The 57,671-nt window shown below is 72.1% G+C and carries 41 protein-coding genes, 2 tRNA genes and 1 pseudogene (2 of these 44 running past the window's edge); 25 read left to right on the top strand and 19 right to left on the bottom strand.

The genetic code is table 11. The features are described from left to right. Nucleotides 1–240: the 3' end of a hypothetical protein gene (locus KLI87_RS36200; RefSeq protein WP_214620635.1), read on the top strand. The gene continues 987 nt to the left of window position 1, outside the view; 240 of the gene's 1,227 nt are visible here — the last part of the coding sequence; the start codon falls outside the window, past its left edge; the stop codon is at nucleotides 238–240. Here the strand turns inward: KLI87_RS36200 and KLI87_RS36195 are convergent. Both KLI87_RS36195 and KLI87_RS36190 read right to left on the bottom strand, forming a co-directional pair. Then, the gene (locus KLI87_RS36195) at nucleotides 197–1,210 is read right to left on the bottom strand and encodes a hypothetical protein (RefSeq protein ID WP_214620634.1); all 1,014 of its coding nucleotides are present in this window, start codon (nucleotides 1,208–1,210) and stop codon (nucleotides 197–199) included. The genes KLI87_RS36200 and KLI87_RS36195 overlap by 44 nt on opposite strands. A gap of 75 nt (nucleotides 1,211–1,285) precedes the next feature. Continuing rightward, nucleotides 1,286–3,952 carry a valine--tRNA ligase gene (locus tag KLI87_RS36190; RefSeq protein ID WP_214620633.1) on the bottom strand — a complete coding sequence of 889 codons (2,667 nt, stop codon included), beginning with the start codon at nucleotides 3,950–3,952 and terminating at the stop codon, nucleotides 1,286–1,288. 191 nt (nucleotides 3,953–4,143) lie between these two features. Between KLI87_RS36190 and KLI87_RS36185 the strand changes: the two genes are divergently transcribed. After that, complete coding sequence (locus KLI87_RS36185; protein WP_156218028.1) at nucleotides 4,144–4,986, top strand: sensor histidine kinase; 843 nt, start codon at nucleotides 4,144–4,146, stop codon at nucleotides 4,984–4,986. Then, nucleotides 4,976–5,635, top strand: coding sequence for a response regulator transcription factor (locus tag KLI87_RS36180; RefSeq protein ID WP_214620632.1), 660 nt, complete (start codon nucleotides 4,976–4,978; stop codon nucleotides 5,633–5,635). The genes KLI87_RS36185 and KLI87_RS36180 overlap by 11 nt, the downstream gene beginning before the upstream one ends. A 590-nt stretch (nucleotides 5,636–6,225) precedes the next feature. On the opposite strand, the gene clpX is transcribed toward KLI87_RS36180, so the two are convergent. From clpX to KLI87_RS36155, 5 genes are all read right to left on the bottom strand, one after another. Next, nucleotides 6,226–7,500 carry an ATP-dependent Clp protease ATP-binding subunit ClpX gene (gene clpX, locus KLI87_RS36175; RefSeq protein WP_214620631.1) on the bottom strand — a complete coding sequence of 425 codons (1,275 nt, stop codon included), beginning with the start codon at nucleotides 7,498–7,500 and terminating at the stop codon, nucleotides 6,226–6,228. A 173-nt stretch (nucleotides 7,501–7,673) separates the two neighbouring features. Further along, nucleotides 7,674–8,279 carry an ATP-dependent Clp protease proteolytic subunit gene (locus KLI87_RS36170; protein ID WP_214620667.1) on the bottom strand — a complete coding sequence of 202 codons (606 nt, stop codon included), beginning with the start codon at nucleotides 8,277–8,279 and terminating at the stop codon, nucleotides 7,674–7,676. Between the two features lie 119 nt (nucleotides 8,280–8,398). Continuing rightward, a complete protein-coding gene (locus tag KLI87_RS36165) occupies nucleotides 8,399–9,031 on the bottom strand; it encodes a ClpP family protease (protein WP_067461358.1) in 633 nt (210 codons plus the stop codon). 302 nt (nucleotides 9,032–9,333) lie between these two features. Next, a complete protein-coding gene (tig, locus tag KLI87_RS36160) occupies nucleotides 9,334–10,839 on the bottom strand; it encodes a trigger factor (protein ID WP_214620630.1) in 1,506 nt (501 codons plus the stop codon). Nucleotides 10,840–11,105: 266 nt separating this feature from the next. Next, entirely contained in the window at nucleotides 11,106–13,622 is a 2,517-nt protein-coding gene (locus KLI87_RS36155; protein WP_308166468.1) for a Tex family protein, read from the bottom strand. A gap of 303 nt (nucleotides 13,623–13,925) precedes the next feature. Here KLI87_RS36155 and KLI87_RS36150 point away from each other — a divergent pair, with 303 nt between their 5' ends. Beyond that, nucleotides 13,926–15,227 (top strand): sensor domain-containing protein, encoded by a 1,302-nt coding sequence (locus KLI87_RS36150; RefSeq protein WP_308166464.1) that lies wholly within the window; start codon nucleotides 13,926–13,928, stop codon nucleotides 15,225–15,227. Continuing rightward, nucleotides 15,179–15,823, top strand: a complete 645-nt coding sequence (locus tag KLI87_RS36145) for a response regulator transcription factor (RefSeq protein WP_214620627.1) — start codon at nucleotides 15,179–15,181, stop codon at nucleotides 15,821–15,823. Before KLI87_RS36150 ends, KLI87_RS36145 begins: the two co-directional genes overlap by 49 nt. Nucleotides 15,824–15,826: 3 nt before the next feature. On the opposite strand, the gene KLI87_RS36140 is transcribed toward KLI87_RS36145, so the two are convergent. Further along, entirely contained in the window at nucleotides 15,827–16,246 is a 420-nt protein-coding gene (locus KLI87_RS36140; protein ID WP_214620626.1) for a cupin domain-containing protein, read from the bottom strand. A gap of 61 nt (nucleotides 16,247–16,307) precedes the next feature. On the opposite strand from KLI87_RS36140, the gene KLI87_RS36135 reads away from it, so the two are divergent. Together KLI87_RS36135 and KLI87_RS36130 are read left to right on the top strand one after the other, a co-directional pair. Further along, a complete protein-coding gene (locus tag KLI87_RS36135; RefSeq protein WP_214620625.1) occupies nucleotides 16,308–16,799 on the top strand; it encodes a MarR family winged helix-turn-helix transcriptional regulator in 492 nt (163 codons plus the stop codon). Between the two features lie 254 nt (nucleotides 16,800–17,053). Further along, nucleotides 17,054–18,829, top strand: coding sequence for a glycosyl hydrolase family 18 protein (locus KLI87_RS36130; RefSeq protein ID WP_308166463.1), 1,776 nt, complete (start codon nucleotides 17,054–17,056; stop codon nucleotides 18,827–18,829). Nucleotides 18,830–18,933: 104 nt separating this feature from the next. On the opposite strand, the gene KLI87_RS36125 is transcribed toward KLI87_RS36130, so the two are convergent. Together KLI87_RS36125 and KLI87_RS36120 are read right to left on the bottom strand one after the other, a co-directional pair. Continuing rightward, nucleotides 18,934–21,492, bottom strand: a complete 2,559-nt coding sequence (locus tag KLI87_RS36125) for a tetratricopeptide repeat protein (protein ID WP_214620624.1) — start codon at nucleotides 21,490–21,492, stop codon at nucleotides 18,934–18,936. A 188-nt stretch (nucleotides 21,493–21,680) separates the two neighbouring features. Continuing rightward, nucleotides 21,681–22,256, bottom strand: coding sequence for a YceI family protein (locus tag KLI87_RS36120; protein WP_214620623.1), 576 nt, complete (start codon nucleotides 22,254–22,256; stop codon nucleotides 21,681–21,683). Between the two features lie 122 nt (nucleotides 22,257–22,378). Between KLI87_RS36120 and KLI87_RS36115 the strand changes: the two genes are divergently transcribed. Continuing rightward, the gene (locus tag KLI87_RS36115; RefSeq protein WP_214620622.1) at nucleotides 22,379–22,774 is read left to right on the top strand and encodes a helix-turn-helix domain-containing protein; all 396 of its coding nucleotides are present in this window, start codon (nucleotides 22,379–22,381) and stop codon (nucleotides 22,772–22,774) included. A 218-nt stretch (nucleotides 22,775–22,992) separates the two neighbouring features. Beyond that, nucleotides 22,993–25,581 (top strand): alanine--tRNA ligase, encoded by a 2,589-nt coding sequence (gene alaS, locus KLI87_RS36110; RefSeq protein ID WP_214620621.1) that lies wholly within the window; start codon nucleotides 22,993–22,995, stop codon nucleotides 25,579–25,581. A 41-nt stretch (nucleotides 25,582–25,622) separates the two neighbouring features. Here alaS and KLI87_RS36105 read toward each other — a convergent pair. After that, nucleotides 25,623–25,696, bottom strand: a tRNA-Pro gene (locus KLI87_RS36105). Nucleotides 25,697–25,821: 125 nt separating this feature from the next. Here KLI87_RS36105 and KLI87_RS36100 point away from each other — a divergent pair. Then, a tRNA-Gly gene (locus KLI87_RS36100) sits at nucleotides 25,822–25,892 on the top strand. 1,031 nt (nucleotides 25,893–26,923) lie between these two features. On the opposite strand, the gene KLI87_RS41325 is transcribed toward KLI87_RS36100, so the two are convergent. Next, complete coding sequence (locus tag KLI87_RS41325; RefSeq protein ID WP_214620620.1) at nucleotides 26,924–27,451, bottom strand: hypothetical protein; 528 nt, start codon at nucleotides 27,449–27,451, stop codon at nucleotides 26,924–26,926. Nucleotides 27,452–27,479: 28 nt separating this feature from the next. Here KLI87_RS41325 and KLI87_RS36090 point away from each other — a divergent pair, with 28 nt between their 5' ends. The 5 genes and pseudogenes from KLI87_RS36090 to KLI87_RS36070 form a co-directional block, all read left to right on the top strand. Then, nucleotides 27,480–28,793 carry a glycosyltransferase gene (locus KLI87_RS36090; RefSeq protein WP_250904600.1) on the top strand — a complete coding sequence of 438 codons (1,314 nt, stop codon included), beginning with the start codon at nucleotides 27,480–27,482 and terminating at the stop codon, nucleotides 28,791–28,793. Beyond that, nucleotides 28,790–30,997 (top strand): glycosyltransferase family 39 protein, encoded by a 2,208-nt coding sequence (locus KLI87_RS36085; RefSeq protein ID WP_214620619.1) that lies wholly within the window; start codon nucleotides 28,790–28,792, stop codon nucleotides 30,995–30,997. Before KLI87_RS36090 ends, KLI87_RS36085 begins: the two co-directional genes overlap by 4 nt. A 23-nt stretch (nucleotides 30,998–31,020) precedes the next feature. Then, nucleotides 31,021–31,764 carry a response regulator transcription factor gene (locus tag KLI87_RS36080; RefSeq protein WP_156218015.1) on the top strand — a complete coding sequence of 248 codons (744 nt, stop codon included), beginning with the start codon at nucleotides 31,021–31,023 and terminating at the stop codon, nucleotides 31,762–31,764. Next, nucleotides 31,761–33,266: a cell wall metabolism sensor histidine kinase WalK gene (locus tag KLI87_RS40705; protein WP_214620618.1), complete on the top strand. Its 1,506-nt coding sequence runs from the start codon at nucleotides 31,761–31,763 to the stop codon at nucleotides 33,264–33,266. Before KLI87_RS36080 ends, KLI87_RS40705 begins: the two co-directional genes overlap by 4 nt. Nucleotides 33,267–34,067: 801 nt before the next feature. Further along, nucleotides 34,068–34,214, top strand: a pseudogene (locus KLI87_RS36070) (IS5/IS1182 family transposase); the annotation flags it as partial. A 105-nt stretch (nucleotides 34,215–34,319) separates the two neighbouring features. On the opposite strand, the gene KLI87_RS36065 reads toward KLI87_RS36070, so the two are convergent. Next, nucleotides 34,320–34,703 (bottom strand): hypothetical protein, encoded by a 384-nt coding sequence (locus KLI87_RS36065; RefSeq protein WP_214620669.1) that lies wholly within the window; start codon nucleotides 34,701–34,703, stop codon nucleotides 34,320–34,322. Nucleotides 34,704–34,955: 252 nt separating this feature from the next. Between KLI87_RS36065 and KLI87_RS36060 the strand changes: the two genes are divergently transcribed. After that, entirely contained in the window at nucleotides 34,956–35,126 is a 171-nt protein-coding gene (locus tag KLI87_RS36060; RefSeq protein WP_156218012.1) for a hydrophobic protein, read from the top strand. A 288-nt stretch (nucleotides 35,127–35,414) separates the two neighbouring features. After that, nucleotides 35,415–35,549 carry a hypothetical protein gene (locus KLI87_RS41320; protein WP_284734282.1) on the top strand — a complete coding sequence of 45 codons (135 nt, stop codon included), beginning with the start codon at nucleotides 35,415–35,417 and terminating at the stop codon, nucleotides 35,547–35,549. 562 nt (nucleotides 35,550–36,111) lie between these two features. Here the strand turns inward: KLI87_RS41320 and KLI87_RS36055 are convergent. The 3 genes from KLI87_RS36055 to KLI87_RS36045 form a co-directional block, all read right to left on the bottom strand. Next, nucleotides 36,112–36,471 carry a GntR family transcriptional regulator gene (locus KLI87_RS36055; RefSeq protein ID WP_214620617.1) on the bottom strand — a complete coding sequence of 120 codons (360 nt, stop codon included), beginning with the start codon at nucleotides 36,469–36,471 and terminating at the stop codon, nucleotides 36,112–36,114. Then, the gene (locus KLI87_RS36050) at nucleotides 36,465–37,469 is read right to left on the bottom strand and encodes a hypothetical protein (RefSeq protein WP_214620616.1); all 1,005 of its coding nucleotides are present in this window, start codon (nucleotides 37,467–37,469) and stop codon (nucleotides 36,465–36,467) included. The genes KLI87_RS36055 and KLI87_RS36050 overlap by 7 nt, the downstream gene beginning before the upstream one ends. A gap of 1,652 nt (nucleotides 37,470–39,121) precedes the next feature. Beyond that, on the bottom strand, nucleotides 39,122–39,505 hold the full coding sequence (locus KLI87_RS36045; protein WP_156218009.1) for a DUF5997 family protein: 384 nt from the start codon (nucleotides 39,503–39,505) through the stop codon (nucleotides 39,122–39,124). Between the two features lie 55 nt (nucleotides 39,506–39,560). Between KLI87_RS36045 and KLI87_RS36040 the strand changes: the two genes are divergently transcribed. Then, nucleotides 39,561–40,244 (top strand): LysR family substrate-binding domain-containing protein, encoded by a 684-nt coding sequence (locus KLI87_RS36040; RefSeq protein ID WP_308166462.1) that lies wholly within the window; start codon nucleotides 39,561–39,563, stop codon nucleotides 40,242–40,244. A 481-nt stretch (nucleotides 40,245–40,725) separates the two neighbouring features. After that, on the top strand, nucleotides 40,726–41,586 hold the full coding sequence (locus KLI87_RS36035; protein ID WP_214620662.1) for a phosphotransferase family protein: 861 nt from the start codon (nucleotides 40,726–40,728) through the stop codon (nucleotides 41,584–41,586). A gap of 9 nt (nucleotides 41,587–41,595) precedes the next feature. Here the strand turns inward: KLI87_RS36035 and KLI87_RS36030 are convergent, their stop codons facing one another. After that, nucleotides 41,596–43,071 carry a glycosyltransferase family 39 protein gene (locus tag KLI87_RS36030; protein WP_214620615.1) on the bottom strand — a complete coding sequence of 492 codons (1,476 nt, stop codon included), beginning with the start codon at nucleotides 43,069–43,071 and terminating at the stop codon, nucleotides 41,596–41,598. A gap of 1,028 nt (nucleotides 43,072–44,099) precedes the next feature. On the opposite strand from KLI87_RS36030, the gene KLI87_RS36025 reads away from it, so the two are divergent. The 6 genes from KLI87_RS36025 (at nucleotide 44,100) to KLI87_RS36000 (ending at nucleotide 49,636) form a co-directional block, all read left to right on the top strand. Continuing rightward, complete coding sequence (locus KLI87_RS36025) at nucleotides 44,100–44,978, top strand: NBR1-Ig-like domain-containing protein (RefSeq protein WP_214620614.1); 879 nt, start codon at nucleotides 44,100–44,102, stop codon at nucleotides 44,976–44,978. Nucleotides 44,979–45,097: 119 nt separating this feature from the next. Further along, nucleotides 45,098–45,511, top strand: a complete 414-nt coding sequence (locus tag KLI87_RS36020) for a hypothetical protein (RefSeq protein WP_214620613.1) — start codon at nucleotides 45,098–45,100, stop codon at nucleotides 45,509–45,511. 173 nt (nucleotides 45,512–45,684) lie between these two features. Beyond that, nucleotides 45,685–46,851 (top strand): peptidoglycan DD-metalloendopeptidase family protein, encoded by a 1,167-nt coding sequence (locus tag KLI87_RS36015; RefSeq protein ID WP_214620612.1) that lies wholly within the window; start codon nucleotides 45,685–45,687, stop codon nucleotides 46,849–46,851. 33 nt (nucleotides 46,852–46,884) lie between these two features. Next, on the top strand, nucleotides 46,885–47,820 hold the full coding sequence (locus KLI87_RS36010) for a peptidase inhibitor family I36 protein (protein WP_214620611.1): 936 nt from the start codon (nucleotides 46,885–46,887) through the stop codon (nucleotides 47,818–47,820). A 205-nt stretch (nucleotides 47,821–48,025) separates the two neighbouring features. Continuing rightward, nucleotides 48,026–48,505, top strand: a complete 480-nt coding sequence (locus KLI87_RS36005; RefSeq protein WP_156218004.1) for a peptidoglycan-binding protein — start codon at nucleotides 48,026–48,028, stop codon at nucleotides 48,503–48,505. A gap of 18 nt (nucleotides 48,506–48,523) precedes the next feature. Beyond that, entirely contained in the window at nucleotides 48,524–49,636 is a 1,113-nt protein-coding gene (locus KLI87_RS36000) for a hypothetical protein (protein WP_214620610.1), read from the top strand. Nucleotides 49,637–49,652: 16 nt separating this feature from the next. Here the strand turns inward: KLI87_RS36000 and KLI87_RS35995 are convergent, their stop codons facing one another. Then, nucleotides 49,653–55,583, bottom strand: a complete 5,931-nt coding sequence (locus tag KLI87_RS35995; protein ID WP_214620609.1) for a hypothetical protein — start codon at nucleotides 55,581–55,583, stop codon at nucleotides 49,653–49,655. Next, nucleotides 55,576–57,671, bottom strand: the 3' portion of a protein-coding gene (locus tag KLI87_RS35990; RefSeq protein ID WP_214620608.1) for a hypothetical protein. Its footprint extends 802 nt past the window's final position; the window shows 2,096 of its 2,898 coding nt (coding positions 803–2,898); its start codon lies off the right edge, out of view; it ends in the stop codon at nucleotides 55,576–55,578. Before KLI87_RS35990 ends, KLI87_RS35995 begins: the two co-directional genes overlap by 8 nt.

Genomic DNA, 57,671 nt, shown 5'->3' with positions numbered 1-57,671 from the left:
CCCGTGACGTTCGTCCGGCTCCCGGCGGCGCACCTGCGCTTCACCCGCGCGCTCCCGCCGTCCTGGGACGTCGTCGAGGCGGCCGCCATCACGCCCGCCTCGCTCGCCACCCTCGGGCACCGCGTCCTCGCCGTCGGGACCGTCTACTTCACCGGCCTCGTCCTCGACGCGGTGGACGCCGGGACGCGGCGGCTGTTCAACGCCGGGGCTTCTCCACGTCCTGGCGGATCCGGCGCATGAGGTCGGCCACCACCGGGATCTCCTGGTTCGCCGCCGCCGTCACGTCGAGGGCGGTGCCCGGGGAGCCCGCGGCGTCCACGGTGTTCGTCGTGTTCGTCGTGTTCGTCGCGTTCGCGGCGGCGCGCACGGCGATGTTGGACGCGACGACGCCGTAGGAGTCCTTCGTCGCCCACGCGCAGTAGACGTGCACCTCGGCCAGCACGGCGAACGACCCGCACAGCGCCCGCCCGCCCTCCTTGCCCGGGCCGGTGCTCTGCGCGGCGATGAACGTCGGCGGGCGGATCGTCCGCAGGAAGGCGACCGGGTCGCCGACCGCGCCCGTCCCGCCCATGAACAGCACGTTCAGCGGCCCGCCCGGCGCGTCGGCGTAGACGGCCGCGCCGTCCTTGCTCACCGGGACGCCGCCCGCCCTGACCGCCGCCGCGACGAACGGGTAGGCCGCGCTCGTCACCGGCTGCGCGGTGCCGTCCCGGCGCAGCCCGCCCGCGACCGCGACCGCCGTGATCCGCCGCTTGGACGCGGTGATCTCCGAGCCGGTCTTCTTCCCGCCGTTCGAGCGGAACGCCAGCACGCCCGCCAGGAGCACCACGACGAGGAGCGCGCCGACGCCCGCGCCGAGCAGCAGCCTCGGGACCGGCTTGCGCTCACCGGGCCCGGCCCCCGGAAGCGGAGGCTGGGGCGCCACCGGAAGCGGCCCGGTGCCGTTCGGCGGAGGGGGGACCGCGTGCGGGCCCGTGCCGTCCTGGACGTTCTGCGGGCCGGTGCCGCCGCCCTGGTCCACCGACCACCACGGAAGCGACGCGCCCCACGGCGCCGCCTCCAACCCCGGCTCCAACCCCGGCTCCGGCCCCGGTTCGGGCACGGGTCCGGGCGGCGGTTGCGGGTCGGCGTCGTCGGCGGCCCGCGCCACGGCCACGTCGTCACCGGACGGGACGTCCGGCGCGTCGGACGGAGAAGGTGAACCGGCCATTGCACTCCCGAAGATTCCCTTGCCCGCGCGGGGGCGCCGCCCACGGCCCGCGGACGAGACGGATCGTAGCCTGGATCAGCCCGCCGGAAGCGCCGCGAGCTGTGCCTGGAGCCGCTCGATGTCGGCCTCGGCCTGGCCCAGCCGCTCCCGGTTCTTCGCCACGACCGCCTCGGGCGCCTTGGCCATGAACGCCTCGTTGCCGAGCTTGCCGCGCGCCTGCCCCGCCTCCTTGCGGGCGGCGGCGAGGTCCTTCTCCAGCCGCTTGCGCTCGGCGGCGACGTCGATGGCGCCCGCCGTGTCGAGCCGGACCGTCACGCCCTCGACCGGCAGCGCCGCGGTCGCCGTGAACGCCTCGCCGGGCGGCGTCAGCCGCAGCAGCGCGCGGACGCCCTCCTCGTGCGCGGCCAGCGGCGAGTCCCCCCACGCGAGCTCGGCGGCGACGCGCTGGCCCGGCTTGAGGCCCTGGTCGGCGCGGAACCGGCGGACCTCGGTGACCAGGCGCTGCAGCGACTCGACCGTCGCCTCGGCGGCGCGGTCGGCGCGCCCGGCGTCCGCCGCTGGCCAGGGCGCGGTGACCACCGTGGCCTCGCGGGTCTCTTGCGGGGGGGCGACCCCCCGCTCCCCCCGGAACGGCCCCGTCAGCGACCCCCACAGCTCCTCGGTGACGAACGGGATCACGGGGTGGAGCAGCCGCAGCAGGTTGTCGAGCACCTCGCCGAGGACGCGGCGCGTCGCCTCCGCCCGCTCGTCCGCGAGCTGGACCTTCGCCAGCTCCACGTACCAGTCGCAGACCTCGTCCCACGCGAAGTGGTAGAGCGTCTCGCACGCCTTGGCGAAGTCGTAGGAGTCCAGGTGGGCGTCCACCTCGGCGATGACGGCGTGCAGGCGCGAGAGCACCCACGCGTCCACGGTCGACACCTCGGCGGGCATCGCGCCGCGCACGTGCGCGCCGTTGATCAGCGCGAACCGCGTCGCGTTCCACAGCTTGTTGCAGAAGTTGCGCGACCCCTGCGCCCAGTCCTCGGCGACCGGGACGTCGCCGCCCGGGTTCGCGCCGCGCAGCAGCGTGAAGCGGGTCGCGTCGGCGCCGTACCGGTCGATCCAGTCGAGCGGGTCGACGACGTTGCCGAACGACTTCGACATCTTCTTGCCGTGCTGGTCGCGGACCATCCCGTGCAGCGCGATCTCCTTGAACGGCACGACGCCGTCCATCGCGTACAGGCCGAACATCATCATCCGCGCGACCCAGAAGAACAGGATGTCGTAGCCGGTGACCAGCACCGACGTCGGGTAGAAGCGCTCCAGCTCGGGCGTCTTGGCCGGCCAGCCGAGCGTCGAGAACGGCCACAGCGCCGAGGAGAACCAGGTGTCGAGGACGTCGGTGTCCTGCGTCCAGCCCTCGGGCGCCGCCTCGTCGGGCCCCGGGCAGACGACCTCGCCGCCGGGCCCGTACCAGACGGGGATCCGGTGCCCCCACCAGAGCTGGCGGCTGATGCACCAGTCGTGCATGTTGTCGACCCACTCGAAGTAGCGGGCCGCCATCTCCGGCGGGTGGACCGCGACCCGCCCGTCCCGGACGGCGTCGCCCGCCGCCCGCGCCAGCGGCTCGACCTTCACGAACCACTGGAGCGACACGCGCGGCTCGACGACCGTCGCGCAGCGCTGGCAGTGCCCCACCGAGTGCTCGTACGGGCGGACCTCCTTGGTGATCCGCCCCTGCTCGCGCAGCGCCGCGACCACGGCGGGCCGCGCCTCGAAGCGGTCCAGGCCCTCGAACGGGCCGTGCGCGGTGACGACGCCCCGCTCGTCCAGGACGGTCAGCGACGGCAGGCCGTGGCGGCGGCCGATCTCGAAGTCGTTCGGGTCGTGCGCCGGGGTGACCTTCACCGCGCCGGTGCCGAACGCGGGGTCGACGTGCTCGTCGGCGACGACCGGGATGCGGCGGCCGGTCAGCGGCAGCTCGATCTCGCGGCCCACCAGGTGCCGGTAGCGCTCGTCGTCCGGGTGGACGGCGACGGCGGTGTCGCCGAGCATCGTCTCCGCCCGGGTCGTCGCGACGACGATCGCGTCCTCGCCCGACCCGTACCGGATCGACACCAGCTCGCCCTCGCGGTCGGCGTGCTCGACCTCGATGTCCGACAGCGCGGTCAGGCAGCGCGGGCACCAGTTGATGATGCGCTCGGCGCGGTAGATGAGCCCGTCGTCGAACAGCCGCTTGAAGATCGTCCGGACCGCGCGGGCGCGGTCCTCGTCCATCGTGAACGCCTCGCGCGTCCAGTCGACGCTGTCGCCGAGCCGGCGCATCTGGCCGAGGATGCGGCCGCCGAACTCGCCCTTCCACTTCCAGACCCGCTCCACGAACGCCTCGCGGCCGAGGTCGTGCCGGGACAGGCCCTCCTTGGCCAGCTCGCGCTCCACCACGTTCTGCGTGGCGATGCCCGCGTGGTCCATGCCGGGCACCCACACCACCTCCCGGCCCCGCATCCGGTTGCGCCGGACGAGCGTGTCCTGGATGGAGTGGTCGAGCGCGTGCCCCATGTGCAGCGAACCGGTGACGTTCGGCGGCGGGATCACGATCGAGAAGGCGGGGCGGGAGGGGTCGCGTTCCGGGTCGGCGGTGAACAGCCCCGCCGATACCCAGCGCTCGTACAACCGGCCCTCGACATCGGCCGGTCGGTACTGGGTGGGCAGGTCGACGTCCGCGCCGGCCTCCTGGCCGCGCTCAGTGCTGGGCTGTGTCACGACCGACGATTCTACGGGCCCACCGGGGGTGGAACGCCGGGCGGCGCCGGCGGGGCGTCCCGGCGTTTCCCGTCGCGGTCGGGACACAGGTCACCTGACACCGGGTCGTCCCGCCCGCAAGGCTTGACGGCGAACGCCCGCGTGCGCGGGGCGGGAGTCCACGGCCGCGGAGCGAGAGGGGTTGGGACGGGATGCGAGCGGTACTGGCACGCGCCGCCGTGCTGGCCGGCGCGTTCGCCGCGGGGGCCGCGGCGGCACATGCCGCGGGCATCCCCCACCTCCTCCGTCTCACCTCAGAACTGCAACGTTCCAGGGAACGGATCCTCGCCAGCCGCGAGGAGGAGCGCCGCAGGCTCCGCCACGACCTGCACGACGGGCTCGGCCCGACGCTGGCGAGCCTCGCGATGTCGCTGGACGCGGCGCGCATCACGCTCGCCTGCGAGCCCGAGCGGATGGAACCGCTGCTGTCGGACGTCCGGGACCGGCTCGCGATCGCCGTCGGGGAGATCCGCGACATGGCGCACGGGCTGCGGCCCCCCGCCCTGGACGACCTCGGCCTCGTCGCCGCCATCCAGTCCTTCGCCGAGGGCTGCTGCGACCGGGTCGTCGTCCGCTTCGACGGCGACCCCGCCGGGCTGCCCGCCGCCGTGGAGGTCGCCGCGTACCGGATCGCGCAGGAGGCGCTGACCAACGTCCGCCTGCACGCCCCCGGCAGCACCGTGCTGGTCCTGCTGACCCGCGACACCGAACTCCACCTGCTGGTCGCCGACACCGGTCCGGGCCTGCACGAGACGTCCCGGGGCGGCCGGCCGAAGTCGCGCCGCGGCCTCGCCGCGATGAAGGAGTGGGCGGCCGAACTCGGCGGCGGCTGCTCGGTCGCGTCCCGGACGGGCGGCGGCACCGTCGTCACCGCGCATCTTCCGCTCGCTGTGGCCGGGACGACCTCCGGGTACCATCGCCCTGCGACGCGACCACGGAACCCGGCGCCGGAGGGCGCCCGAACCGCCGAGCGGAGGCGAGGCAGTGGGCACTGAGTCCATCCGCGTGCTCATCACCGACGACCATCCGGTGTTCCGGCAGGGCCTCAAGGGGCTCCTCCAGGCGCTCGGCGTGGACGTCGTGGGCGAGGCCGAGTGCGGCCCCGACGCCGTCCGGATGGCCGCCGAACTGCAACCCGACGTCGTCGTGATGGACCTGCACATGCCCGGCGGCAACGGCATCGAGGCCACCCGCACGATCACCCGCACCAGCCCGCGCATCGGCGTCCTCGTCCTCACGATGTTCCGCGACGACGACTCGGTCTTCGCCGCGATGCGCGCCGGCGCCCGCGGCTACCTGCTGAAGGAGTCGGGGGCCGAGGAGATCGCGCGCGCCGTCAAGGCCGTCGCGGCGGGCGAGGCCATCTACGGCCCGGAGATCGCGCGCCGCGTCCTCACCTACTTCACCGACATGCCCGACCCGCGCCAGGCCGCCTTCCCCGAGCTCACCGAGCGCGAGCGGGAGGTCCTGGAACTGATCGCGCAGGGCCGCAGCAACGCCGAGATCGCCGGGACGCTCTTCCTCAGCCAGAAGACCGTCCGCAACCACGTCTCGAACATCTTCATGAAGCTGCACGTCGCCGACCGCGCCCAGGCCATCGTGCTGGCCCGCGAGGCGGGCCTGGGCGAATCCACCCCCCGCTGACCCCGCCTAGCCGTACCTGACCGGCCTCACCGGCCCGTCCCCAGGCCACCCGCACCACGCCGAACGCCCTCGCGGACTCCGCCGCACCACCCGCGCCCGGCTCGGCCGCCCCTGACCGGTCTCGGCCGACACATCTCGGCCGCACCGCCTGCGCGACTCGCCCCAGCCGCCTCCCCCTGATGGGCTCTGGCCCCCGGGCCCCACGCGGCCCCACGTCCGGCAGGGCTTCCTCGCGGACTCTGATGCACCACCCGGGCCAACCCGCGCCGGGCAGTGCGTCCTCGCGGACCCTGAGACGTCGTCCGGGCCATCCGCGCCCGGTAGAGCGGCCCCCGCAAGGTCTGACGCGCCATCCGGGCCGCTGGCGCGCAGCAGGGCATCCCTCGCGGGCTCTGATGCGCCGTCCGCGGCGGCTGGCGCCTCGCGGGTCGCTTCCTGCGGGATCGGGGCGGGCGGCGGGCGGCCCGAGGGAGGCCGTTGCGGCTCGTCGGGGTTTTGTCGTGAAATGCGGCAGCGCGCCCGTGGGGACCACGGGCGCGCTGCTCTCCAGACCTTAGGGGCCGGGGCCCCGGCGGGGCTCCGGCCGCCGGTCAGGCGGACTTCTCGCGGGGTTCGCGCTTGGGCCGGTCGCGCGGGACCAGGGTGGGGTTGACGTGCTCCAGGACGGCCTCGCGCGTGATCACGACGCGCGCCACGTCGTGGCGGCTCGGGACCTCGTACATCACCGACAGGAGCACCTCCTCCATGATCGCGCGGAGGCCGCGGGCGCCGGTGCCGCGCAGGATGGCCTGGTCGGCGATGGCCTCCAGCGCGTCGTCGGTGAACTCCAGGTCGACACCGTCCAGCTCGAACAGGCGGTGGTACTGGCGCACCAGCGCGTTCTTCGGCTCGGTGAGGATGTTGATCAGGGCCTCGCGGTCCAGGTTGTGGACGGAGGTGATCGACGGCAGCCGGCCGATGAACTCGGGGATCATCCCGAACTTCAGCAGGTCCTCGGGCATCACGTCGCCCAGGACGGCCGAGGCGTCCTCGAAGTCGGACTTGGAGCGGATCTGGGCGCCGAAGCCCATCCCCTGCTTGCCGACCCGCGACTCGACGATCTTCTCCAGGCCCGCGAACGCGCCGCCGCAGATGAACAGCACGTTCGTGGTGTCGATCTGGATGAACTCCTGGTGCGGATGCTTGCGGCCGCCCTGCGGCGGAACGCTGGCGGTGGTGCCCTCCAGGATCTTCAGCAGCGCCTGCTGGACGCCCTCCCCCGAGACGTCCCTGGTGATCGACGGGTTCTCGCTCTTGCGGGCGATCTTGTCGACCTCGTCGATGTAGATGATCCCGGTCTCGGCCTTCTTGACGTCGTAGTCGGCCGCCTGGATCAGTTTGAGCAGGATGTTCTCGACATCCTCGCCCACGTATCCGGCCTCCGTCAGCGCCGTGGCGTCCGCGATGGCGAACGGGACGTTGAGGAGTTTGGCGAGCGTCTGCGCGAGCAGCGTCTTGCCCGATCCGGTGGGGCCCAGCAGCAGGATGTTGGACTTGCCCAGCTCGACCGGGTCGTCCCTGCCGGTGTCACCCGACTGGATCCGCTTGTAGTGGTTGTAGACGGCGACGGAGAGTGCCTTCTTCGCCGTCTCCTGGCCGATGACGTAGGAATCCAGGAACTCGTAGATCTCCCGCGGCTTCGGCAGGTTGTCCCACTTGAGGTCGGAGGTCTCGGAGAGCTCCTCCTCGATGATCTCGTTGCAGAGATCGATGCACTCGTCGCAGATGTACACGCCCGGACCCGCGATGAGCTTTTTGACCTGCTTCTGGCTCTTGCCGCAGAACGAGCACTTGAGCAGGTCACCACCGTCGCCGATGCGTGCCACCCAACTGTCTCCTTTTCGTGGGGCCGCGCGCCTGAGAGGATGCGGCGCAGCTCGGTTGCGTCCCGAAGGCTCTCGACGTTGGACTCGACGTTACCGCCTCCAACGGACTAGGTGAGCCCCTCGCCCGGAAGTATGACGACCGGGCTGGGGGACTCCCTCGTCCTCGTGTCGTCTCAGGACGACACTACCTCGGCCTTGCGCTTCCTGCTGACGAAGACGTCGTCGATGAGACCGTACTCCTTCGCCTCGTCCGCCGTCAGAATCTTGTCGCGCTCGATATCGCGGCGGACCTCTTCGATGCCCCGGCCGCTGTGCTCGGCGAGGATGCTCTCCAGCAGTTCGCGGATCCGCATGATCTCGCGGGCCTGGATCTCGATGTCGCTGGACTGCCCGTAGGTGCCCTCGGTGGCGGGCTGGTGGATCAGGATCCGCGAGTTCGGCAGCGCCGCCCGCTTGCCCTTCGTGCCGGCGGCCAGCAGCACCGCGGCGGCGGAGGCGGCCTGGCCGATGCAGACCGTCTGGACGTCGGGCTTGACGAACTGCATCGTGTCGTAGATCGCCGTCATCGCGGTGAACGAGCCGCCGGGCGAGTTGATGTAGATGCTGATGTCGCGGTCGGGGTCGATCGACTCCAGCGTGATCAGCTGGGCCATCACGTCGTTGGCGGACGCGTCGTCGATCTGCACGCCGAGGAAGATGATCCGCTCCTCGAAGAGCTTGTTGTACGGGTTCATCTCCTTGACCCCGTACGTGGTGCGCTCGACGAAGGACGGGATGATGTAGCGGTTGTCGACCGGCGTCGCGGACCCGCCCGCCTGGACGCCGGGACGGGTGAGATCGGTGAAGCCGGGTCGGATGAGGTCGCTCACTGTGTGCCTCCGATTAATGGTTCAGGTCGTCAGGAGACGGTGCCCTCGGAGGGCACCTGGGTGGCACTGAGCACCACGTGGTCAACGAACCCGTAGTCCTTGGCCTCGTCGGCGGTGAACCAGCGGTCCCGGTCGGAGTCGCGCTCGATCTGGTCGAGCGGCTGGCCGGTGTGTTCGGCGATCTTCTCGGCGAGCGTCTTCTTGACGTACAGCATCTGCTCGGCCTGGATCTTGATGTCGGAGGCCGTGCCGCCGATGCCGCCGGACGGCTGGTGCATCATGATGCGCGCGTGCGGCAGCGCGTAGCGCTTGCCGGTGGTCCCCGCGCAGAGCAGGAACTGGCCCATCGACGCGGCCAGCCCCATCCCGACCGTGACGATGTCGTTCGGGACGTACTGCATGATGTCGTAGATCGCCATGCCGGCCGTGACCGAGCCGCCGGGCGAGTTGATGTAGATCGTGATGTCGCGCCGGCCGTCCTCGGCCGACAGCAGCAGAAGCTCGGCGCAGATGCGGTTGGCGATGTCGTCGTCGACCTGCTGGCCGAGGAAGACGATGCGCTCGCGCAGCAGCCGCTGGAACAGCTGGTCGCCCAGAGGCAACAGGGGCGCCTCGGCGACCCGCGCCTGGATCCGCGACGACTCGTCGAAAGTCGGAGGCATGCTCACCGGGTGTTCCTCCGGTCCTTTTAATCGGTTCGGATGATTGGACATTAACGCGCTCAGGGGCCTGGCCAAGCCCGTGGGGCCGCCTTTTCGCCAGGGGCGTATCCGGTCGGCGCCCGCCCCGTCACGATCTCCCCGGACGCGGGCGCGGCACACCCGCGACACGCGCTCGTTCGCCTCGGGACGAATACCCGACCGACGCGCGACAGGAGCGGGACAGCAGCGGGACATGGAAACGCCCCGCATCCGGTGGTCGGATGCGGGGCGTGCCCGATGCCCTGGATTGGGCGGAGAAGGCGTTAGGCGTCCTTCTTCTCCTCATCGTCCGTCTTGTCGGCCAGGGCCTCCTCAGCGGCGGCCTCAGCCGCGGCGGGGGCCTCCTGCGCGGAGGTCTCCTCCGCCGCCGGAGCCTCGGCGGTCTCGGCGGCATCGCCGGTCTCGGCGGCGTCCTCCTCGACGGCGACGGTCTCGCCCGTCTCGCCGTTCAGCTCCCGCTGGACGGCGTCGACGTCGATCTCGTTGCCGGACTCGTCCTTCACCGTGACGTGCTCGACCACGAGGTTCAGCGCCTTGCTGCGCAGCACCTCCGAGACGATCGCGGGGAGCTGGTTGTTCTGGGTGAGGTACTCGGCGAGCTGCTGCGGCTGCACGCCCATCTGCATGGCCTGCGAGACGACGTACTCGCTGAGCTCCTCGTTCTCGACGCCCAGCTCCTCCTGGACGGCGAGCTGGTCCAGCACGAACCCGCCCTTGACCGCCAGCCGCGCGGCGTCGGCGACCTCGGCCTCGAACTCCTCCTCGGTCTTCTCCTCGTCCTTGAGGTAGTCGGCCCGGGTGAGGCCCGCCATCTGGAGCTGCTGGTCGAGCTGCTGGTTGCGGCGGCCGACCTCCTCCTCCACGACCTTGTCGGGAAGCGGGATGTCGACCTTCTCCAGCAGGGCCTCCAGCGCCTTGTCGCGGGCGTCGGAGAGCTGCTGGAGCCGGACCTGGCGGCCGAGCCGGGTGCGGACGTCGCCGCGCAGCTCATCGAGCGTGTCGAACTCGCTGGCGAGCTGGGCGAACTCGTCGTCGAGGTCGGGGAGGTTCTTGACCTTGACGCTCTGCACGGTGACCGTGATCTCGGCCTCCTCGCCGGCGTGCTCGCCGCCGGCCAGGGTGCTGGTGAAGGTCTTCTCCTCGCCGGCGGACAGGCCGGTGAGCGCCTCGTCCAGGCCCTCGATGGTGGAGCCGCTGCCGACCTCGTAGGAGTAGCCGGAGGTGGAGGCGTCCTCCACCTCCTCGCCGTCGATCCTGGCGACGAGGTCGACGGTCGCGAAGTCGCCCTCCTCGACGGGCCGCTCGGCGGTCGTCAGCGAGGCGAACCGCTCGCGCAGGTTGCCGACGGTCTCCTCGACCTGCTCGTCGGTGACCTCGGCGTCGTCGACGACGACCTCCAGGCCGTCGTAGTCGGGCACCTCGAACTTGGGCCGGATGTCCACCTCGGCGGTGAAGGCGAACTGGTTGCCGTCGTCGAGCTCGGTGACCTCGACGTCCGGCTGGCCGAGCACGAAGATCTCGGTCTCCTCGACGGCGCGTCCGTACAGCTCGGGAAGCGCGTCGTTGACGGCCTCCTGCAGCACCGCACCCCGGCCGACGTACTTGTCGATCAGCGGGGCGGGGACCTTGCCGGGCCGGAAGCCCTTGATCCGCACCTGCTGCGAGATCTCCTTGTACGCCTTGTCGAGGTTCGGCTTGAGCTCGTCGAACGGAACCTCGACGGTGAGCTTGACCCGCGTGGGGGTCAGCTCCTCGACATCGGTCTTCACTGGGGTAGGTCTCCTTGATCGGGCGCTGTCTCGGCCGCGGCGTTCGACGCGTGCTCAGCCAGTCAGTCTCTCAGGTGGCGCGGGCATGCCGAAACGGGGCTCCGCGCCTTCGCGCGGCCAAGTCTATGGGGTACCGGCAACGTCTGCGGACATCGGTGTGCCACAACCACCGAGAAACACGCCTCGCGGCCGCGTGATCGCGCCACGAGACGGCCGGCAGAGGACAGAGCGGTCGATTTCATGTCGACAATGCGGTAGAGGCGGGGTCATCGCTTCTTGGGCGGAAGGCCCTTGTCGAGCCCGGCGCGGCGGAGCGCGTCGGCCATCGCGCCGCCTCCGCCACCTCCCCCACCCCCGCCTTGGCCGCGCTGGCCTCCGCCTTGCCCGCCTCGGCCGCCGCGTCCGCCCTGACCTCCCTGACCTCCCTGACCTCCCTGACCTCCCTGACCGCCCTGGCCTCCCTGACCGCCGCGTCCGCCCTTGCCGCGCTGGCCGCCGTTCCGGTTCCCCCTGCCGCTCTGGTTCCCGCGGCCGTTCTGGCCGCCCCGGCCGCCGCCCCGGTTGGGCGCCTGGTCGCGCTCGCCGCCCTGTCTCCGGTCCTCGTCCAGGCGGAGGGTCAGGGAGATGCGCTTGCGCTGGAGGTCGACGTCCAGGACCTTGACGCGGACGATGTCGCCCGGCTTGACGACCTCGCGCGGGTCGGACACGAACTTGCTGGACATCGCGGAGATGTGCACGAGCCCGTCCTGGTGGACGCCGACGTCCACGAAGGCGCCGAACGCGGCGACGTTGGTGACGACGCCCTCCAGGACCATGCCGGGTTCGAGGTCGGAGAGCTTGTCGACGCCCTCCTTGAACGTCGCCGTCCGGAACGCCGGACGCGGGTCGCGGCCGGGCTTCTCCAGTTCGGCGAGGATGTCGGTGACGGTCGGCAGCCCGAAGGTGTCGTCGACGAACTCCGCGGGCCTGAGCCCCCGCAGCACGGCGGTGTTGCCGATCAGGCCCCGGATGTCGTTGCCCGCCGCGTCCAGGATCCGGCGGACGACCGGGTAGGACTCGGGGTGCACGCTGGAGGCGTCCAGCGGGTCGTCGCCGCCGGGGATGCGCAGGAAGCCCGCGCACTGCTCGAACGCCTTCGGGCCGAGCCGCGGCACGTCCTTGAGGCCGCCCCGGCTGCGGAACGGGCCGTTGGCGTCGCGGTGCGCGACGATGTTCTCGGCGAGCCCCTCGCCGATGCCCGACACGCGGGTGAGCAGCGGCGCGGACGCGGTGTTGACGTCCACGCCGACCGCGTTCACGCAGTCCTCCACGACGGCGTCGAGGGAGCGCGACAGCTTCACCTCGGAGATGTCGTGCTGGTACTGGCCGACGCCGATCGACTTGGGGTCGATCTTGACCAGCTCGGCGAGCGGGTCCTGGAGGCGGCGGGCGATGGAGACGGCGCCGCGCAGCGAGACGTCCATGCCGGGCAGTTCCCGTCCCGCGTACTCGGAGGCGGAGTACACCGACGCGCCCGCCTCCGACACCATGATCTTGGTGAGCCCGAGGTCGGGGTGGCGGGCCATGAGGTCGGCGGCGAGCTTGTCGGTCTCGCGGGACGCGGTGCCGTTGCCGATCGAGACGAGGTCGACCCTGTGCTCGCGGGCGAGCCGGGCGAGGGTCTCGATCGACTCGTCCCACTTGCGGCGCGGCTCGTGCGGGTAGACCGTGTCGGTCGCGACGACCTTGCCGGTGGCGTCCACGACGGCGACCTTCACGCCGGTGCGCAGGCCGGGGTCGAGGCCCATCGTGGCGCGGGTCCCGGCGGGCGCGGCGAGCAGCAGGTCGCGCAGGTTCGCGGCGAACACGCGGACCGCCTCGTCCTCGGCCTCCTGCCGCAGCCGGGTGCGCATGTCGATGCCGAGGTGGACGAGGATCCGCGTGCGCCAGGCCCAGCGCACGGCGTCCCGCAGCCACCTGTCGGCCGGACGCCCCTGGTCGACGACGTCGAAGCGGCGCGCGATCTCCACCTCGTAGGAGCTGCGCGCGGAGGGGTCGGTGTCGTCCTGGGCCTCCTCGGGCTCCAGGTCCAGGTCGAGCACCTCCTCTTTCTCGCCGCGGAACAGCGCGAGGACGCGGTGCGAGGGCAGCTTCGCGAACGGCTCGGCGAAGGCGAAGTAGTCGGCGAACTTGGCGCCGGTCTCCTCCTTGCCCTCGCGGACGCGCGACACCACGCGCCCCCGCGTCCACATGCGCTCGCGGAGCGCGCCGATGAGGTCGGCGTCCTCGGCGAAGCGCTCGACGAGGATGGCGCGGGCGCCCTCCAGCGCGGCGGCCGCGTCGGCGACGCCCTTCTCGGCGTCCACGTACGGGGCGGCGGCCTCGTGCGGGTCGTGGGACGGGTCGCCCAGCAGCAGGTCGGCGAGCGGTTCGAGACCGGCCTCGCGGGCGATCTGCGCCTTGGTGCGCCGCTTGGGCTTGTAGGGGAGGTAGATGTCCTCCAGCCGGGCCTTGGCGTCGGCGGCCATGATCTGGGCGCGCAGCTCGTCGGTCAGCTTGCCCTGGGACTCGATCGACTCCAGGATCGCGGCGCGCCGCTCGTCCAGCTCGCGCAGGTAGCGCAGCCGCTCCTCCAGCGCGCGGAGCTGCGCGTCGTCGAGGGCGCCGGTCGCCTCCTTGCGGTAGCGGGCGATGAACGGGACGGTCGACCCGCCGTCGAGCAGGTCGACCGCGACCCGCACCTGTCCCTCGCGGACGCCGAGCTCCCCGGCGATCCGGTGGGTGATCGGCGGCGGTGCCTCGATCTCCTTGCCCCCCGTGGTCGGGCCGCTCGCGGCGGTCTGGTCGGTCGAGGTCTGGCTGGTGCTGGCTGTCACGACGTGGATTCGCTTTCTCCCCTGGATATCGCTGAGCATTGTCCAGGGAACGGGGCCGCTTGTCTTGTCACTCCCGGACGTCGGCCGTCCTCGGGGGTGGGGTTAACTCCCCCATGTTCCCTGCGAAGACGGGGTCTAGCCCCACCGTCCGGCCTCCCGGGACGGCCCACAATGGTGGGCAAGGGCACACTGGGACGGGGTGGTCCTCGGCCGGCCGGAGGAGGAGCACAGGTGAGCGAGGGTTTCGTCGACCGCTTCGCGGAGGGCGCGCGGACGGCGCTCGTCAACTTCGTGCGCAGCGTGATCCAGATCGTCGTGGCGTACGCGGCGAACCTGCCGCTGTTCATCCTGACCGTGCTGTCGATCGCGTTCATCCCGCTGGGGTTCGGGGTGGTGATGGCGCCGGTCGCGATCCAGGCGATCCGCGGCGTGGCGAACCAGCAGCGCGCGTGGGCGGCGGAGTGGTCGGGCGTGGAGATCCCGGTCCCCTACCGCGCGGAGCCGCCCGGGGGGCTCGGCCCGTTCGCCCGGCTGCGGTGGCTGCTCACCGACCCGGCGACCTGGCGCGACCTGCTCTGGGTGATCCTCAACGTCCCGCTCGGGCTGGTCGCGGGCGTGCTCGCGGGCGGCATGACCCTGTACGGGCTGGAGGGCGTGTTCGTGGCGCCGTGGCTGACGCTGGTCACCGAGTACGGCTGGGGCCCGTTCTGGATGGTGAACGACTACGGCGTGCTCGGGATCGCCGGCGCGGTCGTGCTGGGCGCCGCGCTCACGGTGGTGTCGGTCCCGCTGGGCGGGGTCGTCCTGAAGGCGCACGCGCTGTTCACGCAGTCGCTGCTGGCGCCGACGAAGGGCGCGCTGACCGAGCGGGTGCGCCGCCTCTCGGAGTCCCGGTCGGAGACCGTGGACGCCTCGGCCGCCGAGCTGCGCCGCATCGAGCGCGACCTGCACGACGGCGCGCAGGCGCGGCTGGTGGCGCTGAGCATGAACATCGGCCTCGCCGAGGAGATGATGAAGCACGACCCCGAGGCCGCGCAGCGGTTGCTGGCCGAGGCGCGCGCGTCCAGCGGCACGGCGCTGACCGAGCTGCGCGACCTGGTGCGGGGCATCCATCCGCCGGTGCTGGCCGAGCGGGGCCTGGACGGCGCCGTCCGCGCGCTGGCGCTGACGCTGCCGCTGCCGGTCGACGTGCGGATCGACCTGCCGGGACGGGCGGACGCCCCGGTCGAGTCGGCGGCCTACTTCGCGGTCGCGGAGATCCTCGCGAACGTCGTCAAGCACTCGGGCGCGGCCCGCGCGTGGGTCCAGATCGAGCACGCGTCGGGCCGGCTGCTGATGATCGTCGGGGACGACGGGACCGGCGGCGCCGACCCCGGCGGGGGCAGCGGCATGCGCGGTATCGAGCGCAGGCTGGGGGCGTTCGATGGGACGATGGCGGTGACGAGTCCGCTGGGCGGACCGACCGTCGTGACCATGGAGCTGCCGTGCGCGTTGTCATCGCCGAAGACCTTGCCCTCCTCCGGGACGGGCTGATCCGCCTGCTGGGCGCGTTCGGGTTCGAGGTCGTCGAGGCCGTGGACAACGGGCCGTCGCTCCTGCGCGCGCTCACCACCCACCGTCCGGACGTCGCGGTCGTGGACGTGCGGCTCCCGCCGACCTTCACCGACGAGGGCCTGCGCGCCGCGCTGGAGGCCCGCAAGCAGGTGCCGGGCCTGCCGGTGCTGGTGCTGTCGCAGCACGTCGAGCAGCTCTACGCGCGCGAGCTGCTGTCCGACAGCTCGGGCGGCATCGGCTACCTGCTGAAGGACCGCGTGTCCGACGTCGCGCAGTTCGTCGAGGCGGTGCGCCGGGTCGCGGGCGGCGGGACGGCCCTCGACCCCGACGTGGTGTCCCAGCTGCTCACCCGGCACGCCCGCGAGGAGCCGCTGCAGGCGCTGACCCCCCGCGAGCGCGAGGTGCTCGGGCTGATGGCCGAGGGCCGCTCGAACGCCGCGATCGCCGGGCAGCTGTTCGTCACCGAGAAGGCGATCAGCAAGCACACCAACAGCATCTTCGGCAAGCTCGGGCTGCCGCCGTCCGAGGACGACAACCGCAGGGTGCTGGCCGTCCTCGCCTACCTCGGCACCTGACCCCTAGCGCGCCCAGAGTGGAACGATCCGCTCCTCGCCCTGCGGCGCGAGGTCGCACTTGCCCGGGTCGACCAGGGCGTCGGGGTCGTAGGCGAGGCATCCGGCGGGCGCGGCGACGACGGCGGTGAACCCGGCGTCCGGCGCGGCGGTCATCTGGCGCGGCGCGCCGGCGGGCAGGACGAGGGTGTCGCCCGGCCCGGCCTCCAGCGTGCGGCCGTCCAGGTCGATGGTCGCGGTGCCCTCCAGGAACGTCCACACCTGCTCGGTGTCGAAGGCGTGCCGGGGCCCCGTCCTGCCCGCGTGCATGTCGACCCGCCAGACGGCGAGGCCGGACGTGCCGCCCTGGGTCGGCGAGGCGAAGGTGGTCATGGTCCCGTTCGGCGTGTCGGTGCGGCGGCTCTCGGCGTCGCGGACGAGCGTCATGGCTCTCGATCCCCTAAGTTAGACAATGTGGTTGTCCATATAGTCAATGAGGTTGTCTTTTATGTCAAGCGCACCCGCCGGCCCGAGCGGTGACCCGCCCGGCTTCGAGCTGCCGCTCCGCCTGTTCCTCGCGTTCCGCACGATCATCGACGAGGCCCACGAGGAGCTGGCGAGGCAGGGCCATCCCGACATGCGCCCCATGCACGGCTTCGTCTTCCAGGCGATCGGCCCGCACGGCACCACGGCGGTCGAACTCGGCCGCCGGCTCGGCGTGTCCAAGCAGGCCGCGGGCAAGATGGTCGAGTCGCTGGAGCGCCTGGGATACGTGGAGCGCGCGGCCGACCCCGCCGACGCGCGGCGCAAGATCGTCCGGCTGACGGCGCACGGGGTGGACTCGCTCGTGCGGTCGGCGGAGATCTTCGAGCGCATCCGGGACGCGTGGACGGAGCGGCTCGGAGCGGACCGCGTGCGGGCCCTGGAGGCCGATCTGAAGGAGATCGCGCCCACCGGCCTGTGGCGCCTGGACGCCCCCGGATGGTTCGGTACGGCCTGATTTTTTCGGTCCGCCGAGACGACCGTATGTCCCCAGGCAGTCACGCAGACCACCCGGCACACCCCGGTTCGCGGGCGGCGCGGGCCCCTTGAACGCCCCTGCGCGCCCGGTTACCATCAGCGCAATTTCTTAGGAAAGTTTCCTAAGAGAAGGCCGAGATTTCCTGTTGGTTCGGGGGACGGACTGAACGGAGACTCATGTCCAGACCGGGCGGCCGGCGAGCGACAGCGCTCGTCGGCGTAGCGACCCTAGCGGTGGCCTCGACCCTGCTCTCGGCGCCACCCGCGTCGTCGGCGGAGGCCGTGACCGCGTCGTGTACCAAGACCTCCGACTGGGGCTCCGGCTTCCAGGGCAACTGCACGATCACGAACGGGACGGGCGCCGGGATCAGCTCCTGGAAGATCGAGGGCGACCTTCCCTCCGGCACGTCCATCGGATCGGTGTGGGACGCGAACAAGGCGGTCTCCGGCGACCACTACACGTTCACGAACGTGGGATGGAACGGCAGCCTCGCCGCCGGCAAGACCGTGAGCTTCGGCTTCGGCGGCACCGGACCGGGCTGGTTCACCGGCTGTAAGATCAACGGCTCCCCCTGCGACGGCTCCGGTGAGCCTGAGATCGACACGCAGGCCCCCACCGCTCCCGGGAACCTGCACTCGACCGGCAAGTCCGCCACCACCGTGGCGCTGAGCTGGAACGCGTCAACCGACAACGTCGGCGTGACCGGCTACGACGTCTACAACGGCAGCACCAAGGCCGCCACCGTCACCGGGACCGGTGTCACCGTCACCGGCCTGACGCCGAAGACCGCCTACGACTTCACGGTGAAGGCCCGCGACAAGGCCGGCAACGTGTCCCCTGCGTCCGCCCCGGTCTCGGTCACCACCGACGAGGGCGGCGGCACCGGCCCCGGCACCGGTGACAAGGTCATCGGCTACTTCGCCCAGTGGGGCATCTACCAGCGCGGCTACCACGTCAAGAACATCGACACCAGTGGCTCGGCCGCGAAGCTGACCCACATCAACTACGCCTTCGGCAACGTCCAGGGCGGCCGGTGCACGATCGGCGACAGCTACGCCGACTACGACAAGGCCTACCAGGCGGGTGAGAGCGTCGACGGCGTCGCCGACACCTGGGACCAGCCGCTGCGCGGCAACTTCAACCAGCTCCGCAAGCTCAAGAAGAAGTACCCGAACCTCAAGGTGCTGTTCTCCTTCGGCGGCTGGACCTGGTCGGGCGGCTTCACCGAGGCCGCCAAGAACCCGGCCGCGTTCGCGGACTCCTGCTACAAGCTGGTCGAGGACCCGCGCTGGGCGGACGTGTTCGACGGCATCGACATCGACTGGGAGTACCCGAACGCGTGCGGCCTGAGCTGCGACACCAGCGGCAAGGACGCGTTCAAGAACCTCCTGGGCGCCGTCCGGGCCAAGTTCGGCACCGGCAACCTCGTGACGGCGGCCATCACCGCCGACGCCAGCGAGGGCGGCAAGATGGACGCCACCGACTACGGAGGCGCCGCGCAGTACGTCGACTGGTACAACCCGATGACCTACGACTACTTCGGCGGCTGGGACGCCAAGGGCCCGACGGCGCCGCACTCGCCGCTGACCCGCTACGACCGCATCCCGCACGAGGGCTTCAACACGGCCGACACGATCGGCAAGCTGAAGCGCCTCGGTGTGCCGGCGAACAAGCTGCTGATCGGCATCGGCTTCTACGGCCGCGGCTGGACGGGCGTCACCGAAGAGGCCCCCGGCGGCACCGCCACCGGTCCCGCGGGCGGCACCTACGAGGCGGGCATCGAGGACTACAAGGTCCTCAAGAACAAGTGCCCGGCCAACAAGACCATCGCCGGCACCGCCTACGCCAAGTGCGGCAGCGACTGGTGGAGCTATGACACCCCGGCCACCATCCGCGGGAAGATGGCCTGGGCCAAGGGCGAGGGCCTCGGCGGCTCCTTCTTCTGGGAGCTGAGCGGAGACACGACGGGCGGTGAGCTGATCACCGCGATCAAGAACGGTCTCGGCTGAGCTGTTCGCAGGGGGCACCTCCCAGCCCCTCAGACAGTCGAGACTTCGGGCCCCTGACCAACACCGGACGCCGGTCAGGGGCCCGCCCCTTTTCCACTGCTCCCCTACTGCCCACCGGATCCCGAGGCGCGGTCCAGGACGGACCGCGCCCGCGCCACGCCCGCCGCGTTGCCGAGGCTCTGGTACAGCTCCAGCGCCTCGCGCGCGGGCTCGGCGGCCTCGGCGGGAGCGCCCCCGTCCAGCAGGATCTCGGCGAGCGTCCGCCGGCTGCGGGCCTGCCACCAGCGGTTCCCCACCTCGTCGAAGTCGGCCACGGCCCGGCGCAGCGCGGCGGCGGCCTCGGCGTGGCGGCCCAGGCGGCCGAGCGCGCGGCCCTCGGAGATGCGGGTGCGGGCGACGCCCCAGGTGTCGCCCAGCGCGTCCAGCATCTGCTCGGCGTGCCGGACGAACGCCAGCTCGCGCAGCCCGTTGCGCAGGTCGCCGACCTCGCCCGCCGCGCGCAGGCAGCGCGCCTCCTCCCACTGCTCGCCGCGCAGCCGGAACGCCTCGGCGGCCCGCTCCAGCGCGGGCGCGGCCAGGCTGTACTTGATCTCGGCCGCCGCGTCGTCGCCCGCCGCGCGGAGCCGGCGCGCCTCGGAGGCGAGCACCTCGCCGAGCGCGCGCAGCGTCTGCGCCTCCGAGTAGCGGTTGCCGTTGCGCTGGAAGACCTCCAGCGAGCTTTCGAGCAGGCCGCGCGCCTCCTCGAAGCGGCGCTGCGCCAGCCGCAGCTCGGCCAGGTTCCGCTGGGTGCGGGCCTGCCACCACGCGTCGTCCTCCCGCCGGAACTCCTCGATGGCCTCAAGCAGGTAGCGCTGCGCCTCGTCGAGGTTGCCCTCGTCCCGCATGCACATGCCCATCGTGCGCAGCGCGCGGGCCCGCCACCACGTCTCGCGGGCGGAGGTGAACAGCGCGAGCGCGGCGGACGCGTCGGCCAGCGCGTTCTCCATGCGGCCCTGGTTGCCCTCCACCGACGAGCGCTCCAGCAGCGCGATGCCCAGCGAGCGCTCGTCGTCCATGTGCGCCGCGACCCGGTGGGTCACCTCGGCCGCCGCGCGCCACTCCGGCCAGAACACGCGCAGCGAGTGGAAGATCGAGCAGGACGCCCGGCCGAGCCGCCAGACCAGCCCCCACATCCCGCGGCCCGCGCCCTGGTCCAGCAGCGCGAGGACGGCCAGCCGCTCGCTGCTCAGCCAGTCCACCGCCGAGTACTCCGGCCCCGGCACCTGCCCGGCCCCGCGCTGCCAGTCCTGCGGCCAGCGGCTCGCCGCGACCCGCTCGGCGCGCTCGCGGTAGCCGTCCAGGACGCGCTCGACCGCCGCGTCCCGCTCGGCCGCGGTGTCCTCCCGCTCGGCCCGCTCCTGCGCGTAGAGGCGGACGAGGTCGTGCAGCCGGTAGCGCATCGCGCCCGTCGCGTCCGTCCCCGAGCACTCGACGAGCTGGGCGTCCACCAGCGCCTCCAGCTGGTCGTCGCCCTCCAGGTCCGACACGCCGAGCAGCGCGCCCGCCGCCCACGCCTGGACGTCGGGCACCGCCAGCAGGCCGAGCGTGCGCAGCAGGCGGCGCTGCGTGCGGCTGCAGTCGTCGTAGCTGAGCGCGAGGCTCGCGCGGACGCTCTTGTCGATCTCCCGCGCGGTCTCCAGCTCGTCCAGCCGGCGGCGGCGCTCGTCCTGGAGCCGGTCGGCCATCGCGCGCGGCGTCCAGGACTCGCGGGCCGCCAGGCGCCCGCCGCAGATCCCGACGGCCAGCGGCAGGTACCCGCACAGGTCGGCGATCCCGGCCGCCGCGTCCGGGTCGGCGAGGATCCGCTCCCGGCCCGCCAGCAGCCCGAGCAGCTCGACGGCGTCGGCGGCGCTGAACTCCGGCAGCCTCCGGTCGAAGGTGCCGCGCAGGTGCAGCGGCTGCCGCGAGGTCACCAGCACCACGCTGCCGCCGCCCGGCGGCAGCAGCGCCTTCACCTGGTCGCCGTCGCGGGCGTTGTCCAGCAGGACGAGCAGGCGCAGGCCGCGCGTCCACGTCCACCACAGCTTCTGCAGCTCCGGCAGGCCCCCCGGGTCGGTCGCCAGCCGCACGCCCAGCGCCTGGAGGAACCCGATCAGCACCTCCTCCGGGCGGACCCGCGCGTCCCCCGCGCCGCGCAGGTCGAAGTAGAGGCGCCCGTCCGGATAGTCGTCGGCGATCTCGTGCGCGAACCGGGCGGCCAGCGCCGACTTGCCCACCCCCGCCGGCCCGTGCAGCGACACCACCAGCGGCGACGCGGGCGAGGCGGTGCCGTCGGCGACGGCGCGGCGCAGCGCGTCCAGCGGCTCGCCGCGGCCGGTGAAGTGCGCGATGACCGGCGGGAGCTGCGCCGGCGGCCGCCCGGCGACCTCCCGCTGGTCGCCCCCGTCCCCCGGGCCCGGCGGCTGCGCCGCCCAGGCCGCCACCCCGGCGAGCGCGGCGACGCCGCCGGTCACCATGAGCTGCGCGGGGCCGGGCAGCTCCAGCGCGTCCAGCGAGGTCGTGACCCCCGTGATCACCGCGGCGAGGAGCCCCACGATGCCCGGCGCCGCCAGCCGCGCGCGGCGGCCGCCCTCCCCGGCCGCGCCGTCCGTCCCCGTCCCGGTGCCGGACGTCCCGTTCGGCATCCGCGTCCCTCCGCGTCGCTCCGCGCCCTCCGCCTCGTGACGCCCCCGCGCGCGCCATCCTGGGCCCTCACGATCGCGGCATCAAGGGCAGATTTCACCCTTCTCGCATGATCTCGCCCGATACGGCGAGATGTCGGAACGACAGGGAAACGGAGGTTGAACGCCGGGATTTCCGGAGGGCCCGGCGGTCAGATCTGGAGGGACGCCTCGATCTCCAGGACGAGCTGCACCTTCTCCCCCAGCGCGAGCCCGCCGCCGGGGATCGTGCCGTCGTCCCCCACGCCGAAGTCCAGCCGGTTGATCTCGCCGGTCGCGGTGAAGCCGGCGCGGGCCCCCCTGAACGGGTCGTCCTGCAGGAACGGGTCGGGGCCGAAGCCGCCGACCTCCAGCCGCAGCGGCACCTGGCGGGTGACGCCGCGCAGGGTCAGCTCCCCGTCCAGGACGAACCCGTCGCCCTCGCGCCGCAGGCCGGTCGAGCGGTAGGTCATCGACGGGTACCTCTCCACCTCCAGGAAGTCGGCGGCCTTGACGTGCTCGTCGCGCTGGGCGTTGCCGGTGTCGACGGAGGCGAGGTCGATGGTGGCGGTCACCGAGGAGTCCAGCACGTCCTCACCCGTCACGATCGTGCCCTCGAACTCGGCGAACCGCCCCCGGACCTTGCTGACCATCAGGTGCCGGATCGCGAAGCCCACGCTGGAGTGCACGGGGTCGATCGTCCAGGTGCCCGCGACGTAGCCGGGGATCTCGACAAGCTGGGCGGTCATCGTGTCTCCTATTGTTATGAAGAGTAAGGCGGTTCTGGATCGGAACCGCCTCCATCGTGCTTCCGCCCCGGATACCTGCACAAGAAGGCACTTTTAACTGCCCCGGTCACCTGGAGAGAACCATGGAGCCGAACGCGTTCCGCGAGCACCGCCCCTCGATGTGCCGCGCCCGCGAGATCCTCGACCGCGTCGGCGACAAGTGGTCGCTCCAGGTGATCGCGATGCTCGGCGAGGGCACCAAGCGGTTCACCGAGCTCAAACGGGAGATCGACGGCATCAGCCAGCGGATGCTCACGGTCACGCTGCGCGGCCTGGAGCGCGACGGCATCGTCAGCCGCACCGTGTTCCCGGTCATGCCGCCCCGCGTCGACTACGCGCTGACCCCGCTCGGCGCGACCCTCCTGGACGCCGCCAGCGCCCTCGTCGGCTGGGCCGAGGCCCACCTCGACGAGATCGACGCCGCCCGCGCCGACTACGACCTGCGCACCGCCGAACTCGACGCGCTCCGGTCGTCCTGAGGCCGCCCCGGTACCGCTCCCGCAGCGTTTAAGGAAGTGCGGCGGAGCGGCACCGCGAGGTAACGTGATCAGGTCACAGGCGAATCGAGCGGGAAATCCGATGGTCTTTCACGAGGTGGGACGGCGAGCTAGCCGCGCCGAGCCGGGGAACGGGCAGTCGCGCCCGGCCCGGCTCGGCGGTGTGCGCCGTCATCCCATCGACCTCGTGAGGCCGTCCCATGCGCTCTTCTGACATCCGTTCGACCTTTCTGGACTTCTTCCGGGAACGCGGCCACCACGCCGTCCCGTCCGGCCCGCTCGTCCAGTCCGACCCGACGCTGCTGCTGACCAACGCGGGCATGAACCAGTTCAAGCCCTACTTCCTCGGCGAGGACGTCCCGGACCATCCCCGGCTCATGTCCGTGCAGAAATGCGCGCGCATGGGCGACATCGAGAACGTCGGCCGGACGACCCGGCACTCGACGTTCTTCGAGATGCTCGGCAACTTCTCCTTCGGCGACTACTTCAAGCCGGAGGCGATCTCCTGGGCGTGGGAGCTGCTCACCCGCCACTACGGCCTCGACTCCGAACGCCTCTGGGTCACCGTCTACAAGGACGATGACGAGGCCGAACGGCTCTGGCGCCGGATGGGCGTCCCCCAGGAACGGATCCAGCGGCTCGGCATGGAGGACAACTTCTGGTCGATGGGCACGCCCGGCCCGTGCGGTCCCTCGTCCGAACTGCACTACGACCGGGGCCCGGCATTCGGCCGCGAGGGCGGCCCCGCGGTGGACGGCGAGCGCTACCAGGAACTGTGGAACCTCGTCTTCATGCAGAACCTCCGGGGCGAGGGCCCAGCGAAGGACGGATATCCGATCCTGGGTGAACTTCCGTCCAAGAACATCGACACCGGCCTCGGCCTCGACCGCCTCGCCGCGATCCTCCAGGGCGTCGACACCGTCTGCGAGACCGACCTCCTCTCCCCGACCCTGCGACGCGTCGGGGAAATGGCGGGCCGCGAATATCCGGGACGCGACGGAAGCGAGACCTCGACCTCGTTCCGCGTCGTCACCGAACACGCGCGCTCGATCGCCTTCCTCATCGCGGAGGGCGTCCTGCCCTCCCGCGACGGCCGCGGCTACGTGCTGCGCCGCCTCATGCGCCGCGCGATCCGCCACGTCCGCCGCCTCGGCATCGACGAGCCGGCGCTGGCGCCGCTGACCGCGAGCGTGACCCACCCTGAACTGGAACCCCACCGGGAATTGATCCGGCAGGTCGTCACCGCCGAGGAAGAGGGCTTCGAGCGAACCCTGCGCCAGGGCTCGCGCCTCCTCGACACCGCGATCAGCACCGCGAAGACCACCCTCTCCGGGCGGACCGCGTTCGAGTTGCACGACACCTACGGCTTCCCCATCGACCTCACCCTGGACGCGGCGCGCTCGGCGGGCCTCACCGTGGACATGGACGCGTTCGGCGAACTCCTGGAAGACCAACGCCGCCAGGCCCACCGAGCAGGGCAAGGACGCAAGGGCGACGCGGTCGCGCGCCAGGACCTGTACCGGCGAATCGTCACCGAACACGGCCTCACCGACTTCGTCGGATACGAGACGACCTCGTCCGAGACACGCCTGCTGGCACTCCTCTCCGAAACGGACGTGCTGCCAAGCGCGCGCGAGGGTGACACCGTCGAAGTGATCCTCTCCCGGAGCCCCTTCTACGCGGAGGCGGGCGGCCAGGTCGGCGACACCGGAACGCTCCGCACCACCGACGGCGTCCTCCGCGTCCTGGACACACGCCCCGGCCTGGACGGACTGCACATCCACAAGGTCGAGGTCCTGCAAGGCGAAGTGCGTCCGGGCCAGGAAGCAGAGGCACTCGTCGACGCCTCCCGCCGCGCGGCGACGGCGCGCTCCCACAGCGCGACCCACGTCCTGCACGCGATGCTCCGGCGCGTCCTCGGCGACCACGCGGCCCAGCGCGGCTCCCGTGTCGAACCCGGCCGCCTCCGGTTCGACTTCGCGCACTTCACCCCGATCGACATCGACACGATCCAGACCCTGGTGAACGACTACCTCCTGGACGACCCGGACGTCCACGTCTGGGAAACAAGCCGCGCCGAAGCGGAGAAGGCGGGCGCGACCGCGCTGTTCGGCGAGAAGTACGGAAACCACGTGCGCGTCGTCGACATCGGCGACGCGTCCCGCGAACTCTGCGGCGGCACCCACGTTGGCCACGGATCCCAGGCGGGCCCGGTGCACATCGTCGGCGAATCGTCCATCGGCACCGGTCTCCGCCGGATCGAGGCCCTCACCGGCGCGGACGCGCTCCGCCACCACGACCACCAGCGCGCCCTGCTGACCGAACTCGCGAGCCTCCTGAACGTCCCCCCGAACGAGGCACCGACCCGCCTCCGCCAACGTCTGGAGACCCTCGCGGAAACCCAACGCACCCTGGAGACCCTCCGCGAAACAGAACTGACGACCCAGGCCCACCGCCTGGCGGAAACCGCGGAACGCCTCCCCGGCGGCTGGCTCGTGGCGCAGATCGTGGACACCCCCGACCTGCGCCCGCTGGCGACCCGCGTCCTCACCCGCCGCCCCGGCGCGGTGATACTCGGCACCCGCTCCGCCACCAAGGCGACCCTGGTCGCGGCGGTCTCGTCCGACACCGTCCAGGCCCGCCACCTACTGGGCGACGCGGCGTCCGAACTGGGCGGCGGCGCGGGCGGAAAAGGCCCGGTGGCAAGCGCGGGCGGCCGCCGCCCGGACCGCCTGGAATCAGCCCTGACCCTCGCGGCGACCGAGGCCCGCCGCCTGCTGACCCCATAAAGAACAACGACGGGGCGGCCCCAGGCCGCCCCGTCTCAGGGTCGGGCTGGCGGGATTTGAACCCACGACCCCCGGCACCCAAAGCCGGTGCGCTACCAAACTGCGCTACAGCCCGCCGCACCACGCGACCCGTGAAGTCTAATGCCGACCGGACCCCGCGCGCGCCCGGATAACCCGTCCACTCCCGGAACCCTGTACGCTACGGGATGGCGCCTGAGGGACCACCCCCTCGCCCCGCCGGCGGGCGTAGCTCAATGGTAGAGCCCCAGTCTTCCAAACTGGCTACGCGGGTTCGATTCCCGTCGCCCGCTCCCAAGTTCCCCAGGTCAGAGCGCTGCACGCAAGATCGAGAACGAACCCCGAGATCTTCTGTCACCGGGCTCCGGCGTGATCATGACGGACCCCGGCGTCAGGTCCGGGCCCCCACGGCGGGTCGATCGGACAACCGCGCAGCCACCCTGGAGCAAGATCTTCATCCCACGCGGTAGGGTGGCAGCTCCCTGCCGCGCTGTGAGCGCCCGTTGGCGAGAAGCGCACAAATGCCGTAGCACGCGGCTTGAGTTCGGGCCCAGCGGTCGGCAATCGCCCTGGGAGGGTAGGGCGGCTGGCTCTCCAGCACCGCCAGGATTGCTCACCGATGCGAGAGACGAGTCTGGTCCTGGCGCCGATCCACTCCAGGCAACCATCAACCGCGCCATCGATAAGGCCCTGTGCGAGGCAGGGTCGAGCACACCGGCATCTATGCATCACTGAAGCCTGCTCGGACAGTCGCCCTTCCATCCGCGCCGAGGAGGGCGAGAAGGTCTGCCGTTGGCACCCGATAGCAGTTGCCGACCCGAAACACCCTGCGGGGAAGCTCGTTGCTCTTAGCGAGTTGGTAGGCGTAAGTGCGGGACAGGCAGATTCAGATACAGCTGCCCATCTGGGAAGTGATCGAGAACGCGGTGGGCCCAGTGGACAGCCAACGCCGTCGCTCTCGGTTGCTGCGCAGGCCGACTGGTCAGCAGGGCGTCGAGTTGCTCTAGGTCCAGGCGACACCCGGTGAATCCCGACACGTCAGCCGGGAGTTGATGTGGTGTCGGCGGCATCCGTTCCGTAGGTACCTGGCTAAAATGAACTCCGCCTTGAATCTCGCGGGCCTGCAGGACGACATCAGACGTTCCGGAGTGGGTATTCTGCACGCCATCGGCTGGGGGCTCCGTCTCGGCCATGGTCCGCCTCCACGAACATCTCACCGTCGTGAGCTATGCCCTCTCATCGTCACGGTAGCCGGGTAGGCCGGGGCTTTGCTGGAGCTGTGAGGAAACAGCTTTAGAAGCCATCTCATTTGGTGACTCGGCGGTCACTCCATGGCCTGTACACGTCGAAACACCTGGTCAGCGACCCGATGGCAGGCATCGGCCGCGATAGCGCCGAGCCCATCTCGCGAAGCGTGATGATCGTCCGTGGGACTCCACCATTGGCTGCCGCCACCGAGGTCGTAGGCCGGAATCCGGTCCAGTTCGAGATCCGCGGAGCGCGGCACCCCGTCTTCGGCATCGGCGTCCGAGTGTCTGGTCCGGCGCGGGATCGCGCGGACCCGCAGGATGACCTCGTCCAGGCTGAACGTCTCGGCGACGTAGTTGTCCCCGCTCGCGGTCAGCCCGGCGATCCGGTCGGCAGTGGCGTCCTTCGCGGTGAGGAAGGGAGCGCCGCCCTTCCCGGCGCCTGGGCTCGTGAGGCGCTCCCACCTGGCGGTCTTTGCGGCGCGAGAAGACTCTCGGCGAATTCCCTGCTTTTTCCCCGTTGATCTTCCGGGTGTTCCGGGAGTGTCATGGGGCCCCCGCTCCGGGACGCGGCAGGCGTCCCCGTGTGCCTGGCGCGGTCGCACTTCCCGCCCCCTGCCTTTCGAGGATCCCATGACGCCTGCGTCCAGTGAGGTCGGCTCGGCCGCGGACAATGCCGCCGAGCCCTTCCAGCCCCCTGCCGTCCCGGCCGCGGAACCGTCCGCGATGCCGACCGTGGAGATCGTCCTGCCCGTCCACAACGAGGAGCGGGCGCTTCCCGGCTGCGTGCACACTTTGCACGCCTATCTGCTGGAGCACCTGCCGTTCGCGTGGCGGGTCACCGTTGTCGACAATGCCAGTACCGACCGGACGCTGTTGGTCGCGCGCGGGCTCGCGTCCGAGCTGCCCGGGGTGAGCGTGCTGCACCTGAGCCGCAAGGGGCGCGGTCTGGCCCTGCGAACGGCGTGGGCGATGAGCGAGGCCGACATCGTCGCCTATATGGACGTGGACCTGTCGACCGGGCTGGACGGGCTGCTGCCGCTGCTCGCGCCCCTGGCCAGCGGGCATTCGGACCTGGCGATCGGCAGCCGGCTCGCGCCCGGCGCCCGCACCGTGCGCGGGCCGCGGCGGGAGCTGATCTCGCGCTGCTACAACGCGCTGCTCCGGCACGGGCTCGGCACCCGGTTCAGTGACGCGCAGTGCGGCTTCAAGGCCGCGCGGACGCGGGTCGTCCGGCCGCTGCTCGCGGTCACCGAGGACGACGCGTGGTTCTTCGACACCGAACTGCTGGTGCTCGCCGAGCACAACGGGCTGCGCGTTCACGAGGTGCCGGTCGACTGGGTGGAGGACGTCGACACCCGCGTCCGCGTGGTCCGGACGGCGCTGGACGATCTGAAGGGGATGTGGCGTATGGCGAGGCTGAAGGCGTCCGGGGCCGCCGACGTCGCGGTGCCGCGACGGGCCGCGCCGTCCGCCGAGCACCCCGACGCGGTGCTCGCGCCCCCACGCAGGCGGACGGCGCTCACCTGGGAGCTGGTCTGCTTCGTGGCGATCGGCGTCGTCTCCACGGCAGGGCAGGCGCTGCTGTACTGGCTGCTGCGGTCGTGGTGGCCCGCGGCGCTGGCCAACCTGGTGTCGCTGGTGGTGCTGACGGTGCTCAACACCGAGGCGAACCGGCGGCTGACCTTCCGCGGGTCCGCGGTCGGCGCCGGCCGCGCGCATCTGGGCGCCGGGGCCCTGTTCACCGTGGGGTACTCGGTGACGTCCGCGGGCGTACTGGTGTTCCAGCAGGCCGATCCGGGCGCGTCGCATGCCGCCGAGACGCTGGTTCTGGCGGTCGCCTCGGTGCTGGTCACCGCGATCCGGTTCGTGGTGCTGCGGACGGCGGTGTTCCGCCGCCGCTCACCGTCCCTCGGCGAAACCCTCAATGAAAGCGAAACCTCATGAGCTCCGACGTCGTCGCCTCGGCCGACTCCCCTCCGCAGCCGCCCGCGGCCGGGCCGCGCTCCCTGCCCGGCTGGGCGCCCGCTGTCGCGCTCGGCGCGATCCTCTCCGCCGCCTGCGTCCTGTACGGGTGGTCGCTCAACTCGCTGGGGTGGGGGAACACGTACTATTCGGCGGCAGTGAAGTCGATGGGGGGTGGCTTCACCAACTTCATGTTCGGCTCGTACGATCCGGCGGGCGTGGTCACCGTGGACAAGCCCCCGGCCGGGCTGTGGCCACAGGTGATCAGCAGCAAGGTCTTCGGGCTGCACGGCTGGTCGCTGCTGCTGCCCCAGGTGGTCGAGGGCGTCCTGGCGGTACTGGTGCTGCACCGGACGGTGCGCCGCTGGGCGGGTGAGGTCGCCGGGCTGGTCGCCGCGCTCGTCCTGACACTGACCCCGGTCACCGTCGCGATCACCCGCAGCAACAATCTCGACGCCCCGCTGCTCCTGCTGCTGGTATGCGCGGCGTATGCGCTGACCCGGGCCGTGCGGGAACCCGCGGGGCAGGCGGCGACGTGGTGGCTGTGCGGGGCCGCGTTCCTGATCGGCTGCGGGTTCGTCACCAAGATGCTCGCGGCGTGGATGGTGCTGCCCGCCTTCACCGCCGCCTGGCTCATCGGGGCGGGCGGCCCCTGGATCGCGAGGATCTGGCGGCTGGCGGCGGCGGGCGCGGTCCTGGCCGTCTCGTCGCTGTGGTGGGTGGCGATGGTAGCGGTGTGGCCTGGCGACAAGCCGTACATCGGCGGCAGTGAGGACGGCTCGGCCTGGGACCTGGTCGTCGGCTACAACGGCCTCGGCCGCGTCTTCGGGCAGGGCCCCGGCCCCGGCGGTCCCGGTCCGGGAGGCGCCCCTCCCGGCGGTTCGGGGGCGCCGCGCGGGCCGGGCGCGCCGTTCGGCGGGGGCACCGGCCCGCTGCGGATGTTCGGCGACGCGGTCGGCGGCCAGATCAGCTGGCTGCTGCCGGTGTGCGCGGTGGCCGTCGTGACCGCGGTGGCGGTGGCGGTGCTGCGCCGCCGCGGCCGCCTGCCGGAGGCTACGGCCCTTCCCGTCTCGGGATGGGTCCTGTGGAGCCTGTGGCTGGTGGTGTGCGCCGGGGTGTTCTCCATGCAGGAAGGGATCTTCCACGAGTACTACACGACGCAGCTCGCCCCGGCGATCGGTGCCCTGTGCGGGGGCCTGGCGGCCGTGCTGGTCCGCGCGCAACGGGCAGGCGAACGGTGGCCCGCTCCGGTCGCGGCGGTCACGGTCGCGGTCACGGCGGCGTGGGCCGTCGTCGTCATCCGGCGGGCGCCGGAATGGCACGGGTGGCTGGTGTGGCCGGTGGCCGTGACCGGGACGGCGGCGGTCGTGCTGCTGTGCGCCGCGTTCTGGTCCCCGGGCGGTTCCGGGAGGCGTGGGAGGTCGTCCCCCCACAGGGCAACGGCCCGGCTACTGCCCATCGCGCTCGCGGTCGCAGCGGCGGCGGTGCTGGTCGCGCCGGGCGCGTGGGCCGCGTTCGTCCCGGCGGACGGGCCCACCTCGATGAGCGCCGTCATCCCGGCGGCGGGACCGATGAGGATGCCCTCCTCCGGCCGGGACGGACGGACCCGGCCCGGCCAGGACGGGCCGGGCGGGCCGCGCGGCCTCCCGTCAGGCCCGGCGACGCCCGGTGCCGTGCCGGGGGGCACGTCGCGCGGCGGGCCCGTTCCGCCGGGGCCCTTCCCGCCCGGAGGCGGGCCAGGGGACGCGGCCGCGCTCACCGCCGACCAGCGCAAGATCCTCGACTACGCGCGCCGCAACTCCGGCTCCGCGCGGATCACGCTGGCCGTCGAGGGCGGCGCGATGGCGGCGTCGGCGTTCATCCTGCACAGCGACTCGCACGTCATCGGCATGGGTGGCTTCACCTCGGCCGACGACGCACCGTCCGTCCGGCGGCTTGAGCGGTGGACGCACAGCGGCGAGCTCCGTTTCGTCCTCGCCTCCGCGACGCCGGGCGGCGGTGGCCCGTTCCCAAGCCGAGACAGCGCGGCCGCGCGGCGGACCGCGTGGGTCACCGGCCACTGCCGGGCCGTGGCGCCGTCGGTCTACGGCGGCTCCGGCACGCCCACCGGAGGCGGCCCCGGCGGCCCCGGCGGCGCCGCTGGGAGGGGAGGGGCCGCTACCCTCTACGACTGCGCGGCTCGCTGAGACCGGGGGTGAGGTGATCGATCATGGCTGAGCAGGACGCGGAGCAGCCCCCGCGGCGCGTGCTGGTCGTGGAGGACGAGGACGGCATCCGCGTCCTGCTGGAGTCCACCCTCCGGCTGGCGGGCTACGAGGTGGACAGCTGCGACACCGGCCAGGGCGCCCTGCTCGCCGTCGAGCGGTTCCACCCGGACCTGATCCTCCTCGACGTGATGCTCCCCGACCTGGACGGCCTCGCCGTCACCGGGGGCCTGCGGGCCGTGGGCGTCGACACCCCGATCCTGTTCCTGACGGCGCTGGGCGACGTCCAGGACCGTATCGCCGGGCTGGCGGCCGGGGCCGACGACTACGTCACCAAGCCGTTCAGCCTGGAGGAGGTGCTGCTGCGCGTCCAGGCGATCCTGCGCCGGTCCTGCGCGGCCGACGTCGGTGACACGGCCGGGGAGGACGTGCTGCGCTACGCCGACCTGGTCCTGGACGCCGGTGCGCACGAAGTGCACCGCGCCGGCGAGTACGTCCCGCTCTCCCCCACCGAATTCAGCCTGCTGGCCTACCTGATGGCCAACCCGCGCAGGGTCCTGAGCAAGAACCAGATCCTCGACCACGTCTGGCGGTACGACTTCAACGGCGACGGCCGCATCGTGGAGACCTACGTCAAGTACCTGCGCCGCAAGATCGACCGCTTCGACCCGCCGCTCATCCACACCGTCCGGGGAGTGGGGTACTGCCTGCGGTTGCCCCGCGAGCACACCGAGTCGGCGGGGCCGTGATCAGGCCGCTGCCCGGCGGTCCCGGCTCGCTGCGCCGCCGGCTGGTGCTGGGCGCCACCGCCCTGGCGGCCGCAGCGGTCCTGGCCTCGCAGGCGATCGGGTACCTGGTTCTGCGGTCGTGGCTGCACGGTCGGGTCGACGAGCAGCTCCGCGATTTCCCGCCGACGCCGAGCCGGTTCGACGACTCCGCCGAGCGCCGCGGCGCGCCCCTCCCGCCACCGCCGTCCGACGGCGACCTTCCGTCCGAGTTCCGCCTCTTCTTCTACGACCACGCCGGCCGGCTCTCCTCGCGATCCCTCGGACGCGGTCCCAAGTCGGCGCCCCGCCTCCCGCGGACCACCGCCGGCCTGCCCATGCCCCACGACGGGCTCGCGACCCTTCCCGCGACCGGAGGCGACGGGCGCTGGCGGGTCCGGCGCGGGATCGCGCCCGACGGGCAGGTCTTCGTCGTCGCGCTCCCCCTCGACACCGTCGACGGCGCGATGTCCAAACTGCTGTGGCTCAACGCGGTCGTCCTGGTGATCACTCTGGCGGCCCTGGTGATCGCTGGACGATGGGTGGTGCGGCTCGGGCTGCTGCCGCTGACCCGCATGGAGCGCACCGCCGAAGAGATCACCGCGGGACGGCTGGACGAACGCGTCACCGACACCGATCCCCGCACCGAGATCGGCCGCCTCGGGAGCGTGCTGAACACCATGCTGGAGCGGTTGCAGGGGGCGTTGCGCGAACACGAGGCGTCCGAGGCCCGGCTGCGCCGCTTCGTCGCCGACGCGGGGCACGAGCTGCGCACCCCGCTGACCTCCATCCAGGGGTTCGCCGAGCTGTCGCTGCGCCACCAGGATCTCCCCGCGTCCGAGCGGCACACCGCCGACCGGCTGATCCGCCAGAACGCCGAACGCATGAGTGTGCTGGTCAACGACCTGCTCCTGCTGGCCAAGCTGGACCAGGAACCCGCCTACCGCACCGAGCCGGTCGACCTGCTCGCCCTCGCCGCGGACGCGATCAGGGCCACCGCCGTCCGCCACCCCGGCCGCCCCATCGCCCTGAAACCCCTCGACGACGGCGCCGGAGAGCTGGAACTCGTGGAAACCACGGGAGACTCCCACCGGCTCCGGCAGGTGCTGACCAACCTGATCTCCAACGCCCTGGTGCACACTCCGTCCGGCACACCCATCCACGTCCGCGTCGGCAGCGCTCGCGCCGGCCCGTCCTGCGGCACCGACCGAGACGGCCGCTTCAGCCCTTCCCCTGCGTTGAAGGACGGGACGCCGGTCTGCGTCATCGAGGTCGCGGACGAGGGGCCCGGTCTCACCCCCGACAGGGCCGCCCACCTCTTCGAGCGCTTCTACCGCGTCGACCGGTCCCGTTCCCGTGACCATGGCGGCAGCGGGCTCGGACTGGCCATCGCCGCCGCCATCGCCGAGAACCACAACGGACGCCTCGAACTCGACACCGCCCCCGGACGCGGCTCCACCTTCCGCCTCGTCCTCCCGCACACCTGACCTTCGGGCCGCACGGTCGGGGGGCGTATTCGGATGTGCCGAGGAAGCGGACGCGCGCGAAGGCACCGCCGGGCACCGGTTCCAGGTCGACGCCGCCGCCGGTCTCGGCGACGATGGACAGCCCGGAGCCGGGCAGGCTGCGCGCGAACAAGGACCACCGGCAAAAAACAGGAAGCCGCCCCTCTCTCTGGGAGCGGTCTTAGCGCCCTTGCGGCATCACCGGCTGCTTGTGCTCGCCTCACGGAGACGGTGACACCGTCGGGGACGGCTCATCGGCAGGGACCTCCGGCGGCGGCTCGTTGGAGGGCGCGCTCGTCGGCTCGTCCGGGGCGGGTGTGCCGCCCGAGCCCGGCGGCGCTGGCTCCAGCGAGACACGCGTGTTCGGCATCTGATCCACCAGTGCCCCGTCAGCGGCTCGTTCACTTCCTCGGCTCCCGGCGGGCCGGAGGGCACCCCAGTGCGTGGCCGCGCGCTACCTGCCGCCGGGGACGGCACCAGACCCGGCCTCGGACGATTCCCGAAGTCATCGGAACCGCCCCCGCGTCCCGCATGCCGGTCCCGCAGACCGACGAGCACAGCAGATCCCGCAACCCCTCGACAGCCCCCGACGACAACGCCCTGACGACCACCGGAAGACCGCCAGAATCGCGGTGGCGATCCCCTTGGACATCCCGCCGACGCGCAGCCGACCCCGGCGCTGTGCCCGCAGCACCTCGACGACCTCGCGCCGCTTGCCCGGCTCGTCGAGACTCTTGGACGGCATCTCGTTGATAGGTCGGCGTTCGCCTGTCGTGCGTGGAGATGGTCGAGCGGTTGGTGCCTGGGGAGTTGTGGGGGTTGTTCCAGCGGGTAGTGCCGCCCGCTCCGAGGCCACCCCAGGGCGGCGGGCGGCGGCGGTATGGGGACCGAGAGGCCCTGGCCGCGATCATCTTCGTGGCCACCACCGGCACCAATCGAGCGTCGTCGACACGAACCCGGCCGCGGGCACCCACTTCGGCGAGGACTTCCTCGGCCTCGGCCGGCATTGCGAACATGGGCAACAGCTCCCCGCTGTCAGAGCCCGCAACCTCGCAACACCGGCTCGGCCGCCTCCCGCAGCTCCGCGACGGCTCGATTGCTCTCGTAGGGCGAGAGCGCATCGAGAACCTCGCCGAGCCGGATGCACACCCGCCGCGATGAGATCTGGGCCGCCAGGTCAAGGAGCTGATGGCCTACCGCGCACGCGGCCTCGGCTTCCAGGGTCTGCGCGTGACCGATGGCCAGGACGCCGAGGGTGAACGCGCGTGGCCGTGCGGCAGTACGAGCGGTAAGGGCCTGTTCGGCGACGCCAGGATCCAATTGCGCGCCTATGATCCGGTGACCAGTAGCGCTGGAACATCCGAACACCGACTCGCCGTCCCGCTCACCGGAGTCGGCGCGCGCATCGATCTGTGACATAGCCGACCCAGGGGTCGGCCGCGCCGTTAGAGCTGGACCTTGAAGCTCTGGCAGGTCGGCAACATATCTCCTTGCCAAGTGAGGTCGGCGCGCGCGGCGGCGTGGGAGCCGGGGACGAGGGCGACGCGCACCAGCGCGCACAGGCACGGCGACCTGGCGGTCTGTGTGTTCCAGCCGCCGTGGACGTGGGTCGGCAAGGTTCTTGGAATACATCGGTAAGTGGGGGGCATACCGGCGCCGGGAGGTAACACAATGGTTCCGCTGCTACTGGTCCTGCTGCTCTTCCTCATCCTGGTCGGCGCAGGGTTCGCACTGAAAATCCTTTGGTGGATCGCGATCGCGGTCCTGCTGATCTGGCTGATCGGCTTTGTCGTCCGGCCCGCCGGTACCGGTGGCCGACGTGGCCGCTGGTACCGCTGGTGACCACCTGATACGCCCCCGTAGATACGGGAGCCAGAACCCCTGTGCAAGGGGCGCACCGCTGATGGTGTGCCCCTTGCCTTTGTTCCCTGACGATTAGTGGTCCTTCCTGGGGGGAGGGAGATCAGTGAGGCGGCGTGCCCTAAATCCTTAATGTTCCGGAACCAGGCATCCAAGGATCTCCCAGCACGCCGCCTCGCATACCCCAGCGGCGGCCGCAGGTGAGACGTCGGGCGCCGCTCCCTGCGCGAGCGCTGCCGGCTGCTCCGGCATGTCTTGGGCTCCGCGCCGGTGATCGTGTCAGTACAGTCCGCCGAAGCCGGTGAGGCCCGGTTCTGGCTGGAGCTCCTCGCCGTCCACGACTTCGAAGGGTTGTTCGTCAAACGCGCGGACGAGCCCACGCCCCTGACGTGCGCCGGTGGCTGAAGATCAAGCACCGCGATGAGACTCTGGCCATCCTGGGCGCCCTCACGGGGCCGCCGCATTCTCGTGCTGGGCCGCTACGACCGTGAGTCTCCTCGGCTGCGGGTGGTCGGGCGGACCTCCCCGTTGCCGAGGGCGGCGCGCGAGCAGGTCGGGGCGCTGTTGCGCTCCGGCGGGCCCGGGCAGCCCTGGCCCGCGTACTCCTCCACGGCTGGGGCCGGTGGCCTGCCCGGTACGGCCGCGCCGGCCCCTGCATGCGTGTGCGTCCCACCCGGGTGGTGGAGGTCAGCGTCGACATCGTCACCTTCCAGGGGCCTGGCGTCATGCGGCTCGCTAGCTGACCGCTCGCCCCGGCTTGGTCCTCAGGACATACCGAAGGACCTTTACGTGGGATGAGGCTGGTCGGCCATCGACATCCCGGAACCGTGGGGCGATTGCAGGCGTGCTGGCGGCGCGTTGCCTCCGGTAGGTGAGCTGCTCCGGTTGGTGGGCGGGCAGGCTCGTCGTGCTGGGGTCCTGAGCGTCCATCGAGACCAGGATCGAGCCGTCCAGCCGCCGGTGACCGTCAGGTGGTGCCGAAGGCGCGGGAGATCGCGGTGTGGAGGTCGTGTTCGTCGAGTCCCGAGCGGCGGGCGAGGTCCACCAGCGAGCGGATGTGCTCGGTGATCGCCAGGCCGGCGGCGTCGGCGGACGCGGCGATCGTCGTGGCTCGGCCGCGGCGCATGTCGACCAGGCCCTCCTCGCGCAGTTGCTGGTATCCGCGCAGGACGGTGTGGAGGTTGACGCCGAGCGCGGTGGCCACCTCCCGGGCGGGGGGCAGCCGGTCGCCGGGGGCGAAATCGCCCCGGATCACGGCGCCTCGCACGGCGGCGGCGATCTGGTCGGCCAGGGGGATGTTCGAGGTCTCGTCGATGGTGATCAGCATGAGGCGCCCCGGGTGGAGCCGGGGACCGGCAGGTCGTCCAGCCGTGTGTTGATCAACGCCGCCGCCGTCTCGGGATCCTCGACGGTGAACACGCATTCGCGTCCGCCGGAGAGGGTGAGCCGCAGCGCCGGGCCGGATGCTCGTGAGCGGTAGCCGAAGACCCGCCCGTCGGCGACGACCCCGTAGGCGCCGCGGGGCAGCCCTGCGGGTGAGGACGCCGCCGTCGCGTGCTCGATGTGGTGGAAGGGCACCGTGATGAGGGCGCGTCGCGGGATCGACTGGGCGAGGGTGACGCCCCGCTGGTCGATCCGCACGGTGACGGTGGCGTGCGAGGCGAGCAGGGCCGCGAGGATCACCGTCAGCACGCCGGCGATCCCGGGCATGGTGAAGACTCCGAGAAGCCCCAGCCCGGCGAGCACCCCCGCGACGGCGAACGTGCGGTGGGACACCACCGACCGGCACCAGGCCGTTCGCTGATGGGGCGCCAACGTGATCCGGGGCGCCTCCGGGCCCGGGCGAACGGTCGCCGTGGGCAGGTCGGGGTCGCCTCCGGCCAGGACCCACCCGACGGCGCCGGAGACGGCGGCGATCGCCGCGATCGCCGCCGGATGCGCCCACCAGGCCGGGTGAAACGCCTGGGGCCGGGCGTCGTCGAGGTTGCCGGTCACCAGCGACAGCGACCGCACGCACGCCGCGGCCCCGGCGGCCCAGGTGAACGGTGCGGGCCAGCGGACTCCCACCGGGGAGAGCCGGTGACGGTGGAGCCATGCCGCCAAGGCCACCGTCCCCACCAGCAGCCATGCCGCCGTCACCGCGTTGAGAATCGGCCACGACAGCCTGTCGTCCGGGTCAGCGGAGAGGGCCGCTTGGGCCGGGAGCCGCGAGCGCATCGCCAGGGTCAGCGCGGGCAGGACCAACATGGCGATCACCAGTGGCGCGAGGATCACCGCGCGGCGTCGGCCGAACCGCCGGGTGAACTGCCGCCTCGTCTGGGGCACGGCTCCGATCCCCTCCCCTGCTATTGTTCGCATGGCTCTATAACTTTACACTCAATCAGGAGGACCGGTGGGCAAGGGGAGATTCACGCTGGGCGCGGGAACCGGTCTGCTTCTCGGAGTCGTGGCCTCCGCCGTCACCGGGCAGTGGTGGCTGGTGGGCGTGGGCCTGGTACTCGGGGCCGGCGCCGCACGCGCCACCTCCCGAAACGAACGATAGGACGCGGCGGCCGCTGAACACTCGCGGCGAACCTGCGCGATGAGCGCGCTACGGCCCCTGTCCCGTCCGTGACGTTGTTCCAGGCTGTGACTCTTGGAGCCTGTGGGTTCCGGCGAAGTGGTCACTCATGGTGGAGATCGGTTCGGTCCGCGCAGAGGATGATCTTTCGGAGGAGGTCGAGTTCGGCGGCCGTAGCGGCTGCGTTTGATGGCCTTCACGCGCCAGACGCTGCCTTCGACCGCCCCGCTGTGCCCGAGGCGACGCCGCTTGGTTATCCGGCCCGCGTCCTGTCCGCGTGTCCGGGCCGGAATCCGTCCGGCGGACGAGCGGCGTGTACGCGCCGTGACCTGCGCAGAGTCCCCCGCTCCGGCCCTGGGACGCGTTCGGGAGGGAACCGCCGACACATGTCGGCGAGACATCTTCGGCGGCTTCCGGGCGCGGCCGCGCAGCGGCCCCTCGACTCGTGGGTCGAGGGGCCGTGTGGTGCTGGTGCCGACTAGGGGTGATCGAGGTGATGGGGGCCAGGATGGGGCGTGGGAGAGCAGATGCACCGGACGCGGCCACAGTTTCCGCACACCGGAACGCTCATGATTTCCTCTTTTGACCTCGGAAGGAATGTCGGTTGCCCTCTACCCGCCATTTCATGATTAATCGCAGCGGCCTCATTTTCCCTGCTCTGGGCCCCTCCCGGCCTCTCTATCAGTGCACCACGTGCGCGAGGGCCGATCATTTTTGGCCCATTTGATCGCCAGGGAGGGTGATCGAATGGGGCCCCGACGCGGCCAGAAGGCGGCCAGAAGGTTACAGGTTTCGGACCAAAGAACTCCCTGACCCGAAGCTCGTCGACGTCCCCGACCGGGACGACGACGAAGCACTTTCGTCCCGCAGTTCCCATTGATTCACGACGGTGCCACGGTCACCAATGGCCTCAGGGAACGCACGAGTTTTCAGGCCCGCCCCCGGTACCCACCGGATCCACGTCCCCGGCCGCCTCGGGGACGTCGCCGGCGCTCCCTCTCCGCCGTCGTGCTCGGGAGGGTTTTTCGACACGCCTACATGCACGCGCATCGCTCGTCTAATGGCCTCGCGAAACGCCCGCGGGGCGGGCGACCGCGAGCGGGTTGATCGAGTAAGCCTTCCGCCGGGTGCCATTCAGGGCAGCCACCGGTCGGGTTCGCTGACGTCGGCTGCCGCAGAAGGGACTCTGCCATGAGGCAGCCCGGGGCCGCTCACGATCAGACTTCGTGGTCGCGGGTGGAAGCGCGAAGACAGTCGCCTTGGGTTCGGGCGGCAAAGGAGCCGGTTTGCCGAGAACGATCTGGGCGCGCCATCCACTGGCGGTGTGACCGGAGAACCGGCTATCGCCTATGTCACCGAGCAGGGGACCGTCACTCGCAGCGCGCGAACCATCGTGGTTCTGCCAACCTCGCGTGAGTCAGGTCTTGGCGCGCTGCTGCTTGAGGCGGAGATTCTCTTTGCGGACTTCGGCTTGGATGGCCCGCTCCCGTTCCAGCCAGTCGGGGTTCTCGGCCTTCAGGTTCTCGATCTCGGCAGTGGTGAGCGGGCCCGTGATGCCGGCACGGGCCAGGCCCGAGGCGGAGACGCGGAGCTTGGCGGCGACGACCTGGCGGGGGTGAGGGCCCTCGCGGCGCAGGTCGGCGAGCCAGGAGGGCGGGTCGGCTTGGAGCGCGTTCAATTCGTTTCGGGAGACGGGGCCCTCCTGAAACTCGGCGGGCGCTGCTGACAGCAGGATTCCCAGCTTCTTGGCCGCGGTCGCGGGTTTCATGGTCTGCGGCGTCTTCGCCTTGGACGTGCTCATGACCACAAGGGTAGTCAGCGGGAGGGAGCCGCCCGGTCGTGGCTAGGCTGATGAAGTGACCGATGCTGAGTTCCGGCTGGCCTACGTGCCAGGGGTGACGCCCGGGAAGTGGGCGGGGGTGTGGGCCGAACGGGTGCGGGAGGTGCCGCTTCGGCTGATGCAGATGCCTGCCGCCGAGGTCGTGCCCGTGCTGCGGGACGGTGGTGTGGACGCGGCGTTCGTACGCCTGCCCGTCGACCGCGCCGCCCTTCATGTGATCCCGCTGTACCTGGAGACGACCGTGGTGGTGGTGCCGAAGGACCACGCCGTGGCCGCGGTCGAGGAGGTGGAGCTTGCCGATCTCGCCGACGAGGACGTGTTCGAACCGCTCGACGACGTCCTGACCTGGGATGACCGTCCCGGGCAGCCCGCCTTCACCCGTCCTGAGAACACCGCTGACGCGATCGGGTTGGTGGCGTCGGGGGCCGGCGTCCTGCTGCTCCCGCAGTCCTTGGCCCGCCTCCACCACCGCAGAGACCTCACCTACCGCACCGTGACCGACGCTCCTCAGTCCCAGATCGGTCTGGCCTGGCTTGAGGCTGTGACGACCGACCTCATGGAGGAACTGATCGGCATCGTCCGCGGTCGCACTCCCAACAGCTCCCGTGGCCGCAAACCGCAACAGCAGCCCACCGGTAAGAAGGCACCGCTGAAGCGCGCTGCCCCCAAGCGCCGCCGCCAAACGCGCCGCCGGACGTGAAGAGGGCCATGCCTGGCGACATCCGCGCGAGCACTACATCCGCATCTCGATGCCGTCAGAGGCCCGGTCGTCGCATCCACTTCAACGCCTAACGTGCACTGCCCCCGCACGGCATGTGGCCCGAGCCCTCAAGGCCGGATGGTCGCGCACCTGACGGGAACAAGAGCACGCGCACGTTCCCTCCTGAAGTCCCGAAAGGCGTTGGCCATTGCTGTCGGGCGTACAGCCGAGCCCGCGTCACCCGTCGATGACGTTTTGCTCCAGTAGCGCGGGCCGGGACCATAGCACGAGAGGCGGTCCCCTTTCCGGCTGCACCTTGCACTGTTGGGCCGGTTCTGTCCCCGCCGGAAGGCGGTAAGAGGCGGCGGGCTGGGCACCCACCGCCTCCCACACAGCTCGCACACCCCGTCCGTCCACGCGCTGTGTTGGTGGCCGGCCCCCGAGAATCGTGGATCGGGTGTGCCAAGATCCGACGGTGGAGATGACCGACATCACGCGCGCGATCGCGGCCGCGACTTCGGTCGCCGCATCGCTGGATCTGCCGGCCGACAACGCGCTCGTCCTCCACAGCTCCAACAGGCTGGCGCTGCGGCTGACGCCGTGCGACGTCCTTGCCCGGGTCGCCCCTGTCGGGCAAGAGGACGCACACCTAGAAGTTGAGCTCGCTCAACGGCTCGCCCAGGTCGGATGCCCGACGGGACTCCTGGAACCTCGGGTGGACCCACGTGTGTACTCCAGGGATGGCTTCACAGTGACGCTGTGGTCCTACTACGAACCCGTGGCACCTCACACCGCACCCCTCGACTACGCCAAAGCGTTGGAGCGGCTCCACGCAGGCATGCGCAAGGTCGACGTGCCGAGCCCCCGGTTCACCGATCGCATCGCGCAGGCGCAAGACGTCGTCGCCGACCCGGAGCTCTCGCCAGAGCTCGACGGCACCGACCGCGTGTTCCTCAGCAGCAGACTCGCAAGCCTGCGGCGGACGGTCGAGGACCGCGGCGCCGTGGAGCAACTACTCCACGGCGAGCCGCATCCGGGCAATCTGCTCAACACGGAGCACGGCCCGTTGTTCATCGACCTTGAGACGTGCTGCCGCGGACCCGTCGAGTTCGATCTCGCCCACGTCACCGAGGCGGTCTGCGAGCACTACCCGAACCTCGACCGAGGACTGCTGGACGAGTGCCGGCAACTCGTCCTCGCGATGGTCGCCGCCTGGCGCTGGGAACTCGGCGACCGACTCCCCGGCGGAAGGCGATTCGGAGAGGAACTCCTGCGCTCGCTGCGCGACGGCCCTCCTTGGCCCACACTCGACACGGTCACCAGGCGACTGGATGGTCCGTAGAAACCGCCGCTAACGGCCGGGACGTCGTTCGTAGAGGCTGAGCAGGAGACGGCGGACCTGGCGGCGCTCCACAAGGGCATACGTGCTGCCATCGGGACGGAGCGCCTCGGCCCGCGCTGCCACCTTCCGCTCGTCCTCGGGGCTCGCGGGGCCCTTGTGCCCCAGGCCGGTCAGCAGCCATACGCGGGGAGCGGTCCTCAGCCGGTGTCTGAGCTCGGAGTCGGGAACCGACACCCCGTCGATGGTGGCCGAGGCGCTGGGGGAACGCGCCAAGCCGACATCACGGAGCCGTGAGAAGCCGGTCGGATAGGGCATGGACATGCTCCGTCCGAAGCCCTCAAGGAACACCACGGCATCACCGGGCCTGGACAGCGCGCTCAGAACTCTCTCCGTGGTTCGCAGGTCGTCCAGATGTCCCCTGGGATTCCGAACAGCCAGTTGGGGCGGCACGACGACCGCCACGACGGCCACCAGCGCGACGGCCTGGAGCCGGAGGTGCAACCGGGCAAGGCCGGCCCCGGCGAGCAGGGCCGCGGCGGGCAGGCAGAACAGCAGATACCGGACGTTGTAGAGCGGGTGGGCCAGCGAGACGGTCAGCAGGACCACGGGCGGCAGGAGCAGCCACGGAAGCGCCAGCGCCACCAGCGGCGCGGTGCCCCTGGAGCGGACCAGCAGCACGATCGGGACGATCAACGTGAACGACCCCGTCAGCGCGGAGACGACCTCACCGAGTTCGGCTAAGCCGGGAGAGCTCATCCAGCCGATCGCGGACTGCTGTGTGCTCGCCAGGGCGGCCAGCGGGGCGGTCGCGGCCCCGGCCGCGCCGGCGGACGCGAGCCAGCGGGCCAACACCGCCCGGCGGGCATGGACGAGCAGGGTCGCACCATGCGCCGCCAGCAGCAGCGCCGCGACCAGATGCGCCGCGCCCAACAGGGCCATCATCGCGGAGTACGCGACGAACCATCGCGCGGAACCGGTCTGCGTCGCCTGCACCAGCAGCAGGCTCGCCAGCACCGCGAGCGCCATGACCAGCGCGTACGACCGGGCGTCCTGCCCCACCCGGGAGAACATCGGCGCCACCGTGCACAGCAACCCGGCCAGTACGCCCGCGCGTGCCGAGCACAGCCGGGCGCCGATCGCGGCGACACCGCCCACCGCCACCGCCCCGGCCAGCGCCGAAGGGAGTCTCAACGCCCACTCGTTCGTGCCGAAGACGGCGATGACCGGGTGCATCAGCAGGTAGTACAGGCCGTGGACGGCGTCGATGTTGCCCAGCAGACGGAGGATGTCCGGGAGGGGCCGCCGGGCGACCGAGATGGTCGCGGCCTCGTCGCGCCACAGGGACGGCGTGCCCAGCCCGGTCAGCAGGACCGCCAGCGCCAGCCCGCCGGGGCTCAGCCATGTCCAATAGGGCGTGCGGGTCGGCGCCGGGCCCCGCTCGGCCGCCACGACCGGATCGACCAGCTCATCGTTCTTGACCACCATCGCGTTGGCGCTCCCCCGAACTCGATGCGTTTCGTCCTCCCCAGGCGCTGAACGGCGACCGAGGACGACCTGATCCGCAAACGAGATTGTGGCCTGAAGATCAGCAACAAGCTCGGAATGTCACGATTTCCGGACATAGTTCAGCTGATCTGTGCTCGTCGGTGAATCGGCGCAGGTCGTGGAACTGGAGATCGGGAAGGCCGGCGACCCGCGGCGGGCAGGCCCGTCCTCGGCGAATTCGGCCAGGTGCGTTCGCGACTCCGGGACGATCCCGGGCGGGATGGACACCGCGCGCCGACCGGTCCGCGATCTGGGCGTCCTCCAGAAGCTCGCCGCCGTCCTACTCGGGCGCTGTGCTCAGCCCGGCTCGGCCAGGAGGAGGAGATGGCCGGGAAACTCGCCGTCGGCCGCGGCGGATGTGGGAGGAGTCCGCCACCCTGCCGAGAGGGCGCACACCGGCGGACGGCTCCGCGGCCTGCTTCGGCGTCTTGGCGGCGCCCTCCGATCAAGGTGGTGACACGTTCCTTCGACCGGGACATCCAGGTCGCAATCCCCTCACATCAGCGTGGTCTCCTGAAGGTGCAGCGGCAAAATGAATAAAGCGGGCACTGAATTGGTGAACAATCCCTGTATTTCAGCCTACGGCGGCGACTTCATCATCTCCACAGGCCGTTCGCCCAGGATCCCGAAGCCGACTGCCGGGCCCTCCCTCCCACCCATGCCGGGACGCCCCGCCTCCGAGAGCGCGAGGTCCACGCACGGTTCGCCAGATGTTCGCGATCAAGTTCGCACCCATGTGAAAATGGACCGTTCACATATCGGCGGGCCCCGTGCGCAAGGTCCGACGTGGCCGAGCTCGCATCGGTGGCGGCGCTGATCAGGCGACCTTCCCGCGCGTTGCGATGCCGTGGCCATTCCCGGTCAGGTGATCAACACAACCGAACGGAAATGGCTTACCGAGTGGTTCGATCCATGTCACTGTTGCACCGATCCCTTTGACACCGACGACCGGTCTGGCGAGGTGGACCATGAGCGACTCTGGTGCGTTGCCCTCTACCGGAGGTCAGGACGCGCGGGACCGGTTCGCCGAGCGGCTCCGGCGGTTGCGCGCGGAGGCGGGGAATCCCTCGTTTCGGGTCATGGCGGCCAAGTCGCGGTCGGTCAGCCATGCGACCCTGCACGAGGCGGCCAAGGGAACGAGGTTCCCGAGCTGGACGACAACGCAGGCCTTCGTCGAGGCCTGCGGAGGCGACGTCGAGGAGTGGCGGGAGCACTGGTGCGCCGCGCTCGGCTCGGACGCCGTCGCCTCCGGCGCCCCCGCAGCGGCCGTCCCCGGTTCCGGAGCAGAAGAGGGCGGGGACGAGTCGGCGGTGGTGCCCACGCCCGGCCCCGCGCGGAGGCGGCGCCGCCGTGTCATCGCGATCGTCGCGGGCTGCGGGGCGCTGGGCGGCGCGGGCGTCGGAGTGTCCTTACTGCTCGCCTCCGGAGGTCAGCCGGAGCCGAAGGTCGGGGCCGAGGCCCGGAAGACGACGATGTCGACGGCCCCGCTTTTCTCCGGCGACGCGAGCGCCTTCGTCGGCGACGTGACGATTCCCGATGGCACGGTGGTGAGGACCGGGCAGCGGTTCATCAAGACCTGGGAGCTCAAGAACGCGGGCGCCGTCCACTGGCACGGGCGCTTTCTGCAACGCGCGGCGCTGCCCGCCGACAACGGCACCTGTTTGACTCCGGCGAAGGTGCCGATTCCCGATACCGGGCCGGGGGCCCGCGTTCGGATCAGTGTTCCCGTCACCGCACCGGCCGCTCCTGGGTCGTGCTGGGTGGCCTGGAAGATGGTCGACGGCGAGGGCAGGCAACTCTTTCCCAGCGCCCGTCCCGTGTACTTCGTGGTCAACGTCGTCCGGTAGCGCCCGACCGTGTAAGAGCATGTCAGAACCTGTCACAGGGGGTACCTGACACCGCGCGGCCCTCGGCAAGGTGGTCACTGCCCGCCACTCAAGGGGGGTGGCGGCACAAGGGGGCTTCGATGATGAGACTCTCCACGGGCACGCTGGCGGCGTTTCTGGCCGTACCGGCGATCGGCGCGATTCCCGTGACCGCGCAGGCCGAGTCCGCGCCCGGTTGTAGGAGCATCGTTCAGATCGGCTCGACCGCCCATATTCGACACGGCGGGCAGACCTTCGCGTCGGTGAAGCAGTTCACGGGGTGCGGTAAGAACTGGGCCTATCTCTTCGTCTGGGCCGGTTACCGCGGTTCTCACCGGACGTGGAACGCGTGCGTGGCGGTCGCCGACAGTTCCGACCGTTCTCTGAACGGCACCCGGTGCCGGACCCGGACGAAGCAGATCTGGTCGCTCGGGACCCGCACGCTGGCGCACTGCACCCAGGCGGCCGGCTGGATCCCGGACGGGCCCAGGGCCTCGACCAGCAAGCGCTGCTGACGGGTCTGCGTCCGTCCACCGTCCCGGCGGCTCGACAGGGCAGCGGTCCGTCCCCTGCGGGGTCCCGTCCCTGCCCGCGAACACCGCCTTTCCCTCCCGCCGACGCGTGCGCGATCCGCGGCGGCCGGCCCCGCCGTGGCATCAGCCCGGCGCATCCGCGACCAGGAGGACCGATGAAGCCGTCCGCATGCGCGGCCACCCTCGCGGCGGCCGCCCTGCTCACCTCGCCGACCACGACCACGCCGGCTCAGGCGGCCTCACTGCCGGGTGTGGACATGGAGGCGCTCGTCAAGGCGGCCCAGATCGATCCGCGGCGGGCGAGCGAGAAGCCGACCCCGGGCGCCAAGGCCAGCGTGCTCCTCGTCGGGCGAGTACCGGCGCCGCTGACTTCACCAGGACCCCGCGACAAGCACGCCGGGACCATCCCGGCGAAGAGAAAAGGGAGAAACACCATGGGTACGACGCTCAACAAGGTCCTCTCCGTGGCCGCCGCCGCGGCGGCGATCGGAGGAACGGCGGTCGCGGCCGCACCGCCCGCCTCGGCGGCCGACCGCGACGGAAAGTGCGACAGCGGCGAGTTCTGCTACTACTTCAACAGCGGGAACAAGGGCTCGGTCTCGGACCTCGGGGGCTCGGTCGCCGACTACGGCGCCAAGCAGCCCGGCTGCTACGAGTTCAAGGGCCAGGGCAGCGGCAAGGGCAAGTGCGTCAAGAACGCCGCCGCCTCCGTCTGGAACCGCACCGGCCAGACCGTCCGGGTGTACTACAACAGCGACCACGGCGGCATCTACCAGGACTTCAAAAAGGGCGAGAAGGGCGACCTGAACCCCCGCCTGAAGAACCAGAACGCCTCGCACGAGCTCTCGCCGCGCAATCGCGTGAACATGTCGTCCGCGCTCTACCAGGCCCGCGGCGGACGGCTCACCTGCCCCTTCGACGGCTACCAGCACAGGTCCGGCCGGCACGAGGGCATCGACTTCGCCCGCAGCCGCGGCTCGAACGTCTACGCCCTGGTGAGCGGCAAGGTCACCCGTGTCGTGGAAGGGCGCGACGGCGGAGCGGGGCTCTCCACGATCGCCGTCTACAACGCCTCGCTGCGCAGGACGGTGATCTACCTCCACACCGATCCGCGCAATTCCCTGCGCGCGGGCCAGTCGATCCGCAAGGGCCAGGTCATCGCCAACGAGGCGTGGCGCGGGGTGTCGTCCAGCTCGTCCGCGCACACCCACGTGGAGATGCGCCCCGGACGGCAGACGCACGCGTCCCCGAGCGGCGACGAGCACCTGGCGAACCCGAACCCGAACTCGTTCTGGCGCTCCCAGGGCTACAACGTCCGGTAACGCCCGAGTCCTCTAACGGAAAGGAGGGCCACCGTGTCGAAACGGACCTTATCGCTGATCTCTCGACTCACCGCGGTGATACTGGGCGGAACGGTGCTCGCCGCCACGCAGGCGCCCGCCTCGGCGGCGGAGCGCAATGGCAAGTGCGACAGCGGCGAGTTCTGCTACTACTTCAACAGCGGGAACAAGGGCTCGGTCTCGGACCTCGGGGGCTCGGTCGCCGACTACGGCGCCAAGCAGCCCGGCTGCTACGAGTTCAAGGGCCAGGGCAGCGGCAAGGGCAAGTGCGTCAAGAACGCCGCCGCCTCCGTCTGGAACCGCACCGGCCAGACCGTCCGGGTGTACTACAACAGCGACCACGGCGGCATCTACCAGGACTTCAAAAAGGGCGGCAAGGGCAACCTGAACCCCCGCCTGAAGAACCAGAACGCCTCGCACAAGCCGCTGAGCTCCGGGCCGACCGAATGCAGGACGGACGGCACGAACACCAAGCCGCCCACGACGATCCTCGTGTACCGGACGTCCCAGGGGCGCGTGGAGAGGGTGAAGTTCAAGTACTACGTCAAGAACGTCCTGCCCAACGAGTGGGGGCCGCGCTGGCCGAAGGCGTCGCTGCGTGCCGGGGCGATGGCCGTGAAGAGCTACGGCTGGTACTGGGCTCTGCACTCGACGCGCAGGACGCCGTGGGGCGACTGCTTCGACGTCCACGACGACACGTCCAGCCAGGTGTACAGGCCCGGCTCCGCGACGGCGGCGGCGAGCGCCGCGGTGGACGCGACGTGGAGGACCCGGATGACCCGTAGCGGGAAGATCCTCCAGGCGCAGTACTGCGAGGACACGACGGCGTGCCCCGCCTGGCAGGACGGGAACTGGATGTCGCAGCACGGCTCCCGCGACAAGGCCGATGCGGGCTGGAGCCCCTCCAGGATCCTGAAGCACTACTACAGGAACATCGTTCTCCGGGACTGACGCCGGACCGAGGGGTGTCCAGAGCAGGCGCGTTCGCACCGCGACCGCCGCTCTGGACACCCCACTCCGCGCGCAAGCTCCGCCCCGCCGAGAATGTGCAGAAAAGGGGGCTCTGATACCTCTGTTTGGTGGTCCCGCCGGCGGTTCGCTGCTTGCCTGGAGAGGACGGGATCCTTTGGAAGGGAGTCGATCCAGAGGAGGCGTCATGTCGACCCCACCGTTCAAGCCCCCGCTGATGACCTACCCCCCGATCACGAGCAGCCCCGGCGTCCGGGAGTGGCAGCAGCAGATGAAGCGGCGCAGCTGGAACATCACGCCGGACGGGAAGTACGGGCCGCTCAGCAAGCGGACCTGCACGAACTTCCAGACCGAGAAGGGGCTGAAGGCCGACGGCATCGTCGGGCCGATCACCTGGCAGGCGTCCTGGGAGGCGCGCGGCATGCTCCCGCCGCCGGCGCCCGAGGAGATCCTCCAGTTCGGCTCCGAGGGTGAGGACGTGCTGACGTGGGAGCGCCAGGTCGACGCGCGCGGCTGGCGGATCAAGAACATCGACGGCCACTACGACGACGAGGACGCGAGCGCGTGCATCCTGATGCAGCGCGCCCTCGGCCTTCCGGCGACGGGCCAGGTCGACCAGGAGACCTGGGACGCCGCCTGGCTGGAGAAGGCGCCGCTGGCCGCCTGATCGAAGGGACCTCGGCGGATGGCGGGCTGGATCCCCGGCGCCAGGAGGCTCGACGAGTGGGAGCGCGAGCGCGGCTCGTGGGTGCTGTGCGAGGAGGTGCGCGCGGGCGTCCACGAACTCCGCGCGATCCTCGCCGAGCCGTCGGACGGTGCGAACCACTCCGAGTTGCTGCGCGGCGCGCGGCAGGCGCTCGATCGCGCGATGGACGTCCTCGATCCCGGCGCCCACCGGAGGAACCTGACGGCGTCGCATGTCACGACCGCCCAGCTCCACCTGAACTACGCGCGCTCGCTGTGGATGCGGACGCTCTCGCCGGAGGAGCTGCGATCGTTCCTGCCCGCGATGTCCGCCTTGGTCAGGCAGCATCTCGCGGTGACCGACGAGCACCGGATCTTCGTCGAGAGGCTGGCCAGGGAGGTACGGGAGGCCGAGGAGGCCGGCCGCCCCGCGCCCCTGACCGAGGGACGGCTCGTGACGCTGGTGGACGCGGTGGACGCCGCGCGCCAGGCCGCGCTGCGGGAGAAGCTCCGCGCGGAGAGCTTCGTGCGGATCGTCCGGTGGATCGCCGTGTTCCTGTTCTGCACGGTGATCGTGATCGGGGTGCTGTCGGCGCTGTGGCGGACGGAGGTCCCGCTGTGCTTCACCCCGGCGCCGAGCCCCGGCGCGCGGGGCGACTTCAGCGTGGTCTGCCCCACCGGCGCGGCGCCGTCGGTGCCCGCGGACCAACTCGACACGCGGACGCGCGAGGTCGCCGGATGGGGCGACTACATCGTCGTGATGCTCATCGGCCTGGTCGCGGCCGGGATCGCGGCGACCTCGGCGCTGCGCAAGATCCGCGGGACGTCCACGGCGTTCGGGATACCCGTCGCGCTGGCCGTGCTCAAGCTGCCGACCGGGGCGCTGACCGCGGTGCTCGGGCTGCTGCTGATGCGCGGCGGGTTCGTCCCCGGGCTCAGCGCGCTCGACTCGCCGGGGCAGATCATCGCCTGGGCGGTCGTCCTCGGGTACTCGCAGGAGCTGTTCACGAAGTTCGTCGACAGGCAGGGCCAGGCCGTCCTGGACGGCGTGCGCGGCCCGGTCGCCGCGCCCCCTCGCGAGCCCGCGCCCGAACCCGCCAGGCCGAAGCGCTGACGGCCGCGGTCGCCCGCTAGAGCGGCCAGGACTCCGACGGGCGGACGACGTCGAAGGCGAGGCCGCTGGACCCCTCGCCCGTGCCGGTCGTCTTCTCGCGGCGGATCCACGCGTGCCAGGAGCCGTCCGTCCAGCGGGAGAGCACCGGGCGCCTGGTGACCCGGCACCCTTCCCGGGGGACCTCCTCCTCGTGCAGCCAGGTCCCCTCGGTCAGCAGCCGGCCGCGCGGACCCGAGGCGATGCCGGGCTGCGTCAGCCCGACGAGCCGGAAGCGGATCGCGCCGACGCCGGCGGCCTCCGGGACGAGCGGCAGCCAGTAGTCGGGCACGATGGTCTGCACGGCGTAGGACGGGCCCTCGGGCACGGGCGTCGTCGGGGCGGTCCATGCCGCGCGGCGGTCCAGGAGCTCGCCGCGGCCGTCGGTGACGGTGTGCTCGATCGCCCAGCCGAGGTTGGCCAGCTCGTCCCGGGTGAGGGAGACGGTCTCCAGCGGCGGTCCCGGCATGTCGGCGGCGGCGGGCATCATGAGCAGGCCGTCCGGGGCGCCGTGCAGGGTGAACATGTTCCAGGACGGGTCGTCCCGCCCCGCGCGCCCGATCAGGTGCCGCCGCCCGAAGGTGTCGGTGACCAGTAGGGACGTCAGCGTGGTGAGGGAGCCCGCGGGCACCTCGACGGGCAGGGTGAACCAGTCGTTGCCGTAGGTCGTGGCGAACCCGAGCAGCAGCAGCCGTCCGGTGTCCAGGGCGTCGACCTCGACCGAGCCGAGGTCGACGGCGGCGTCCTCCGCCTCCCAGAACCGGTCGGCGGGAATGCCGCCGTACCGGACGGGCGAGGGGAACGCCCTGGCGTGCAGCGGTCGCGGTGGACCGGACCCGTCGGCGGCCGGGCCGGGCAGATCCGGGTCGGCGTCCAGGCTGTACCAGTCGAGGCCGTCGCCGAGGTACTCCTCGGCGGTCAGCACCGTGCCGCCCGCGGCGAGCGCCAACCGGTGCTCGAACCGGTGGCCGTCGAAGGTGTCGGGGGTGGGCCGGGGCACGGCCTCGGCCCACCAGTCCCGCCAGCGGCGCGCGACGTCGGCGAGCCCGTCGCCGGCCAGCCGTCCTGCGTCGATCGCGGCGGCGAGGGCGGCGGCGTCCGGGACGCGGCCGTCGAGGAGCCCGACCAGGCCGCCGGGCCCGGGGCGCAGCCCGAACTCCGCCAGCAGGCCCGGCAGCGCCTCCGACAGGCCGGACTCCGCGAGCATCGCGACGAACTGGGCGCCGCCCTCGGCCCGCGCCCTGTCGTCGACGACCGGCGGTTCGGACTCCACCCGCGGTTCGAGCGGCCCGAGCCGCGGATCGTAGGGCGTCCACGGCCCGTCCGGCGGCCGCCAGGCCGTGATGGGCCGGCTCTCGCCGATCAGTTCGACGTCGATCGGCGACCCGGCGTCCTGCCCGGCGAACTCCCCGAACTGCCACTGCCGCGTCAGCATCCAGGCCGGGTCGTGGATCCGCGCCGCCAGGCCGGACGCGACCTCGGTGCTGCGGTGCAGCGGCTCCAGCCGGTACATGTCGTCCAGGGGGAAACGCGGCTCTCCGGTGAGCGGGTCGAGGATCCGGACGCCGGCGTTCTCCTCGAAGGTCGCCAGGACCCCGCTGACCGTGCTGGTCCGGACCGTCGTGACACCGGGCAGCAGGTTGTCCAGCAGCGGCAGGTCGCCCAGGTCGACGGCGCGGAGCTTGGCCAGTTCCAGGGTGTCGTGCACGGCCAGGGCCAGGACGTCGGGCGTCCAGCCGCGTTCCGGGTCGGGCGGGACGGCGATGAGCACGGCCTGCGGTGCCTTGGCGTCCGGGCGGTCGTAATGGAACGCCAGCCCGGTCAGCTCGTGCGGGCCCTCCCCCTCGCCCTCCCCCTCGCCCTCCCCCTCGCCCTCCCCCTCGCCCGCGACCGCGCCGTCCGCCCCCGGCAGCGCCTCGGTCCACTCGTCCAGGACGATCCCCGCGAGCGGCTCGCCGGCGCCGATCGGCCGGGGCAGGTGGCAGACGAGATGCCATCGCGCCGGCGGACGGTCGTCCGGGTCGAAGGTGCCGCCGATCCACGGGTCGGCGAGCGTGCGCATCGGCTCCTGCGCCGCGACCTGGTCCCCCGTGCCGCCGGTGAGGAGCAGGGCCTCGTACCAGGCGCGCGCCGCGGGCCGGACCGCCGCGTACCGGCGGAGCCACGCCCCGACGGCCGAGCCGGTCGCCCCCGCCGGACGGGGCCCGAGGGCCGCCCCGGTCAGCCGCGGGGCCAGCGGGAGCCGCGCGCCGAGCAGGGCGGAGAGCGCCTCGGTGACCTGGCGGAGCCAGTCCTCACCGGGCGTCCCGCCGAGCGCGGCGCCGAGCCGGGCGGCGGCGGCCGCCGGGTCGGCGGCGGTGACCCCGAGCGCGGCGAGCCGGTCGGGGTCGGTGCCCGCGGCGGTGACCGCGTCCTTGTACGCGGTGGCGCGGGCGCGCGTCTCGGCGAGGTCGACCGGGACGGGGGCGGCGTCCGGCGGCAGCAGGTGCGCGGGCACCAGCGGCTGCGCGGAGGCCAGCAGGGTGCGCAGTCGCACCGCCAGCTCCCGCAGCCCGTCCCAGCCCTCACCGTGCAGGCGCCTCGTCCCCTTCCGGGTCAGCCGGGGCCGGTCACCGCTGGAGGCGTCCAGGACCAGCGCCAGCGCGCCCATGCCGAGCCGGTCGGCGGTCTGCGTGAACTCCTCCCCGGTCGCCGTCACCGTTCCGGAGAGCCGCAGCTCGGACGCGGGTCCGAGGAGTCCGGACACCCAGGCGTCGAGCCGGGGCTCCAGGGCCGTGAGAGCATCGGCGGGCCAGCCCGGAGCCGGCGCGGGGGCGTCCGGCAGCGCCAGGGCGAGCCGCTGGGTGACGGCCCTGCCGCGGTGCGGGGTGGTCAGCACCTCGAACCGGTCCGGGACGTCCTGGCCCCGGCCGAGGGTGTCGGCCGCCATTCCGGCGCGCAGGGCGTTGCCGCCGATCAGGTGGTGGACGCCCTCGGCGAGGAGGGCGTCGCCGACGGCGTCGAGCGCGTCGACCAGGTCGGCCAGGTGCGGTGCGGCCTCGCCCTGGTCGCCCACCTCCCCCGACGCCGCCGCCCGCGCCAGCGCCAGCCCGTCCACGACGTTGCGGTCGGCGATGGCCTCGTGGCTGTTGGCCCACAGGTCGGACGGGCTGTCGTCCAGGGGCGGCGGCTCGGGCACGGCGGGCGCGGGGAACCCGCGGCGGAACACCGGGACCAGCGCGTCGAGGCCGGCGTCGTGCAGGGCGCGCTCGAACCGGTAGCCGAGGAGCGTACCGAGGTTCTGGCCGTTGCGGACGCCGCGGACGAGCCACCGCGCCGTCCGCGCCCTCCGGGACGTGAGGTCGACCGCCAGCGTCCGGTCGCCCTCGTGGGCGAGGAAGCCGGAGCGCAGCACGGCGGCGGTGGCGGCGTGGTGCAGGGACGGCGCGTGGATGTAGCCGTCGGCGGGCGAGACGGACACCTCCCCGACGCCGGGCACGTCCGTGACGGTCTGCTCCTCCCCCGGCCGCAGGTCCTCGACCCAGCCGTACCCGCCGATCCGGACGCCCGCGCCGGGCGGCGACGCGGCCAGCCGCCTGGCGGCGAGCGAGGTGATCCACGCGTCCAGGCGGTGGGAGAGGACGTCGAACACCTCCAACAGGAGCGGGCCGAGATCCTCCGCCCGCGCCCGCGCGAGCGCGTCCAGGCCCTCGATGATCCGCGGCGCGCCCCGGGCGGTGTCGCGGACCGTCTCGCGGGCCCCTTCGACGAGGTCGGGGGTGCCGGGCGCGTCCGGCAGCCGGAGTTGCACCCACGAGTCCACGGACAAGGGGAAGGACAGCGCCAACCGGACGGGGTCGTCCCCGGAGCCGCCGGGGAGGAAGTCCCAGTTGGCGGTGGCCAGCAGGGCGGGGATGAGCTCCGGCGACTCGGGGATGTCGAAGATGGTGACCGGACGGTCTTCGGAGACGTCGCCGCCCGGCAGCATGGGCCACCGGTCCAGATAGTCGTCGAGCGACAACTCCTCGTGGAAGAGGGCGAGGCCGTCGGCGACGCGTTGCCGGCTGGTCTCGAAGAGCTCCCGGTAGGTGTCCGGGCTGGGGGCGATCTGCTGCTGGAACCGGCCGAAGTCGAGCCGGGTCGTCTCCGACTCGGGGTCGCGGGCCAGGTCGCTGGTCACCTCGCTCGGCACCCACCAGCGGAGACCGGACTCGGGCGGGACGCCGCCGACCGACAGCACCGGCCCCGGCGCCATGCGGTCGGCCGCCTCCAGCGTCGTCCGGGCGGTGTGGACACGCCGGATCACCAGGTCGGTCGCGACGGGAAGCCGGGAGAGGACGTCCACGGCCGCCCGGTCGGCGGGGCGCCCGTCGCCGACCCTGGGGATCCAGCCGGGGGCGAGCGCGGCCCGCCAATGGTGCCGCAGCCGCAGCGCCCACTCGACGATCGGCTCCTCCACAGCGGCGTCCCCGGTCCCGGCGGCCGGGCGCCACTCGTCCAGCCCGGCCACCGGCAGGACGCCGTAGGGCTGGCGTCCGACGCGGATGGTGGGAAGCGGCCCGCGGCTTCGGACGAACTCCGCCAGATGGTCCCGGATCCCGGGCCAGGGCCCGCCGCCGGGGACCTCGCCGCCGCCGTCCGGCTCGGCGTCCGGTTCGGGGCTCGGCTCGGTGTCCGGCATGTGCGGTTCCAGGGTGGCCAGGTCGTACCGTTCCGTCGCCGCCTGGACGAACCCCTGGGCCAGCGCGCCCCATCCGAGCGTGCACATTCCGGCGATGGCGCGGTCGGTCGCGTCGTCCGCGCCGTCGCACAGGCCGAGGAAGCGCGCGTCGGGCAGGCCGAGCGCGGCGGCCAGCGACGCGGCCGCCGTACCCGGCTCCGGCTCCGGGTCTTCGGCGACCGGCGGCGGGACGCGCGGCCGCGACGTCCACGCCGATCGCGTCTCCGGAGTGTTGTTGGTGGGCGTGCCCGCGGGGAGGAAGGCGAGCCCGCCGGTGTAGGCGTGGCCGAGCAGCAGGTCCGCCAGCCGGGCCGCGGCCGGGCCGGGCTCCTCCTGCCGGACGCCCACGGCGATGAGCTCGTCGAGGTGCTCGACACCCTCGGGCAGGGTCAGCGTCGCGGCCATCCCGGCCCGGACGGCGGCCTCGAAGTCCACGGCCCAGTCGGCGGGCTCGGCGTCCGAGGCGAGCAGACCGAGCGGGAGCACGGCGGGCACGGGTTCGTCCGCCGTCCGGTCGACGACCCTGGCCCCGCCGGTCAGGCCGATGAACCGCCACCGGTCGGGCAGGGTCGTGACGCGGGGCGGACGCCGATCCCCGTCGGGACGGATCTCCGGTGCCGCGGCGCCCGGCCGGGTCGCCCGCACCGTCCAGGCGGCGCGGGCGGGGCTCAGCGTGGTCAGCAGGCGCTGCCAGGCGCCGTCTCCGGGGTCCGCCCAGTACGCGCGGCCCGCCTCCGCCTCCGCCGCGGTCAGCCGGGGGTCGTGCGCCTCGACATGAAGGTCGTCGGGATAGACCCGCACCATGATCTGCCGACCGCCGGAGGTGAACCGGGTCTCCAGCCGGACCGGAAGCAGCGCCACGGGTCCGTTCCGGGGGGTGTGCGGGGTCGTCCCCCCACCAGCGACCGGTCCGCCGTCGCCGGAGCCGAACAGCGGGTCGCCCGAGCCGAGTTCGGCCGCGAGTTCCACGCGCACGAGGTCCAACCGGCTCCCCAGGTCGGCGGCCTCCGCCCGGCGCTGGGCCTGCACCTCGCGCTCGGCGTCGAGCTTCACCCGCGTCGGCAGCTGATGGGAGTACATGTCCATGCCCGCCACCAGGCGTTCCTCCAGCCGCCGCACCCACAGCTCGTGGTCGTCGGCGGCGGCGACCGCGGTGTCGCGGCGCAGGCGCAGGTCGTCGGCGTCGCGCCGGAGCGCGAAGACGTCAGCCACCGGGAAGCATCTCCTCGGCACGGTAGGCGAGCTGGAACGGCCGCTGGAACGCGATCCGCGCGATGTCGGCCGCGTCCCGGCCCCAGGCCGGATCGGTCCCGTTCTCCCGTTCGGGCGTGGGCGGCCTGCCTCCCACGGACCGGGGCACGAGGAAGCCGCGCCCGTCGACGGGGACGTCCGCCCATGTCAGGTCGGACCAGAGGGCGAGCGGCGGGCGGGGGCCGGACGCCTCGTCGTCGAACCCGAACCGGGTGCCGTGCATGGGCTCGCGGATCACGAACAGCCAGCCGCCGGCGGCCGCCTGCTCGCGCGTCGGCGTCTCGAACGCGTAGAGGCTCGTCGATTCGTCCGCCGGGACGGTGAACGTGGGCGGGAACCAGGTGCCCGCGCCGTCCGGTGGGACGCTCCCGTCCTCGGCGGCCTGCACGGCGTGGACGACCGTCCCCGGGAAGCGGCGCAGCACCTCGCCCCGCACGAGCAGGGTCAGCAGCGACCTGCCGCCCATCCGGTCATGCCCGCCGAGGGCGGTGCCGAGCGGCCAGCGCGCGATCTCGTCGATGTCGGGCGGCGCGCTCCGGTCCCGGGAGGGGCCCGCCGACGACCAGAAGCGGGCGAACGCCGTCCCGCGCTCGTCGGTCGGGAACTCCCGCCAGCGCAGCTCCCGGTTGAACTCGCCGTTGAGCCCGACCAGGAACGCCTCCGCGAAGGCGGGGTTGGTCTCCAGGAGGACGACCGAGTCCTCGGGCAGGCCGCCGAGTCCGGGCAGCCCCCACTCCGGCCAGCGGTGGAACAGTTCCGCCGCCATCGGGACGTCGAACGAGGGATGCGTCATGATCGGCCGCAGCGGGCGGGGGTCAGGGGCGGCGGCGTCCTGGAGCCCCGGCGCCGAGAGGGTGTCCTGGACGCGCGCCAACTGCAACGGCACCGGCTCGATGCCCACGCGGATGGCGGCGGTGAGCGTCGCGGCGCCCATGCCGAGGGCGCCGCCCATGTCCTGCGGCGTGTCCGTGGGCACGAAGTCGGCCGTCCGGCGCAGCCCGCGCAGCCAGCCGCCGGAGACGACCGTCCGTTCGGAGGTGCCGGTCTCGGCGGCCAGCGTCCGGGTGAGGTCCCCGAGTGCCGAGGTGTCCGGGGCGCCGACGGCGAACCCCGCGAACTGCGCGTGCGCGGCGTAGTCCCCGCGGACGTCGCACTGGGACAGCTCGCCGTCCATGAGCACGGCCAGCGTCCCGGCGGCGGCCGCGCCCGCCGGGTCGGTCTGCCGGGTGCCCAGCGTGCTCGTGTCGCCGGTGGCCTCGGTGCTGGAGGCGGGCGGTCCCAGCAGCCTGTCCCCGTTCAAGCCCGCGGCCAGCGCCGCGTCCTCCCGCGGGGGCCGCTCGGCGGCCCTGACGCCGCGCCGGGCCAGCCCGCCGCCGGGACGGGTCAGCCGGGCGAACGCCGTCGTGAAGGCGCCGCCGGGAACGGCGGTCTCGCCCACCACGTCGCCGAGGGGCCGCGGCTCGCGCGTGTCCTCAAGGCCGAGGGCGATCGACAGGGTCGAGCCGAGCGGCGCGGACAGCGCGGCGAGGGCGACCTGGTCCATCGTCGCCAGATGCTTGTCCTGGGCGCGCCGCCCGCACTCGGCCGCGAGCTCCGCCGCCGCGACCAGCCGCGCGGCCTCGCGGATCGGCCCGGCCTGCTCCCAGGCCCGCGCCATCAGGAACTCCTGCTCCAACTGGACGTAGCGGGCCCCGAGCGAGGCCACGACCCGGTGTCTGACCTGGAGGTTCAGCGTCGTCTGCCAGCCGGCCGCGTCCGCGCGCCGCAGCCCGGTGAACTGGCCGCCGTACAGCGGCGGCGTCACCGCCCCGGCCTCCTCCGGGGGCGGCCGGGTGGGATCGAACCGGCGTCCGGGGGCGTTCAGCTCGCCCAGCAGCTCGTCCACGAACGCCTCCTGGGCGGGCGACGCGGGCGTCCACACCTCGTCGGGCACCTCGGATCCCGGAATCCGCAGCGCTCCCTGGATCTGCGCGGTGACGGTCGCCGGGGTCCCCTCCGGCGGCTCGCGCTGCGGCCACGGGTTCCGGACACCGACCGAGCGGACCCCGA

Origin of the sequence: Actinomadura sp. NEAU-AAG7 (genome assembly GCF_018603865.1) — a bacterium.
Classification (GTDB): domain Bacteria; phylum Actinomycetota; class Actinomycetes; order Streptosporangiales; family Streptosporangiaceae; genus Spirillospora; species Spirillospora litoris.
Note: the sequence above shows the minus strand (reverse complement) of the source record. Positions and strands in the feature narration are given on the sequence as shown.

Coding starts and splice junctions, on each gene's coding strand:
- KLI87_RS36120 (WP_214620623.1), bottom strand. CDS start 22,256: ATGACCGCCCAGCTTGTCGAGATCCCCGGCTACGTCGCGGGCACCTGG.
- KLI87_RS36140 (WP_214620626.1), bottom strand. CDS start 16,246: ATGACGCTCGTCCGCGACGCCGAGAGCCGCCGCACCGACACGCCGAAC.
- KLI87_RS36125 (WP_214620624.1), bottom strand. CDS start 21,492: ATGCCGAACGGGACGTCCGGCACCGGGACGGGGACGGACGGCGCGGCC.
- KLI87_RS36195 (WP_214620634.1), bottom strand. CDS start 1,210: ATGGCCGGTTCACCTTCTCCGTCCGACGCGCCGGACGTCCCGTCCGGT.
- KLI87_RS36030 (WP_214620615.1), bottom strand. CDS start 43,071: ATGGTGGTCAAGAACGATGAGCTGGTCGATCCGGTCGTGGCGGCCGAG.
- KLI87_RS36080 (WP_156218015.1), top strand. CDS start 31,021: ATGGCTGAGCAGGACGCGGAGCAGCCCCCGCGGCGCGTGCTGGTCGTG.
- KLI87_RS36000 (WP_214620610.1), top strand. CDS start 48,524: ATGGCGGGCTGGATCCCCGGCGCCAGGAGGCTCGACGAGTGGGAGCGC.
- alaS (WP_214620621.1), top strand. CDS start 22,993: ATGCGCTCTTCTGACATCCGTTCGACCTTTCTGGACTTCTTCCGGGAA.
- KLI87_RS36185 (WP_156218028.1), top strand. CDS start 4,144: ATGCGAGCGGTACTGGCACGCGCCGCCGTGCTGGCCGGCGCGTTCGCC.
- KLI87_RS36045 (WP_156218009.1), bottom strand. CDS start 39,505: ATGAGCACGTCCAAGGCGAAGACGCCGCAGACCATGAAACCCGCGACC.
- KLI87_RS36035 (WP_214620662.1), top strand. CDS start 40,726: ATGACCGACATCACGCGCGCGATCGCGGCCGCGACTTCGGTCGCCGCA.
- KLI87_RS36015 (WP_214620612.1), top strand. CDS start 45,685: ATGAAGCCGTCCGCATGCGCGGCCACCCTCGCGGCGGCCGCCCTGCTC.
- KLI87_RS36005 (WP_156218004.1), top strand. CDS start 48,026: ATGTCGACCCCACCGTTCAAGCCCCCGCTGATGACCTACCCCCCGATC.
- KLI87_RS36135 (WP_214620625.1), top strand. CDS start 16,308: ATGTCAAGCGCACCCGCCGGCCCGAGCGGTGACCCGCCCGGCTTCGAG.
- KLI87_RS36025 (WP_214620614.1), top strand. CDS start 44,100: ATGAGCGACTCTGGTGCGTTGCCCTCTACCGGAGGTCAGGACGCGCGG.
- KLI87_RS36115 (WP_214620622.1), top strand. CDS start 22,379: ATGGAGCCGAACGCGTTCCGCGAGCACCGCCCCTCGATGTGCCGCGCC.
- KLI87_RS36090 (WP_250904600.1), top strand. CDS start 27,480: ATGACGCCTGCGTCCAGTGAGGTCGGCTCGGCCGCGGACAATGCCGCC.
- KLI87_RS36055 (WP_214620617.1), bottom strand. CDS start 36,471: ATGCTGATCACCATCGACGAGACCTCGAACATCCCCCTGGCCGACCAG.
- KLI87_RS36065 (WP_214620669.1), bottom strand. CDS start 34,703: ATGTCACAGATCGATGCGCGCGCCGACTCCGGTGAGCGGGACGGCGAG.
- KLI87_RS36020 (WP_214620613.1), top strand. CDS start 45,098: ATGATGAGACTCTCCACGGGCACGCTGGCGGCGTTTCTGGCCGTACCG.
- KLI87_RS36060 (WP_156218012.1), top strand. CDS start 34,956: ATGGTTCCGCTGCTACTGGTCCTGCTGCTCTTCCTCATCCTGGTCGGC.
- KLI87_RS36085 (WP_214620619.1), top strand. CDS start 28,790: ATGAGCTCCGACGTCGTCGCCTCGGCCGACTCCCCTCCGCAGCCGCCC.
- KLI87_RS36165 (WP_067461358.1), bottom strand. CDS start 9,031: ATGCCTCCGACTTTCGACGAGTCGTCGCGGATCCAGGCGCGGGTCGCC.